This window comes from Streptomyces sp. NPDC005574, assembly GCF_040605435.1.
In the GTDB taxonomy this organism is placed as follows: Bacteria; Actinomycetota; Actinomycetes; order Streptomycetales; family Streptomycetaceae; genus Streptomyces.
The window spans coordinates 32,615-89,219 of the sequence record NZ_JBEXCW010000028.1 but is presented as its reverse complement, the minus strand read 5'-3'; the positions used below and the strand labels follow the sequence as shown (position 1 = coordinate 89,219).

Annotated in this window: 48 protein-coding genes (1 of these 48 only partly in view); 28 read left to right on the top strand and 20 right to left on the bottom strand. The window is 73.2% G+C overall.

Annotation, left to right across the window (positions count from 1 at the left end):
- The 3 genes from ABZT03_RS20045 to ABZT03_RS20035 form a co-directional block, all read left to right on the top strand.
- A protein-coding gene (locus ABZT03_RS20045) for an S-(hydroxymethyl)mycothiol dehydrogenase (RefSeq protein ID WP_356041108.1) crosses the window boundary here: on the top strand, nt 1–551 show its 3' portion. 535 nt of this gene lie to the left of the window's left edge; only the last 551 of its 1,086 coding nucleotides appear in the window; the start codon falls outside the window, past its left edge; it ends in the stop codon at nt 549–551.
- Nucleotides 551–1,180 carry an MBL fold metallo-hydrolase gene (locus ABZT03_RS20040; protein WP_356041106.1) on the top strand — a complete coding sequence of 210 codons (630 nt, stop codon included), beginning with the start codon at nt 551–553 and terminating at the stop codon, nt 1,178–1,180. Before ABZT03_RS20045 ends, ABZT03_RS20040 begins: the two co-directional genes overlap by 1 nt.
- 159 nt (nt 1,181–1,339) lie before the next feature.
- A complete protein-coding gene (locus ABZT03_RS20035) occupies nt 1,340–2,254 on the top strand; it encodes an SDR family oxidoreductase (protein WP_356041104.1) in 915 nt (304 codons plus the stop codon).
- Here the strand turns inward: ABZT03_RS20035 and ABZT03_RS20030 are convergent.
- A complete protein-coding gene (locus ABZT03_RS20030) occupies nt 2,245–2,541 on the bottom strand; it encodes a hypothetical protein (RefSeq protein WP_356041102.1) in 297 nt (98 codons plus the stop codon). The two genes, ABZT03_RS20035 and ABZT03_RS20030, sit on opposite strands and share 10 nt — an antisense overlap.
- 244 nt (nt 2,542–2,785) lie before the next feature.
- Here ABZT03_RS20030 and ABZT03_RS20025 point away from each other — a divergent pair, with 244 nt between their 5' ends.
- A complete protein-coding gene (locus tag ABZT03_RS20025) occupies nt 2,786–3,481 on the top strand; it encodes a L,D-transpeptidase (RefSeq protein WP_356041100.1) in 696 nt (231 codons plus the stop codon).
- 29 nt (nt 3,482–3,510) lie between these two features.
- Here the strand turns inward: ABZT03_RS20025 and ABZT03_RS20020 are convergent, their stop codons facing one another.
- Nucleotides 3,511–4,713 (bottom strand): Gfo/Idh/MocA family oxidoreductase, encoded by a 1,203-nt coding sequence (locus ABZT03_RS20020; RefSeq protein ID WP_356041098.1) that lies wholly within the window; start codon nt 4,711–4,713, stop codon nt 3,511–3,513.
- Between the two features lie 217 nt (nt 4,714–4,930).
- Between ABZT03_RS20020 and ABZT03_RS20015 the strand changes: the two genes are divergently transcribed.
- Together ABZT03_RS20015 and ABZT03_RS20010 are read left to right on the top strand one after the other, a co-directional pair.
- Nucleotides 4,931–6,094 carry an ROK family transcriptional regulator gene (locus ABZT03_RS20015; RefSeq protein WP_356041096.1) on the top strand — a complete coding sequence of 388 codons (1,164 nt, stop codon included), beginning with the start codon at nt 4,931–4,933 and terminating at the stop codon, nt 6,092–6,094.
- A gap of 99 nt (nt 6,095–6,193) precedes the next feature.
- Nucleotides 6,194–6,379, top strand: a complete 186-nt coding sequence (locus ABZT03_RS20010; protein ID WP_356041094.1) for a hypothetical protein — start codon at nt 6,194–6,196, stop codon at nt 6,377–6,379.
- 153 nt (nt 6,380–6,532) lie between these two features.
- On the opposite strand, the gene ABZT03_RS20005 is transcribed toward ABZT03_RS20010, so the two are convergent.
- Nucleotides 6,533–7,909 (bottom strand): S1 family peptidase, encoded by a 1,377-nt coding sequence (locus ABZT03_RS20005; protein WP_356041092.1) that lies wholly within the window; start codon nt 7,907–7,909, stop codon nt 6,533–6,535.
- Nucleotides 7,910–8,128: 219 nt separating this feature from the next.
- Between ABZT03_RS20005 and ABZT03_RS20000 the strand changes: the two genes are divergently transcribed.
- Nucleotides 8,129–8,515 (top strand): PPOX class F420-dependent oxidoreductase, encoded by a 387-nt coding sequence (locus ABZT03_RS20000; RefSeq protein WP_356041090.1) that lies wholly within the window; start codon nt 8,129–8,131, stop codon nt 8,513–8,515.
- 37 nt (nt 8,516–8,552) lie between these two features.
- On the opposite strand, the gene ABZT03_RS19995 is transcribed toward ABZT03_RS20000, so the two are convergent.
- Together ABZT03_RS19995 and ABZT03_RS19990 are read right to left on the bottom strand one after the other, a co-directional pair.
- A complete protein-coding gene (locus ABZT03_RS19995; RefSeq protein WP_356041088.1) occupies nt 8,553–8,966 on the bottom strand; it encodes a hypothetical protein in 414 nt (137 codons plus the stop codon).
- 168 nt (nt 8,967–9,134) lie between these two features.
- Nucleotides 9,135–9,863 (bottom strand): TetR family transcriptional regulator, encoded by a 729-nt coding sequence (locus ABZT03_RS19990; protein ID WP_356041086.1) that lies wholly within the window; start codon nt 9,861–9,863, stop codon nt 9,135–9,137.
- Nucleotides 9,864–10,019: 156 nt separating this feature from the next.
- Here ABZT03_RS19990 and ABZT03_RS19985 point away from each other — a divergent pair, with 156 nt between their 5' ends.
- Complete coding sequence (locus ABZT03_RS19985) at nt 10,020–10,859, top strand: hypothetical protein (RefSeq protein ID WP_356041084.1); 840 nt, start codon at nt 10,020–10,022, stop codon at nt 10,857–10,859.
- Nucleotides 10,860–10,936: 77 nt separating this feature from the next.
- Nucleotides 10,937–11,605 (top strand): peptidoglycan-binding domain-containing protein, encoded by a 669-nt coding sequence (locus ABZT03_RS19980; RefSeq protein ID WP_356041082.1) that lies wholly within the window; start codon nt 10,937–10,939, stop codon nt 11,603–11,605.
- A 67-nt stretch (nt 11,606–11,672) separates the two neighbouring features.
- On the opposite strand, the gene ABZT03_RS19975 is transcribed toward ABZT03_RS19980, so the two are convergent.
- The 4 genes from ABZT03_RS19975 to ABZT03_RS19960 form a co-directional block, all read right to left on the bottom strand.
- Nucleotides 11,673–14,189: a SpoIIE family protein phosphatase gene (locus ABZT03_RS19975; RefSeq protein WP_356041128.1), complete on the bottom strand. Its 2,517-nt coding sequence runs from the start codon at nt 14,187–14,189 to the stop codon at nt 11,673–11,675.
- Between the two features lie 230 nt (nt 14,190–14,419).
- Nucleotides 14,420–14,986, bottom strand: coding sequence for an antibiotic biosynthesis monooxygenase (locus ABZT03_RS19970; RefSeq protein ID WP_356041080.1), 567 nt, complete (start codon nt 14,984–14,986; stop codon nt 14,420–14,422).
- A 111-nt stretch (nt 14,987–15,097) separates the two neighbouring features.
- The gene (locus ABZT03_RS19965) at nt 15,098–15,478 is read right to left on the bottom strand and encodes a hypothetical protein (protein ID WP_356041078.1); all 381 of its coding nucleotides are present in this window, start codon (nt 15,476–15,478) and stop codon (nt 15,098–15,100) included.
- A gap of 405 nt (nt 15,479–15,883) precedes the next feature.
- Complete coding sequence (locus ABZT03_RS19960) at nt 15,884–16,807, bottom strand: MurR/RpiR family transcriptional regulator (RefSeq protein WP_356041076.1); 924 nt, start codon at nt 16,805–16,807, stop codon at nt 15,884–15,886.
- A 202-nt stretch (nt 16,808–17,009) separates the two neighbouring features.
- On the opposite strand from ABZT03_RS19960, the gene ABZT03_RS19955 reads away from it, so the two are divergent.
- Complete coding sequence (locus tag ABZT03_RS19955; protein WP_356041074.1) at nt 17,010–17,411, top strand: DUF3662 domain-containing protein; 402 nt, start codon at nt 17,010–17,012, stop codon at nt 17,409–17,411.
- 38 nt (nt 17,412–17,449) lie between these two features.
- Here the strand turns inward: ABZT03_RS19955 and ABZT03_RS19950 are convergent, their stop codons facing one another.
- The 3 genes from ABZT03_RS19950 to ABZT03_RS19940 all read right to left on the bottom strand — a co-directional run bounded on the left by ABZT03_RS19950 (nt 17,450) and on the right by ABZT03_RS19940 (nt 22,546).
- On the bottom strand, nt 17,450–19,135 hold the full coding sequence (locus ABZT03_RS19950; protein ID WP_356041072.1) for a phospholipid carrier-dependent glycosyltransferase: 1,686 nt from the start codon (nt 19,133–19,135) through the stop codon (nt 17,450–17,452).
- A 95-nt stretch (nt 19,136–19,230) separates the two neighbouring features.
- Nucleotides 19,231–21,165, bottom strand: a complete 1,935-nt coding sequence (locus tag ABZT03_RS19945; protein ID WP_356041070.1) for a phosphatase PAP2 family protein — start codon at nt 21,163–21,165, stop codon at nt 19,231–19,233.
- Between the two features lie 472 nt (nt 21,166–21,637).
- Nucleotides 21,638–22,546, bottom strand: coding sequence for a BadF/BadG/BcrA/BcrD ATPase family protein (locus ABZT03_RS19940; RefSeq protein WP_356041068.1), 909 nt, complete (start codon nt 22,544–22,546; stop codon nt 21,638–21,640).
- Nucleotides 22,547–22,867: 321 nt separating this feature from the next.
- On the opposite strand from ABZT03_RS19940, the gene ABZT03_RS19935 reads away from it, so the two are divergent.
- From ABZT03_RS19935 to ABZT03_RS19910, 6 genes are all read left to right on the top strand, one after another.
- Nucleotides 22,868–23,998 carry an ROK family protein gene (locus ABZT03_RS19935; RefSeq protein ID WP_356041066.1) on the top strand — a complete coding sequence of 377 codons (1,131 nt, stop codon included), beginning with the start codon at nt 22,868–22,870 and terminating at the stop codon, nt 23,996–23,998.
- Between the two features lie 274 nt (nt 23,999–24,272).
- A complete protein-coding gene (locus ABZT03_RS19930; RefSeq protein WP_356041064.1) occupies nt 24,273–25,601 on the top strand; it encodes an extracellular solute-binding protein in 1,329 nt (442 codons plus the stop codon).
- 117 nt (nt 25,602–25,718) lie between these two features.
- Nucleotides 25,719–26,630 carry a sugar ABC transporter permease gene (locus tag ABZT03_RS19925; protein WP_356041063.1) on the top strand — a complete coding sequence of 304 codons (912 nt, stop codon included), beginning with the start codon at nt 25,719–25,721 and terminating at the stop codon, nt 26,628–26,630.
- A complete protein-coding gene (locus ABZT03_RS19920; protein WP_356041061.1) occupies nt 26,627–27,529 on the top strand; it encodes a carbohydrate ABC transporter permease in 903 nt (300 codons plus the stop codon). The genes ABZT03_RS19925 and ABZT03_RS19920 overlap by 4 nt, the downstream gene beginning before the upstream one ends.
- Nucleotide 27,530: 1 nt before the next feature.
- Nucleotides 27,531–29,249 (top strand): hypothetical protein, encoded by a 1,719-nt coding sequence (locus tag ABZT03_RS19915; protein WP_356041059.1) that lies wholly within the window; start codon nt 27,531–27,533, stop codon nt 29,247–29,249.
- Nucleotides 29,250–29,319: 70 nt separating this feature from the next.
- A complete protein-coding gene (locus ABZT03_RS19910; protein ID WP_356041058.1) occupies nt 29,320–31,158 on the top strand; it encodes a hypothetical protein in 1,839 nt (612 codons plus the stop codon).
- A 54-nt stretch (nt 31,159–31,212) separates the two neighbouring features.
- On the opposite strand, the gene ABZT03_RS19905 is transcribed toward ABZT03_RS19910, so the two are convergent.
- Nucleotides 31,213–31,884: a nucleoside/nucleotide kinase family protein gene (locus ABZT03_RS19905; protein WP_356041056.1), complete on the bottom strand. Its 672-nt coding sequence runs from the start codon at nt 31,882–31,884 to the stop codon at nt 31,213–31,215.
- 128 nt (nt 31,885–32,012) lie between these two features.
- Here ABZT03_RS19905 and ABZT03_RS19900 point away from each other — a divergent pair, with 128 nt between their 5' ends.
- Together ABZT03_RS19900 and ABZT03_RS19895 are read left to right on the top strand one after the other, a co-directional pair.
- Nucleotides 32,013–32,750, top strand: coding sequence for a beta-phosphoglucomutase family hydrolase (locus ABZT03_RS19900; protein ID WP_356041055.1), 738 nt, complete (start codon nt 32,013–32,015; stop codon nt 32,748–32,750).
- Entirely contained in the window at nt 32,747–35,101 is a 2,355-nt protein-coding gene (locus tag ABZT03_RS19895) for a glycosyl hydrolase family 65 protein (protein WP_356041053.1), read from the top strand. The genes ABZT03_RS19900 and ABZT03_RS19895 overlap by 4 nt, the downstream gene beginning before the upstream one ends.
- Before the next feature lie 83 nt (nt 35,102–35,184).
- On the opposite strand, the gene ABZT03_RS19890 is transcribed toward ABZT03_RS19895, so the two are convergent.
- A complete protein-coding gene (locus ABZT03_RS19890) occupies nt 35,185–36,144 on the bottom strand; it encodes a hypothetical protein (RefSeq protein ID WP_356041051.1) in 960 nt (319 codons plus the stop codon).
- 11 nt (nt 36,145–36,155) lie between these two features.
- Entirely contained in the window at nt 36,156–37,628 is a 1,473-nt protein-coding gene (locus ABZT03_RS19885) for an APC family permease (protein ID WP_356041049.1), read from the bottom strand.
- Between the two features lie 344 nt (nt 37,629–37,972).
- On the opposite strand from ABZT03_RS19885, the gene ABZT03_RS19880 reads away from it, so the two are divergent.
- The gene (locus ABZT03_RS19880) at nt 37,973–38,464 is read left to right on the top strand and encodes a DUF5709 domain-containing protein (protein ID WP_356041047.1); all 492 of its coding nucleotides are present in this window, start codon (nt 37,973–37,975) and stop codon (nt 38,462–38,464) included.
- A gap of 127 nt (nt 38,465–38,591) precedes the next feature.
- Here ABZT03_RS19880 and sthA read toward each other — a convergent pair whose 3' ends face one another.
- On the bottom strand, nt 38,592–39,995 hold the full coding sequence (gene sthA / locus ABZT03_RS19875; RefSeq protein WP_356041046.1) for a Si-specific NAD(P)(+) transhydrogenase: 1,404 nt from the start codon (nt 39,993–39,995) through the stop codon (nt 38,592–38,594).
- Between the two features lie 91 nt (nt 39,996–40,086).
- On the opposite strand from sthA, the gene ABZT03_RS19870 reads away from it, so the two are divergent.
- Entirely contained in the window at nt 40,087–41,217 is a 1,131-nt protein-coding gene (locus ABZT03_RS19870) for a sulfite oxidase (protein WP_356041044.1), read from the top strand.
- Between the two features lie 111 nt (nt 41,218–41,328).
- Here the strand turns inward: ABZT03_RS19870 and ABZT03_RS19865 are convergent, their stop codons facing one another.
- Nucleotides 41,329–41,535, bottom strand: coding sequence for a hypothetical protein (locus tag ABZT03_RS19865; protein ID WP_356041042.1), 207 nt, complete (start codon nt 41,533–41,535; stop codon nt 41,329–41,331).
- 260 nt (nt 41,536–41,795) lie between these two features.
- Here ABZT03_RS19865 and ABZT03_RS19860 point away from each other — a divergent pair, with 260 nt between their 5' ends.
- Nucleotides 41,796–44,075 (top strand): MMPL family transporter, encoded by a 2,280-nt coding sequence (locus ABZT03_RS19860; protein WP_356041040.1) that lies wholly within the window; start codon nt 41,796–41,798, stop codon nt 44,073–44,075.
- Here the strand turns inward: ABZT03_RS19860 and ABZT03_RS19855 are convergent.
- The gene (locus tag ABZT03_RS19855; RefSeq protein WP_356041038.1) at nt 44,032–45,171 is read right to left on the bottom strand and encodes a PP2C family protein-serine/threonine phosphatase; all 1,140 of its coding nucleotides are present in this window, start codon (nt 45,169–45,171) and stop codon (nt 44,032–44,034) included. The genes ABZT03_RS19860 and ABZT03_RS19855 overlap by 44 nt on opposite strands.
- Nucleotides 45,172–45,291: 120 nt before the next feature.
- Between ABZT03_RS19855 and ABZT03_RS19850 the strand changes: the two genes are divergently transcribed.
- The 4 genes from ABZT03_RS19850 (at nt 45,292) to ABZT03_RS19835 (ending at nt 48,787) form a co-directional block, all read left to right on the top strand.
- On the top strand, nt 45,292–45,864 hold the full coding sequence (locus ABZT03_RS19850) for a WHG domain-containing protein (RefSeq protein ID WP_356041036.1): 573 nt from the start codon (nt 45,292–45,294) through the stop codon (nt 45,862–45,864).
- Between the two features lie 129 nt (nt 45,865–45,993).
- A complete protein-coding gene (locus ABZT03_RS19845; RefSeq protein WP_356041035.1) occupies nt 45,994–47,190 on the top strand; it encodes a GDSL-type esterase/lipase family protein in 1,197 nt (398 codons plus the stop codon).
- A 209-nt stretch (nt 47,191–47,399) separates the two neighbouring features.
- Nucleotides 47,400–48,308 carry a GNAT family N-acetyltransferase gene (locus ABZT03_RS19840; protein ID WP_356041033.1) on the top strand — a complete coding sequence of 303 codons (909 nt, stop codon included), beginning with the start codon at nt 47,400–47,402 and terminating at the stop codon, nt 48,306–48,308.
- A 200-nt stretch (nt 48,309–48,508) separates the two neighbouring features.
- On the top strand, nt 48,509–48,787 hold the full coding sequence (locus tag ABZT03_RS19835; RefSeq protein ID WP_356041031.1) for a GlsB/YeaQ/YmgE family stress response membrane protein: 279 nt from the start codon (nt 48,509–48,511) through the stop codon (nt 48,785–48,787).
- Between the two features lie 10 nt (nt 48,788–48,797).
- Here ABZT03_RS19835 and ABZT03_RS19830 read toward each other — a convergent pair whose 3' ends face one another.
- Nucleotides 48,798–49,685 carry a Gfo/Idh/MocA family oxidoreductase gene (locus ABZT03_RS19830; protein WP_356041029.1) on the bottom strand — a complete coding sequence of 296 codons (888 nt, stop codon included), beginning with the start codon at nt 49,683–49,685 and terminating at the stop codon, nt 48,798–48,800.
- 167 nt (nt 49,686–49,852) lie between these two features.
- The gene (locus tag ABZT03_RS19825) at nt 49,853–50,095 is read right to left on the bottom strand and encodes a hypothetical protein (RefSeq protein WP_356041027.1); all 243 of its coding nucleotides are present in this window, start codon (nt 50,093–50,095) and stop codon (nt 49,853–49,855) included.
- Between the two features lie 420 nt (nt 50,096–50,515).
- Here ABZT03_RS19825 and ABZT03_RS19820 point away from each other — a divergent pair, with 420 nt between their 5' ends.
- The 3 genes from ABZT03_RS19820 to ABZT03_RS19810 all read left to right on the top strand — a co-directional run bounded on the left by ABZT03_RS19820 (nt 50,516) and on the right by ABZT03_RS19810 (nt 56,385).
- On the top strand, nt 50,516–51,367 hold the full coding sequence (locus tag ABZT03_RS19820) for a dienelactone hydrolase family protein (RefSeq protein ID WP_356041126.1): 852 nt from the start codon (nt 50,516–50,518) through the stop codon (nt 51,365–51,367).
- Nucleotides 51,368–51,593: 226 nt separating this feature from the next.
- Nucleotides 51,594–54,974, top strand: coding sequence for a LuxR C-terminal-related transcriptional regulator (locus tag ABZT03_RS19815; protein ID WP_356041026.1), 3,381 nt, complete (start codon nt 51,594–51,596; stop codon nt 54,972–54,974).
- Between the two features lie 139 nt (nt 54,975–55,113).
- Nucleotides 55,114–56,385 (top strand): helix-turn-helix domain-containing protein, encoded by a 1,272-nt coding sequence (locus tag ABZT03_RS19810; RefSeq protein ID WP_356041025.1) that lies wholly within the window; start codon nt 55,114–55,116, stop codon nt 56,383–56,385.
- Nucleotides 56,386–56,605 lie beyond the last annotated feature (220 nt).

Below are 56,605 nucleotides of genomic sequence, written 5' to 3'. Positions count from 1 at the left end.
GGGGCGACACGGTCGCGGTGATCGGCTGCGGCGGTGTGGGCGACGCGGCGATCGCCGGGTCGGCCCTGGCCGGCGCCGCGAGGATCATCGCCGTCGACATCGACGACCGTAAACTCGCCACCGCCCGCACCATGGGCGCCACCCACACCGTCAACTCGCGCGAGAACGACCCGGTCGCGGCCATCCAGGAACTGACCGGCGGCTTCGGCGCCGACGTCGTGATCGAGGCGGTCGGCCGCCCCGAGACCTACCGGCAGGCGTTCTACGCCCGTGACCTGGCCGGCACCGTCGTCCTGGTCGGGGTGCCCACCCCGGAGATGAAGCTGGAGCTTCCGCTCCTGGACGTGTTCGGGCGCGGCGGGTCCCTGAAGTCGTCCTGGTACGGCGACTGTCTGCCCAGCCGGGACTTCCCGATGCTGATCGACCTGCACCTCCAGGGGCGCCTGGATCTCGGGGCCTTCGTCACCGAGACGATCCGACTCGACCAGGTGGAGCAGGCGTTCGAGCGGATGCACCACGGTGACGTGCTGCGCTCGGTGGTGGTGCTGTGATGGCCGCCCGCATCGAACGCCTCGTCACCTCGGGCCGGTTCACGCTCGACGGCGGCAGCTGGGACGTCGACAACAACGTCTGGCTGGTCGGCGACGACCACGAGGTGGTGGTGATCGACGCCGCGCACGACGCCGACGCCATCGCCGAGGCGGTGGGGGACCGGCGGCTGACGGCCATCGTGTGCACCCACGCCCACAACGACCACATCGACGCGGCCCCCGCTCTCGCCGACCGCACCGGTGCCACCATCTGGCTGCACCAGGACGACCTGCCGCTGTGGAAGCAGACCCATCCCGGCCGCGAGCCCGACGCCTGGCTGCTCGACGGCCAGGTCCTCGAGGCCGCCGGCGCCGACCTGCGGGTCCTGCACACCCCCGGGCACGCGCCCGGCGCGGTCTGCCTCTACGACCCGGGGCTCGGGACCGTCTTCACCGGGGACACCCTCTTCCAGGGCGGCCCGGGCGCCACCGGCCGCTCCTTCTCCCACTTCCCGACGATCGTCGAGTCGATCCGCACGCGGCTGCTGGAGCTGCCGGCGGAGACGAAGGTGCTCACCGGGCACGGCGAGCCGACCACCATCGGCGCCGAGGCACCGCACCTGGAGGAGTGGATCGCCCGCGGCCACTGACCCCGGGGCGCCGGTGACCGCGGTCCGCCGCCGGGCGGCGCGCCCGGCCGGGTGATCCCCCGCGGCAGGGCGAGGGCCGCCGCCAAAAGACGACAGGAGATGTCCGGTTGACCCGTCACCCTCGGAGGGACAGCGCAGCCGAGGGCCGGGAGGCCGGACATGTCACGACCGTTCGAGGACAGGGTCGCCCTGGTGGCCGGGGCCACCCGCGGAGCCGGCCGGGGCATCGCCGTGGAGCTGGGGGCGGCCGGAGCCACCGTCTACGTCACCGGACGCTCCACCCGCGCGCGGCGCTCGGAGTACGACCGCCCCGAGACCGTCGAGGACACCGCCGACCTGGTCACCGAGGCCGGCGGCCACGGCATCGCCGTCCCCACCGACCACCTCGACCCGGCGCAGGTCCGCACCCTGGTGGACCGCGTCGCCGCGGAGCAGGGCCGCCTGGACGTCCTCGTCAACGACATCTGGGGCGGCGAGACCCTCTTCGAGTGGGACAGCACGGTGTGGGAGCACGACCTCGACAAGGGGCTCCGGCTGCTGCGGCTCGCGGTCGAGACGCACGCGATCACCAGCCACCACGCCCTGCCGCTGCTGCTGCGCCGGCCCGGCGGCCTGGTGGTCGAGATGACCGACGGCACCGCCGAGTACAACCGCGAGACCTACCGCGTCTCCTTCTTCTACGACCTCGCCAAGGCGTCCGTCCTGCGGATGGCCTTCGCCCTCGGCCACGAACTCGGACCGCGCGGGGCCACCGCGGTCGCGCTGACCCCGGGCTGGCTGCGCTCGGAGATGATGCTCGACACGTTCGGGGTGCGGGAGGACAACTGGCGGGACGCGCTGGGACACGTCCCGCACTTCGCGATCTCCGAGACTCCGCGCTACGTCGGCCGGGCCGTCGCCGCACTGGCCGCCGACCCCGACCGGGCCCGCTGGAACGGCGCGTCCCTCTCCAGCGGCTCACTCGCGCGGGAGTACGGCTTCACGGACCTCGACGGCAGCCGCCCCGACGCCTGGCGCTACATGGTCGAGGTCCAGGACAAGGGCCGGCCGGCGGACGTGACCGGCTATCGGTGAGAGCGGGCGGGACGGGCCGCGCCCGGGGCAGTGGTCCGGGCCCGCGGTCCGGGCGCGCGCGGGGTCCCGCAGGGGCGGGTGGCGACGGTGGCCGAGCCGGCGGCGAACCGGGCGAGGGCGCCCTCGGCGCCGGCTCCCCGGGCCGGCAGAGCGGCGGGGGCCGGTGCCTCACCGAGCCGGGCGACGGGCCGCTCGGCGAGGCCCGCCGGCTCCGCGGCGGCGAAGTCGCGTGCGGGCCGCGGGAGTTCGGGGAGCCGGGAGAGATCGTCGGCGGGTGGGCGGTGCATGAGCGGCAGCGTAGGCGGGCCGGCCGGCCCCACGCCCGGTCCACTCGCGGGGAACCGGCCCCTTGACCGCGGTCTGGGACGGCGCCCGAAGAGTGCGTACTGTGGCGGTCGTTGCCGTGGGGCATCGAATGTCACCGTTCGGTCGCAGCGCGCCCGGCGCTACAACCGGGTGGGCCGGTGACCTGTCTAGGTGACAGAGGTCGCAGACCGGACCGACAGCGTCGTAGAAGGGAATTGGCTCACCATGGGGGACATACGCAGGCGGGGAGCCGTCGTACTGGGGATCACCGGACTGGTGGCACCGCTCACACTCGCGCTCGGCACCGCTCCGGCCCAGGCCGCGAGCTGCACCACGGCGGCCGGGCCGTACCAGAAGCAGGTGGAGAAGTTCCTCGGCCGGCCGGTCGACGGAAAGCAGTCCGCCGCCGACTGCACCGCCATCCGCGCCTTCCAGAACAAGCACGGCATCACGCCGAACATCGGCTACGCGGGTCCGGTCACCTGGGGCGTGATGGACCTGATGAACAAGCAGAAGGCCGTCGGGAGCAACCCGAACAGAGACGGCAAGTGCCCGGTCAACAAGGGCCGGATCGCCTGCGTCAACCTCACACTCCAGCTCAGTTGGGTCCAGGACGGCAGTCGGCTCGTCTACGGCCCGGTGCCGGTGCGCACCGGCCGTAACGGCTACGAGACCCGGACCGGCCTGAAGAAGATCTACTGGCGGGACATCGACCACGTCTCGAACATCTACAACGTGCCGATGCCCTACAGCCAGTTCTTCGACGGCGGCCAGGCCTTCCACTCGGTCGGCCTCAGCATGTGGAACCCGCCGGGCTCGCACGGCTGCGTCAACATGACCACCACCACCGCCAAGAAGTACTGGTCGCTCCTGAAGAACGGCGACGACGTCTTCGTGTACGGCCGCAAGCCGGGCACCTGAGGAAGCCGAGGCACCCGGCCCGCCGGGTGTCACAGCGCGGGCGCGTCCCCGAAGTCCGGGATGTCCAGCCTCGCCCCGCCCTGCCGCGCCGAGTCGTGCGCGACGATGCCGGGCAGGGTGTAGCGGGCGGCCACCCAGGCGTTGACGGACGGCAGCGTCCGGGTGGTGACCGCGGTCACGAAGTCGTCCACCAGGAAGTGGTGGCTGCCCTCGTGACCGTTGTGCAGCTCGTCGAACTCGCGGGGCAGCCGCGCCCGGTCGTGCACCGGCGCCGAGCCGGACGTGAAGGCGGCCCGCAGTTCCGGCGCGATGTGCTGGAGCGAGGGGTCGGACGGCGCCATCGTGGGCTTGGGCTCGAGGAGTTCGCTGATGTCCTTCACCCCCTTCTTGTCCTGCCACAGCGCCACCGTGGCCAGCTGCTCCATGCTCGCCTCCGTGCCGAAGAAGCGGAAGCGTGACTCCCGGATGTGGGAGGGGTAGCCGACCCGCCGGAACTCGTTGGTACGGAACGAGCCGCCGCCGGCGACCTCGAACAGCGCGCTCGCGTTGGAGAAGTCGTTGCCGAACTGGCTGACGTCCTTGTCGAAGACGCCGTCACCGCGCTCGTCGACCACCCCGATCGCCGACACGCTCACCGCGTGCGTCTGCCAGGCGCCGAGCACCCCGCCCACCGAGTGCGTCGGGTAGAGCAGCGGGGGATAGCTGGCGGTCGCCTTCCAGTTCTCGCCGCCGCTGTACTGGTAGGCGTCGTAGAAGCCCAGGTCCATGTCGTGGACGTAGTCGCCCTCGGCGTAGAAGATCCGCCCGAAGGCGCCCTCGGCGATCTGGTTGCGGGCGTGCACGGTCGCCGGGTTGTACTGGCTGGTCTCGCCCATCATGTACGTCAGGCCGGTCGCCCGGACCTTGTCGATGATCGCCGCGATCTCCTCGGTGGTGACCGCCATGGGGACCGCGGAGTAGACGTGCTTGCCGGCGTCGAGACCCTGGAGCACCAGCGGCCCGTGCGTCCAGCGCTGGGTGAAGATCGCGACCGCGTCGACCGTGTCGGACGCCAGCATGGCCTCGTACGAGGGGAACGTTCCCGCGAGTCCCTGGGCGGCGACGAGCCGTTCGGCCCGCTCCGGCAGCAGGTCGGTGACGTACACCTCGCCCACGCCGGGATGGGCCTGGAACAGGGTGGCGAACTGTCCGGAGAACTGGCCGGCGCCGACGATGCCGAGCGTGAATGTCATGGAACGCGAGTCCTTCACTGGTCGAGTACCGGGTACGCGGCCGGTGCGGCCGCGATGCCGTCGGGCGTGGCCGGAGGGCGATGCCGCCTACTTACTTTTGTTGCGGAACAATCCAGCCGTCAAGAGGTCGGCGCAGATCTTCTCGGACGGGTTTCCGCGCCGATGAGTGGCGCCGTTCCTTTTACAGTGAAAGAAAACATGTGGGAGTCTGACCTCCATGACCGCAGCCGCCGCCAGCTGGCTTCCGCTGAGCCGCCAGGAGCGCTCCGTGGCGATCGAGGTGCTCGTCCACGGGCCGCTGTCCCGTACCGACCTCGCCCGCCGGCTGCTCCTGTCCCCGGGCAGCCTCACCCGGCTGACCAAACCGCTGATCGAGTCCGGCCTGCTGGTCGAGGTCCCGGAGGCGGGCACCACCCCGCCGGAGACCCGCCAGGGCCGCCCCTCGCAGCCGCTCGACGTCGTCGCCGACTCCCGCTCCTTCATCGGCTTCAAGATCACTCAGGACCGGGTCTACGCCGTGGTCACCACCCTCAGGAGCGACATCGTCGCCCGGCGCGAGAGGCCGCTCGCCACCCACGACCCGGCCCGGGTCGCCGACCTGCTCGCGGAGATGGCCGCCGAACTCGCCGGCGCCCACCCGCGCCCGGCCGGTATCGGCATCGGGGTCGGCGGCCTGGTCGAGGGCCGTGCCGTCGTGGGGGAGTCGCCGTTCCTGCTGTGGCGGGACGTGCCCCTGGCCGAACTCGTCGAGGAGCGCACCGGCCTGCCGGTCGTCGTGGAGAACGACGTCGCGGCCTTCGTGGAGGCCGAGACCTGGTTCGGCGCCGGGCGCGGACTCGACCGTTTCGTCGTCCTCACCATCGGCGCCGGACTCGGCTACGGACTGGTTCTGGGCGGCCGGCGGGTGCCCTGCGCCGAGGAGGACCGGGGCTTCGGCCGGCACTGGATCCTCCAGCCCGACGGCCCCCTCACCCCCGACGGCGAGCGGGGCAGCGCCGTCTCCCTGCTGACCATCCCCAGCATCCGCTACCAGATCCGGGCCGCCACCGGCCACGATGTGAGCTACGAGGAGATCCTCGCGCACGCCGCCGACGGTGAACCCATGTCCTCCCGCGTGGTGGAGGAGGCGGCCCGCGCGCTGGGCACGCTGATCGCCCACATCGCCAACTTCGCCATGCCGCAGAAGATCCTGCTGGCCGGAGAGGGGGTCGGTCTGATGGACGTGGCCGGCGGGACGGTGGCCGACACCCTGCGCTCCCACCGCCACCCCATGGCGGCGCCGGTCGACCTGGAGACCAAGGTCTCCGACTTCCACGACTGGGCCCGCGGCGCCGCCGTACTGGCCATCCGTGTTCTGGTCCTGGGTAATGCCGAGGTGTGAACCGCGTTACATACCTTGACAGATGACGTGATCAGCAACACGGTCCGTTATGTCCGTATCGCTCCTACTTACTCACATCGCCTTCACCCGTCGCGCCGTATGCTTCACAGCATGTCCACCACTGTTGAACCCGCCTCCGATCGCTCGGCAGACGAGGTCAACGAGGAGATCAGGGCCCTGTGGCGCCGGTCGGGCGGGACACTGAGCGGCGAGCAGCGTGAGGAGTACCGACGCCTCGTCCTTGAGTGGGCCGCCGCCATGCACCGGCCGGTGCACGCGGCCTGAACGGCCCGAATCCCACCGGAATCCGGCCCGCCGTCCCGGTGCCCGCCACCGGACCGGTCCTCTCCTCGCACTGGCCCCGCGTCCCCCGCGACCCACAGACCGTCGGCCTCGCCGGCGGTCTTCGTCGTGTCCGGTCCCGGCCGGCCGTCCCGCTCAGCCCCAAGTCGTCGAGTAGTGGCGGCGGTAGGCCTTGCGGTCCTGTTCCGCGCGGATGAACCGGGTGGCCACCAGGGCGACCAGACTGCCCGCGAGGACCAGCAGACCAGGCCCGATGTTCCGGGGATCGGTGAGCCGCGACAGCAGCGTCGACGCCTCGGCGCCCCCGGTCACCGTCGCCGACGAGCCGGGCGAGGCGGCGCCGGGGGCGATGGCGCTGTGCGTCGCGGACGCGGCCGGCGCCGGAGCCGCGCTCTGGCCGGCCCCCGACCCGGCCTGCGCCGACACGATCATCCGGACCCCGAGCGCGGACAGCGCCTTCGTCACCGGCTGGAAGAAGGTCGTGCCGCCGGTCGTGCAGTCGCCGCTTCCGCCGGAGGTGACCCCGAGGGCGACCCCCTCGGAGAACATCGGCCCGCCGCTGTCGCCGGGTTCGGCGCACACGTTCGTCTCGATCAGGCCGGTGACCGTGCCCTCCGGGTAGTTCACCGTCGCGTTGAGTCCCGTCACCTGCCCGTTGCGCAGCCCGCTCGTGCTGCCGCTGCGGAACACCCGCTGGCCCACCGTCGGGTCGGCCACGCCGGTGATCCGCACGCCCTTGCCGCCGCCGACCGCGACCACGTCGGCGCCGTCGCCCGCCTTGCCGCTCGCGTACTGCACCAGGGACCAGTCGTTGCCGGGGAAGCTCTGCTGGACCGTCCGGCCGATCTGCCGGGTGCCCTGGTTGTCCGAGAACCAGATCGAACCGGAGGGCCCGCAGTGCCCGGCGGTGAGGATGAAGTCGGACTGCCCGTTCGTCACGTTGAACCCCGCCGAGCAGCGTCCGCCGGTCGACAGGATCGGCTGCGCGCCGTTGACCCGGGTCGTGAAGGAGCCCTTGACGCGTTCCGTGCGGACGAAGCTGCCGATGCCGTCCGCGACCCGGGTCATGCCGGACCAGTCCGAGGCCGAGACCGAACTGTCCGCCTGGACCACCACCCGGTTGGTCCTGTAGTCCATGACCCACGCCGTCCCCGCCACCCGGGGCGCGGAACGCAGCGTCGACGCGGCCGACTTGAGCTCGTTCATGCTGTGGGGGACCAGCTTCGCCTCGGCGCCCGCCCGGCGGACCTCGGCGGCCGCGCCCTCGTCGGTGACCGCCACGACCGGCCGCCCGTCGGCGCCGAGCCAGGTGCCCGCGGTGCGGGAGGTGCCGAGCTTCGAGACGAGACCGGTGCCCATGTCCGCCGAGGACTGCGCGAAGGTGCGGGGCGCGGTGGTGGCGGACGGTTCGCTCGCCACGGCCCGTGTGACCATGGCCCCTCCCAGAAGGAGTCCGCCGACGGCCGCCAGCCGTGTCACTCGCCGGACGACCCGTCGTCGTGCGTGCCTCATGCATGGCTCCCGAACCCGAACGCGCGGTGTCAACACCGCGGGGCCCTCCGGTCGTTGAGCGCCCTCCTCCCTTACGCGGCGCGGGGTGCCCGCGTTCAGCGTGCGGGTGAACTCCTCGCCTCCGGTTCGGGTGTCCGGCCCTGCGGCAGCGCGGTGGGATGCGGGGCGCGGCCCCGTGAGCCCGGCCTGATCCGGACGGCAGACCCTAGACTGGTCGTCATGGACGACACCCAGCTGGAGCGGCTCGGCACGGGCAAGTACCTGCTGATCACCAGCTACCGCAAGAACGGCACCCCCGTCTCCACCCCGGTGTGGGTGGTGCGCGACGGCGAGGCGCTGGGCGTCTGGACCGTCGCGGACTCCGGGAAGGTCAAGCGGATCAGGGCTCGCGGTGACGTCCTCGCGGGCCCCTGTGACGTGCGGGGCAATCCGACCGGCGACCAGCTGCCGGCCACGGCCGAGCTCGTCGACCAGGCCACCGCCGACCGCTACCGGCGGCTCCTCGCCGCCAAGTACGGGCTCACCGGCCGCCTGATCCTGTTCGGCAGCAGACTGCGCCGGGGCAGGAAGGGAACCGTGGGTGTCCGGGTGACCCTCACGCCCTGAGCGGACGGGCCGGCGATCGGCGCGGCCCCCGGCGCGGTCAGGTCCAGGCGCGGTACGGCTCGTCGAGGAGCTGGAAGACCGGCTCGCCCCGGACCGGGTCCTTCGCGGTGGACAGGCGGACCCGGTCCCCGCTGTGGATGCCGATGGGCGGGCCGATGACGCGGCCGCGTACGACGAAACCCTCGGTCATCTCGATCAGGGACACGTTGCGGGCGGCGGGGGTGTTGCGGTGCACCGTGGTCGAGTGCCGGACCGTGCCCGTGCCCTCGCTGCGCTCCGTGCGCAGTTCGCTGCCCTGACAGACCGGGCAGAGCAGCCGGTGGTACATCGCGGTCCCGCACCAGGCGCAGCGCTGGAAGAGCATCGCGTCCGAGTCGGTGGTCCTGGGGTCGAGGAGGGCCGCCGCGAAGCCGGCCGTCTCCCGGACAACGCTTCCTGAGTGGTGGTACACGCTGGTCAACTCCCTGCGCTCGGCCCGGAATCCCGTGTGCGTGCCGCAGCCGCGCACGCACGTGCCCGGCTCACCGTGCCACCGTGCACGCCCACAGGGTATGGCACTCAGTGTCACGCGTAAAGGCACTCCGTACCCCCAAATCCCGCGCGTGGTCGGGATCCAGGGTCAGTCGCGGCCGAGCGTGGTCTCGATCTCCTGCACGACCCGCCACAGCGGGGCTCCGCGCCGGGAGACGACCACCACGACGTCCTCCGGCTGTTCGGCGGGCGCCGGCGGGGTGCCGAAGGCGGCCTGCACGTACCCCAGCGCGTGGTCCACCGTGAGGCTCGCGTCGTCCTGTCCGTCCGAGCGCAGCCAGGACCGCAGCGCGTTGTTGTGCGCGGCGACCACGGCCGCGGCGATCACGTCTGCCTGGAGGGTGCCGTCGCGCCGGTCCGCGAAGCGCCCGCGCAGATAGTGGGCGAGGGCGCGTTCGTAGCGCCACACCACCGACAGCTCGTAGGCCCGCAGGCCCGGCACCTTCTTGGTGAGCCGGTAGCGCTGCACGGAGAAGGTGGGGTTCTCGGCGTACATGCCGAGGACCAGCCGGGCCGCCTCGCAGACCCGCCGCACCGGCTCGTGCGTGTCGTCGCCGGCGGACAGGAAGGCCGTCATGTCGGCCAGGCACCGCTCGTGGTCGGGGAAGACCACGTCCTCCTTGGACGGGAAGTAGCGGAAGAACGACCGCCGTCCCACCCCGGCGAGCGCCACGATGTCGTCCACCGTGGTCTGCTCGTAGCCGCGCTCGGGGAACAGCTCGAAGGCCGCCGCCACCAGGGCGTCCCGCATCGGCGGCTTGGTGGCCGCGGCCTGTGCCTTCCGGCCCTCGCGGGGGGTCGCGCTGCTGGAGCTCATGCCCCGGAACGTAGCACCCGGCCGGGACCGATGGCACTCAGTGCGCACCTCGGGGGAACTGAGTGCACTCGGCCCGCCCGCCGCCCGCGCCGACCAGGCGTGGTCCGGCCCGGGACCGCCGCATACGATCGGCGTCCCGCCGCCGAGGAGAGCCGCATGCCGTCCGTACGACCCCGTGTCCTGTACGTCACCGACCTCGCGTATCCGGCGCGCGGCCGCCGCTACGGCGACGAGGACGTCTTCCTGACCGCCCGCCTCCGCGAGGACTTCGACCTCGCGCTGTGCCATCCGCGGGACACGGTGGCCCTGATGGACGGCTTCGACGCCGTCGTGGTCCGCAACAGCGGCCCCGTCCTCGGCTACCAGGCCGCCTACGACGCCTTCCGGGCGCGTGCCGCCGAGCGCGGCACGCGGGTCTACAACCCGCTGACCGGCCGCGCCGACATGGCCGGCAAGCAGTACCTGCTGGAGCTGAGCGCCGCCGGGCACCCCGTCATCCCCACCGTGGACCGTCCGCAGGACGTGCGCCTCCTGCCCGGCGCGGACGCCTACGTCGTCAAGCCGAAGTTCGGCGCCGACTCGGCCGGCCTGCGGATCGTGTCCGCCGACCGGGCGCGCGAACTGGCCGACGGGACCGTCCTGGTGCAGCCGCGCGTCGACTTCCTCCACGAGGTCTCCTTCTACTTCGTCGACCACGACTTCCAGTACGCCCTCCGCGCCCCGCACCCCGACCGGCGCTGGCAGCTGGAGACCTACGAACCCTCCCGTGCCGACCTGGAGTTCGCCCGCGGGTTCATCGAATGGAACGGCCTCGGCCACGGCATCCAGCGCGTCGACGCCTGCCTGGCCCCCGACGGCCGGCTCCTGCTGGTCGAGTTGGAGGACCTCAACCCGTACCTGTCCCTGGACGCGCTGGACGAGCCGCGCCGGGACGCGTTCGTCGACGCGCTGAGGGCGTCCCTGCACCGGTTTCTGACGGGTCCGGCCGTGGGCTGAACCCCGGCGGCGCCGGCCACGTATCACTCCGCGGGGAACCACGCAGACCCTGCGCACGGGGTCGGAAGGAGACCAGCGTGCCGACACGTCCCGACCGGGAGCAGCCACAGGACAACCCGGTGCTCGAACCGATCCGCGTGCTGCGCCCGCGCCGCACCGACGCCCTGGCCGAGTTGTTCCGGGAGTTCGAGCAGGACGGCCTCACCTACGAGTCGGTGCCGCTGGACCCGCTGTCGCCGGGGGCCGAGGACGCCACGCAGGAACTGCCGCCCGTCACCGCCGGGCGCGCACGTCCCGCGCGAACCGGCCGCTCGACCGGCCGGGTCCGGGGCCGGCCGTACGCCGCCGCCGTGGCCGTGGTGGGCGCGGCGGCGCTGGTCGGCCTGGGCTGCGCGCTGCTGCTGTCCGGCCGCGGTGACGCCTCGGCCGCCCGGCCCCCGGCCGCCTCCGCGGTGCCCAGCCCGGCCGTCACGACCGCCCCGGCCGCCTCCGCCGCGGCCGACCCGGACGGCGCCGGCACCCTGCGCGAGGGGGACAGCGGCCCCGAGGTGAGCGACCTCGAGCAGCGTCTGCTGCGCATCCCCGACGTCTACAAGGACGGCGCCACCGACGGCCGTTACGACACCGTCCTGACCGAGGCGGTGGCCCGTTTCCAGCTCTGGTACGGCATCCGGGGCGACGAGAACGGCGTGTACGGCGACGACACCCGACTCGCGCTGGAGTCCCGCACCCAGGGCGACGGCTGATCGCCCCCGGTGCGCGGGCGACGCGGGCCGTGTCCTGCACGTCCTGCCCGTCCCACGCGTCGTGGCGTCACTCGGAGACGAGCGGCACCCTGATGTCGACGACACAGACGTCATCGCGTCGTTCGCCCTCCAGGACCGTGTTGAGCACCCGGTCCAGGGAGCCCGGCAGGGCCGTGTCGTGGGCCAGGGCGGCCGAGGCGAGACGCTCCAGACCGAGGTCGATGCGCTCCAGCGGGCGTTCGACCAGTCCGTCGGTGAACAGGATCAGCCGGTCTCCCGGCTGGAGGTGGCACTCCGCCTCCTCGTAGACCGGTGAGGCGTGGGCCCCGAGCAGTATCCCGCGCGGCCGGTCGAGATAGGTCGCCTTCCCCCCGCGCAGGAGCAGGGGCGGCAGATGGCCCGCCTGCGCCCACAGCAGCCGCCGTTCGGCCGCGTCGTAGCGGGCCAGCATCATGGTGGCGGAGCCGTGGGCGTCGTGGGAGTGCAGCAGCAGCGCGTTGAGCCGGTGCAGCGCGCCGGTCAGCGACGAGCCCGTGATGATCATGCCCTTGGCGGTGAAGCGGAGCTGGGCCATCGTGGCGACCGCGTCGATGCCGTGGCCGGCGACGTCACCGACGACGAACAGGGCGTCCCCCTGCGGCATTTCCATGGCGCTGAACCAGTCACCGCCGACATGCAGTCCCGACTGGGCCGGCAGATAGGCGACTTCGACGCGCAGTCCGGCGAGGCTCACCGGCCGGGTGGGCAGGGGGAGCAGCGCGTGCTGCAACCGGGCGGCCATGCTCCGCTCGGCGGTCAGCACGCCGTGCTGGGTGAGGATCGCCTGCTCGCTGCGGCGCAGGGCCAGTTCGGCGCTGCGCTGCGCGGTGAGGTCCTGGACGAAGCCGTGCACCTCGGCCGGTGTGCCGTGGACGTCCGCCACCGACTCGGCGACCGCCCGCAGATGCCGGATGCCGCCGCCCGCCGCGACCCGGAACGGCACGTCGAACGGCCGGCCCCGTTCGATGAGTTCCCGCACCGCCCGGGACAGCGCGGGCATGTCCTCCGCGACGGCCAGCCGGGGCAGGTCGGCGAGGGCGACCGGGCCGCTGTCCGGGCTCCGGGCGAGGATGGTGTAGACCTGCGACGACCAGCTGACCTCCTCGCCGACCAGGTTCCAGTTCGCCCAGCCGAGGTTGCCCAGCCGCTGCACGTCCGCCAGCCGCTGTTCCTGCCGGTCCGAGGATTCGTGCCGGATCCACGTGATCACCAGCCTGTCGGCGAGCCGGACCACCCGCACCGAGTAGGTGAACAGGTGCGCGGTCCCGGCCACGATCTCCTCGTAGGCGGACGGCTCGCCCTCGTAGGGTTCGCCGGTGCTCAGCGTACGCAGGCAGCCCCGCCACAACGACTCGCCCGCCATGTCCGGGAAACACTCCAGGACCAGCCGTCCGACCAGGTCGCGTCCGGTGCGGCCGGCGACGTCCACGGCCTCCGCGGTCGCCGCGGCGATGCGGTAGTCCTCGACCTCCCCGGAGGGGGCGCGCAGCGGCGTGACGAGCATCGCCGCGCTCGCCAGCGAGTCGAAGACCGTCTGGATGGCGCCCGCCAGCTCGCCGGGGTGCTCTTCCTGGCGGGCGGTGAGCGCGCGCAGCCGGCCGGCGCACAGCCGGGCGACGCCGCGCAGGAGTTGCCGGGTGCGCGGTGGGAACGTACCGCCGTGGGCGCGCATGATTCCGATGCAGACGTCGGTGGAGTCGCCCGTCAGGACGGGCAGCCAGGCCCGCGACAGCCAGCGGTCGGGCGGATCGCCGATGAGCAGGTACTGCTTCCGGTCCGCCTCGATGTCCTCCAGCCAGTGCGGCTCGCCCGTGCGCAGGGTGTCGAGTGCGGCGATCCCGCTGAGCGGCGGCACCCGCTGCCACTGAGCGGCCGTCGTGTCGTCGAGGCCGGCGTGACCGGTCAGGGCGAGCCCGCCGACGGGCAGCCGCGTGTAGATCATGACGGCGTCCGCCCCGGCCTCCGGCGCGAGGTGCTCCAGGAGGCACGCGGCGAGTTCCCGCGGGGTGGTGACGTGCACCAGTGCCCTGCCGAGCACCCCGAGCGCGGCGGAGTCGCCGGCCGGGTCCGGGGCCTCGACGTCGGCCGGCTCGGCCCCGGCCGTGTCCGTCCTGACCGTGTCCGCGCCGGTCAAGGCACTGTGCGGGGCCTCCACGTCGGCCGGCTCGACCTCGGCCGTCTCTACCCCAGCCGTGTCCGTCCTGACCGTGTCCACGCCGGTCAAGGCGCCGTGCGGGTCATCCGCGTCGGCCGACTCGGCCCCGACCGTGTCCGCCCCGGTCAAGGCGCCGTAGGGGGCCGCGCCGGGCGCCGGACGCGGTGCGTCGGTGACGGGCTGTGGCTCCGGTCCGGGGCGGTGCAGCGGGGGCATCAGGCCGCCGAGCGTGATCCAGCACTCCTCCAGCAGGGTGCGGTTGCCGACCTTCGCCCGCAGCAGCAGTTCCTCGCCGGCCGCGTCCGGGGAACAGCCGGTCAGCGCCATCACTACGCCCTTGGCCCGCTCAAGGACGGCCGAGGTCGCCACCTGCTCCCGCAGTCGATCCATCTCGGCACGCTGGCGCGCGACGACCCGGGCCAGTGCGGTCACGTCGGGTGCCGCGCCGGACTCCGCCGGGATGGATGGATGGCTCGTCACAAAACGAGCATTGCACACGGCGCCGCTCCGATCACGGGTCGATCCGCGGCGATCTCACGCCGGCACGGGTGAGCGGCGAGGTGTCGTCGCGCGAGGGCCCCGGCGGTCCGGCCGCCGGGGCCCCGCCGGGCACCCCGGGGTCAGTGGTCCGGCGGCCGGTACAGCCACTGCCGGAACAGGCGGCTGAGCCGGGGCATGACCAGGTAGGTCAGGGTGGGCAGCAGCAGGACCGGGAAGACGGCGGCGCGCAGGGGCAGCGGCCAGGCGGCGGTGCGAGGAGTGAGCAGCCACTGGACGAGAAGGGTGAAGGGGTAGGCGGCGAGGAACGTGGTGAGCACCATCTTCCAGCGCGGCGGCGGCCGCACGGTGGTGCCGGGCAGGCCGAACCAGGTCTCCATCCCGGTCGTCGACTGCCGTTCACTGCCGATCTCGGTGGCGATGTCCTCGATCCGCGCGTGCCACTCGGCCCGCTCCGGCGACTCCAGCCAGGTGGTGAGACGGTGGGCGTCGCAGAAGCGCAGTACCGCGTGGAAGCGGTGGCCGTCCTCCGGCCGCAGCCAGGAGACGCCCTCACTGCCGGGGAAGCGACGGACGCAGCGGGTGATGCCGTGCGTCCACTCCTCGAACTCCTGCTCCCGGCCGGGGCGCACCCGCCAGGTCAGCACCGTGGTCACCGGTTCGCCCCGCCGCACGTGAGTGGTGGTCATGCTCACCACGTGTGCCACGGGCGGCGCGGGTCATGCCTGCCGAGGCCCAGGACGACAGTTCAGGACGGCAGCTCAGACATCTCATGTCGCTGGCGGGTCGACGGCGCGGGGTCAGCGCCCCAGGTTGTGTTCGGCCAGCGCCCGGCTCACCGCGCGGACACTGCGGGCGATGTGCTGCAACTGGAGGACCTCGGCCGCGTACAGCTTGATGGTGTGCTCGATGACCGACTCCGGAAGACCGAGCCCGGGCAGGTCCGCCCGCGCCGTCTGCAGAGCGGTCCGCGCGACCCGGATCTCCTGCTGCACCTGGAGCTGGGCGTGGCGGGCCAGCAGCACCGGGTGGCGGATCAGGGCCGGGTAGCTGGCGTAACGGGCCGGCACCAGCTCGCGCAGCCACTTGGCGGCCGAACGCTCCCAGTCGTAGCTGCCGGGAATCTTGACCTGGCACGGCCAGTCCTGGGTGATGCGCGTGGTCGTCAGGGTCATGGTCATCGCTTCCGGGGTGTACGGCGTCGAGCGGGGTGGTCCGACGGGGTTGGGCGGCCCCGGTCTAGGGGATGACCGGGGCCGCCATGGGCCTCGCGCAGGCGAGGCCCGACCGAACACCCTGGGCGCCGACGCGGGTAGGAGACGGCGGCTTCGGGTGTTCGTACAGGAGCCCGGAAGGGAGGGACGGGGCCCGCGCGGCGGTGGGAGCTGCGTGCGCATGGGCGGACCGTCGGCTTTCTCCGGGCGGATGCGGGGTGTGAGGACGGGGGTGCGGAAGGCGTCCCGGAGCGGCCGGGGCGTGATCCGTGAGCAGTATTTATATATGCCGAGCCGTTTGCAAGACGTATGAAAACATTCATGCGTGATTGATGATGACTTGTCCAGCGGCGAACCGTTTGGCCGGACTGGTCAGTCGCGCAGGAAGAACTGGTGCTGCTCGGAGATCTGCTCGTAGTCCTCCAGCCGAGCCTGGGTGCGCTCCGGGTCGGCGTCGGTCATGGCCTGCAGCAACGCGCCGGCCATCACCCCGGGGGCGGCGTAGGAGTCGAAGACCAGGCGGGATCCGGTGCCGGTGGCGAAGACGACGTCCGCCTCGTCGGCGACCGCGCCGAGCGCCAGGTCGGTGATCAGGGCCACGCGCAGTCCGGCGCCGCGCGCCACCCGCAGCGCGGTGAGGGTCTCCTGCGCGTGCCGGGGCATGGAGAACGCCAGCACCCAGGTGCCGCCGGCCTCGCGCGACTGGAGCAGGGCGTCGTAGGCGACACTCCCGCCCTGCGTCACCAGCCGTACGTCGGGGTGGATCCGGCGGGCCGCGTAGGCGAAGTACTCGGCGAGGGAGACGGAGATACGCAGTCCGAGGACGGTCAGCGGGGTCGACAGGGACAGCTGGCGGCCGGTGTCGATGACCTGGTCGGGGTTGGCGAAGTCCCGCCGCAGGTTCTCCAGGTTCTCCATCTCGGCGTCCACCGCCGCCTGGAGTTCGTTGCTGCCGTTCTCCTCGGTCGCCCCGGGGCCGCCCGCGAGGGTGCCGAGCGCGATGGACTGGAGCTTCTCCCGCAGCGCGGGGTAGCCGCTGAAGCCGACGGCCGCGGCGAACCGGGTCACCGAGGGCTGGCTGACACCGACGCGTTCCGCGAGATCGGTGATCGACAGGAAGGCCGCCTCGGTGATGTGCTCGATCAGGTACTGCGCGATGCGCCGTTGGCCCGGCGACAGCCGTGGCCGGTCGAAGAGCGTCCTGAGCTGGGAGGCAGGAGCGGCCTCCGCCTCCGGCGCGGTCTTCCCCGAGGTGATCGATGACGCCTGTGCGCGTGCCTGTTGCGACGATGGCAACGACGCGCCTCCTTTGTCTCCCACGGGAAGTCAACATAGCCCACGCCACCGGCGTGACCAGGGGTTGTGGCGGATCGTCCGACGGCCCGCGCGGCGGGTGCGGATATCCGCCCGCGGACTGGGAACCCGCCTCTGCGGCGACGGGGACGCCGTCCGGAGCGTCCCGGCACACGACACCAGATCTCTCGGCAGGTGAGACGGAATGAGCGCACTGAGCGCGCTGGAACAGGCCCTCGAACAACGGTGGGACTCGCTGTGGGCGCGGGTCTGCGGCAGGGGACCCGTGGAACTCGTCGACGCCCTGCGGCGCGAGTGCGACCGTCACGCCGTCGTGTGCAGCGGGAGCCTCATCGTCGTGCCCAACGCCTACGACATCGAACTCGCCGACGGGGTGCACGACGAACTCACGCGCCATGACAGCCAAGTGGGCCAGGCCCTCACCGACAGCCTGGCCCGGCACGGCGAACGCAAGGGCTACGAGTGGGCGGGCCCGCTCACGGTGCACCTCACCAGGTCCCCGGACGTGCCCAACGGCCGCTACCGGGTGGCCAGCAGCGTGATGGCGCACGTGAGCGCGGAGGCGTTCCAGCAGGCCACGCGGTAGAGGGCCGCCCACCGCCCGCCTCCGAGCGGACACCCGGCTCACCTGCGGTAGATGGTGATGGAGTGGCCGACCTCGTCGACCGGCCGGCTGGCGGCGATCAGCTCCCTGAACCGCCCCTGGGCCTTGGCCACCGCCGAGTCGGACACCACCAGCAGCCCGCGCACCTCCGCCGCGGGCACCTCGCGCGGGTCGGACGCCTCGATGCCGTAGTACGACGGCACACCGCTGCCCTTGTACACGAGCCAGACCCGCTCGCCCGGATACCGCTCGCGCAGCCGGTCGGCGAGCCGGCCCAGGTCCTGGCCCCAGTCGACGTTGGAGTCGTGCAGCCGCAGATGCGTCCTGTCCGGGCCGCCGAACGCCTCGTTGGAGTACGGCAGGTAGTAGGGGAAGGCCAGCAACGAGCTGACCGCGACGAACAGGGCGAGCACCCCCGTCACGACCGGCGCCCACCGCCGCCGTACCGTCAGGACGCAGCCCGCCGCCACCGCGAGGAACATCGGCAGGAAGACCACGTAGCGGGTGCCGAAGTCGCGCGAGCCGTCCATCGCCGCGGCCAGCAGCACCCCGGAGGGGACCAGCAGATACGGCGCCGCCGGCCGCAGCCGCCGTACCGCGACCAGCGTCACCGCGCCCGCCGTCCACAGGGCGAGCAGGCCGAGCGGGGTCTTCACCAGCAGCGCGGCCGGCAGGTAGTACCAGAGCGACCCCGTGTAGAGCCGGCCGAAGAGGAAGCCCTGCCACGGGTAGTTCTCCAGGGCGAACTGCACCCGCATGCCGTCCCGGTACGCCTCGGGGAACGGCATCAGGTGCACGAGCAGCCCGCGCAGCCCGTGCACGGCCGGCACCGGCTGCTGCGGCGACCACCGCAGCCGCGGATCCACCGCCAGATACGTCGCCCATACGACGGCGACGGCGGCCAGCGCCACCACGCCCGCGCCGGCGGCGGCCCGCAGCAGCCGCCCGCGCCGCTCTCCCGGGACCGCGCACCACACCGACACCGCGGCCAGCGCCATCAGGACCGGCAGCGCCGGCAGCGCGCTCATCTTCGTGGCCAGCGCCGCCCCCAGGGCCGCCCCGGCCAGCGGCACATGGAGGCGGGGCCGTCGCCGGGCCCGCCACACCAGCCACACGGACGTCAGCAGGAACCCGGCGGCCGGCACGTCGAGCGTGGCGAGGGAGCCGTGCGCGATGAGGTCGGGGGAGAAGGCGTACAGCGCGAGGGCGACCACCGCGCCGGCCGGTCCTGCCAGGTCACGGGCGAAGGCGAAGACCACCAGACCGAACAGCAGCGTCAGCACGATCACCGGGAGGCGGGCCCACAGCATCAGCCACCACGGGTCGTTGCCCGACTCGTACAGCAGATGCCGGCCCAGCGCGCCCTGGTCGCCCTCGAACGACGGGTCCACGTGCGGACCGGCCAGGGCCACCCCGGCGGCGATCACCAGTTTGCCGAGCGGCGGATGCTCCGGGTTGTAGCGCACCTCGTGCGCGTGCAGGTAGTCCGCGGCGGTGCCCACGTAGACGGGCTCGTCGATCGTCGGCGTCTGCCGGACGGCCGTGGTCACCATGGCGAAGGCCATCTGCGCGAGCAGCAGGAACACCAGCAGCGGCACCGACCACCGCCGGGCCGGGCGGCGCCTCGGCACGGGGTCAGCCCGCTGCGGCGGCGCACCGTCGGGCGCCGCGGGGTCGAGGACCGAGTGCTGTTCGCGCGTCATCATCCGCACCACGGTGACACGGGCCGCGTCGCGGCGGGAGAGCCGCGGTGGACACCCCGCAGGGGGCTCCTCCGCGCCGGCTCCCGCCGCTCAGGGCGTCACCGCTTCAGGAGTCGTACCGACAGACCTTCCGCCGTACAGACGGGTACGGCCCGCAGCCGGTCGGAGTTCAGCTCGACACGGTCGAACTGGCCGCGCAGCACCGGCGCGCTCACCACGCGTACCGTGCTGCCCGCCGCCGGCGGCCTGTCGGCGTCCAGCCGCAGCGACAGGACGCTGCCCTGCCCGAGGATCGCGCGCCGGGTGACCTCCAGGGCCGGCTCGTGGCCCGAGCGCAGGGTCACCTCAAGGCCGGCGGACTGCTGGGTGTAGGTGCCGTGCACCTGGAGCGGCCCGTCGAGCCGCAACGTCCCGCCCGTCACCCGCACGTCGCCGTGGCCCAGGGCGTGCGCCGAACCGGCGACGAGCACGCCGTCCGCCAGCACGGTGCCGCCCGTGTAGCGGTTGTGGCCGGTGAGGGCGAGCGTGCCGGTGCCCCGCTTGGTCAGTCCGCCGGCGCCGTCGATGTCGTTGCGCCAGCTGTCGGCGGCACCGAAGCCGCCGGCCGCCGCGTCGAGGCCGACCGTCACGTCCGTGTCGAACGCGGCGTAGCCGTCCGCCGCGGCGAACAGGTTCAGCCGCCCCCACTGCTCGAAGCCGTCCAGCAGGACGTACCCGGAGGGCAGCGCCGTCGTCCGCAGCACCTCGCGCCGCTGCGCCGCGTCCAGGTAGGGCAGCCGTGTCTCCAGGAGCACCTCCGCGCCCTTCGGCACGGTCAGGGGCTCGCTGCGACCTCGCCGGGTCAGCACGTACGTCAGTCGGGGCTCCACCGCTCGGGCGTTGGCGTCGCGGTCCGCGTACGGGTCGGTGGCGGGGCCGGCGGAGTGGGCGTACGCGTACAGTGTGTCGGCCGTGGTGCCGGTCTGCTGCTGGAAGTAGGCGAGGGCCTGCGCGCGGGCGGCGGCCTTGAGGGCCGCGTTGGCGGGGTCGGCCAGGGTGGCGGCGGCCAGGGCGGTGGCCATGATCCGGCCGCCGAGGACGTCGACCGTGGAGTGCATGCCGGCCATGATCCGCGTGTGGCTCAGTTCCAGCGCGCGCGTCACCAGTTCCTGGAAGCGCTCGGGAACCGCGTACGCGTAGGCCAGGGACGCCAGGTGGAAGGCGTTGGTGTGGCCGCTGGGGAAGCCTCCGTCGTCCACCGGAGACGTGCTGCGCTGGCGCAGCAGCTGCGGCGCGACGACCACCCGCGAGTCGTAGACCGGGTAGCCGAGCGTGTCGGTCCTCCCGGTGTCGACGACCTCGCTGTCCTCGTTCATGCGCCAGGGACGCGGGTACTGGAAGGCGTACTTGGCCGGGTTGCCGGAGGCGTAGGGGCCGCGCACGGTGTCGACCAGCCGGGCGACCTGGCCGAGCGCCGAGTCGTAGGAGCCGGCGCCGAGAGCGGAGCCCGCGGGCGCGTCGGCCGGGACGGCGTCGCTGATCGTGGTGGCCGGCGTGGAGTCGGGCGCGGTGGTGATCGAGGTGACCGCCCTGGCCCCGGAGCGGTACAGGTCGGCCAGCGGGCCGAGGCCGGCGATCATCGCGTAGCTCTGGTGCTGGCGGTCGTAGACGAACGCCTCCTTCGCCTGCGCGTCCGTGCGGGCGGAGGTGACGCGTGCGCAGTAGCGCATGTTGGCGCGCAGGACGTCGGGGCGCAGGGGCGTGCCCGTGTTCCAGGCGGCGCCGGTCCGCCACACCTGGGCCATGCCGCCGAGGGCGCGGACCACGGCGTTGGTCTCGGGCGTCAGGTTCGTCGCGACGTTGGACCGGTAGTCGTCGACGAACGCGGCGAGTCCGGCGGCGGCCTTCGCGTCCGCGGCGGCCAGCCAGGTCACGAGGGTGGGGGCGGCCAGTACACCGGCACCGGCGCCGAGTGACGTCCTGAGGAACCCCCTTCTGTCTACGGCGCGTTCACGGACCGACGCGGGGGAGTGGTGCCCGGCTGGAGACGGCATGCGTCTGCCTCTCTTGAGTTCTGCGGCTGGGGTGTCCGGCCCTGTGGCCGGGGGACTTCGTGCGAACGACGGTGCGGGAGGCCGCACCTCGCATACGGGCCAAGTGGGGGGACCCGTGGTCCGTGGTGCGTACGAGTGAAGATCTACGGCCGGCTCGTGTCCCACCGGCACTGGTCCGGCGGCCCGGACGTGTCCTGCGGGTGAACGAGGACCGCCCGGCGCACAGGAACCGGCTGCCCGGCCCGGCCCTCCTGGGCGTGCTGGGTGGCGGGACCGGGGACCGGCGGGCGCGCGGGTTCCGGCGGTCCGGTCCGGCCTCCGGGGGTGTGCCGGGTGGCGGGACCGAAGCCGGCCCGGCGCACAGGAACCGGCGGCCCGGTCCGGCTCCCCTGGGCGTGCCGGGTGGCGGGGCCGAGGGGAGGCCGTCGGCGCCCGGCGGCGCGCGTGACCCGGCGTGCGGGCGGGCGCGGCTTCACAGGAGCGACCGCGCCAGTGCCACCGCGCCCTCCACCGGTGCCGTGCGCAGGGCTCTGGGCCGGGCGCCGGGCACCGCTGCGGCGAGACAGGACACGAAGGCGTCGTAGAGCGCGGGCTGGGCGAGGACCGTGCTGCCCGCGACCACCACGTCGTCCACCGCCACGCCCCGGGCGGCGAGCCGCTCGACGAGTGCGGACAGTGCCCGGCCGGCCTCGGCGATCACCGCGAGGGCGAGTTCCGAGCCGGCCGCGGCAGCGGCGAACACGGCCGGGGCGTGCCGGCCCCACTCCGCCGAGATGTCCGTGGCGCTCTCCAACGCCGCGCCGAGCGCCGGTACTTCGGTGACACCGAGCGCGGCGAGGAGCCCCTCGGCGAGTGCGTCGGGGGTGGCTCCGCGGTCGTGCGCCGCCCACACCGCGCGGGCGGCCTCACGGACCAGACCGGCCGAGCCGCCCTCGTCGCCGAGGACCGCGCCCCAGCCGCCGACCTGGACGAGGTCGCCGCCCGCGAGCCGGCCGACCGCCACGGAACCGGTGCCGGCGACCAGGCCGACGCCCTTGTCCAGCCCGGCCGCGGGGACGAGCAGTTCGGCGTCGCCCACGACCAGCGCGGGCACGTCGAGGTGCGGTCGGAGTGCGGAGCGGATGCCGGAACACTGGCGGGGCGTCTCACAGGCGTGCCCGCCCACGGCGACGGCCGCCGGGCGGGCACCCGGCGGCAGGGCGTCGGCGATCAGGGCGGCCAGTCGGCCGGCGGCGGCCTCGGGGTGGTGCGGCCGCCAGCCGCTGCTCGGCCCGACGTGGTCGGCGACGAGGTCGTCGCCCGCGTAGGCACGCAGATGGGTCTTGGTGCCGCCCACGTCGATGCCGACCACGAGAGGGCACGAGGGGGAAGTGTCCTGCACGGATTCTCTTTCGTCGTTGCGCGCGGGGCTGCGACGGGTGGGCGAACCGTGTCTGCGAGAAGGGGAGTCGAGAGCTAGGGAAGCCCCGGGACGGGCCTCGTGCGGAGCACGGCAGACGCGTACCGTGCCCTTCGTTAGGAAGTTAACTAACGAAGTACAGTGCGTGTCAAGAGGCTTCGCGCACCCACCTCCGGGACGGCCACCACCGGGCCGCCGGGCCGGAAACCGCGACGCCAGGGCATTCCGTCCGCCGCCCCCCGCCGAGCCGACCGACTCGGGAGCGCGGCCCCCGACCTGCGTGGGAGAACTGTGGAACACGACGTGGCGAACGCCCCCCGCCTGACCGAGAGCGCCAGTGCGGTGTTCGCCGTGCTGGCCCGCGCCGGTACGGCGACCCGGCCGCAGCTGGCGGGCCTGGCGGGCCTGTCGAAACCGACGGTGTCCTCCGCCGTGGCGGAGCTGGAGCACGCCCGTCTCGCCGCCTGCTCCGGCACCGCCTCCAGCGGCACCGGCCGCTCCGCCGCCGTGTACACGCTCGGCCGGGCGGCCGGGACCGTGCTCGCCGTCGACCTCGGCCCCGCCCTCACCCGGGTGCGCGGCTGCGCCCTGGACGGCACCCTGCTCGCCGAGGCCACCGGCCCCCGCGAGGACGCCGCCGACGTGGTGCGCGAGGCACTGGCCGCGCTGCCCGCCGACGCCCCGCTGCGCACCATCGTGGTCGCCATCGGTGACGTCACCGCGCGGGCCGACGGCACCGGCGTGCGCCCCGCGACCGCCAAGGCCGGACCCGCCTTCGACGCCATGGCCGTGGCGCTGCCGCCGGGGGTGCCCGTCCACCTGGAGAACAACGTCAACTGCGCCGCGCTCGCGGAACTGCACGAGGGCGCGGCGCGCGGCCGGGACACCTTCGGCTATCTGCGGATCGGCGTGGGCATCGGCCTCGGCATCGTGGTCGGCGGCCAGGTGCTCCGCGGGGCCAACGGCGCCGCCGGTGAGCTGGCCCGGCTGCCCTATCCCTGGGACGACGGCCGCGAGCCGCGCCACGAGGCGCTGGAGGAGTACATCGGCTCCCGTTCGCTGCTGCGCCGGGCGGCGCGGGCCTGGCCGGAGGCCGACGGGCCCTGTCCCGACACCGCCGAGCGCCTCTTCGCCCTCGCCCGCGAGGGCGGACCCGCCGCCCGCGCGCTGGTCGCCCGCCATGCCGCGGACGTCGGCCGGCTCGCCGCCGCCGTGACCGCCGTACTGGACCCGGGACTGATCGTGCTCGGCGGCAGCACCGGCGCCGACCCGCAGGTCCTGCCCGGTGTGCGGGCCGAGCTGGCCCGGCTCAGCTGGCCCACCGAAGTGGTCAGCAGCACGGTCGGAGACCTCGGTACGGCCGTGGGGGCCGCCCGGCTCGCGGTCGCCCGGGGAGTCCAAACCGTGACCGAGGCCGCGCGGACCAAGGATTGACGGCCGCGACTCGGTCTGCCAATGTCCGGACAAGCGCTTTCTAAGTCGGCCGGGACGCCGGCTTGGAGCGAGCGTCCCGCCCGTACTCGACGTACGGCAACCGCACCAGGGCGTGCTTGTGCGGCGACGGCCACAGCGGCCGGGGACCCTCGCCCGTCAGGATGACGCGGCCGGGCGAGGCCGCGCCCTCGGAAAGCAAACTTCCTTGCACAATGCACCCGTGCCGCCCTGGTCGGCGCCGTGCTCCGTCTCGTACGACGAAAAGGGATCGAAGATGACCACTGTGGGTGTGCGGCGCTCCCGCCGTCTCGGCCGCGGCGGCATGCGCCGCCTGGTTCCCCTCGCTGCCGCCGCCTCGGCAGGTGCCCTGCTGCTCTCCGCCTGCGGATCGGGGGGCGACTCGGGCGGCACCTCCAAGGCGCTGACCTTCTGGATCTCCACGGTTCCGGGGCAGGACGCGGGCTGGAAGAAGATGGTGGCGCAGTACAAGAAGGAAACCGGCGTCAACGTCAAGCTCGTCAACATCCCCTACGACGGCTACGCGACGAAGCTGCACAACGCCGCGCAGGCGAACTCCCTGCCCGACGTCGCCGCCGTGCCGGCGCTGGACCCGATCTGGTCGAGCAAGCTGATCGACCTCAGCTCCATCGCCGACAAGAAGAGCAACAACATCAACGCCAACTTCCTGGCGAAGGACTCGTCCGGGAAGGTGCTGTCCATCCCCTCGGACGTCACCGCGTCCGGCCTGTTCATCAACAAGTCGCTGTTCGAGAAGGCGAAGGTCTCCTTCCCGACCTCGCCCTCGAAGACCTGGACCTGGACCGACTTCATCGCCGCGGCGAACAAGGTGCGCGAGAAGACCGGCGCCAAGTACTCCCTGACGTTCGACCAGTCGCCGTCCCGGCTGCGCGCCATGGTGTACGAGATGGGCGGCCAGTACGTCCACGCCGACTCCTCCGGCAAGTTCTCGGTGGACGCGGCGACCAAGAAGGCCGTGAACACCTTCGTCGGATGGAACGACGACAAGACCATGCCGAAGTCGGTGTGGACCAGCGGCGCCGACCCGTCGGCCATGTTCCAGAGCGGTGACGTGGTCGCCTACTGGTCCGGCGTGTGGCAGGTTCCCGCCTTCGCGGAGAGCATCAAGAAGTTCGACTGGGCGAGCGTCCCCACTCCCGCCCAGCCGGTGCAGGCCAGCGACGTCAACAGCGGAGGCATGACGGTCGGCTTCAACAACAACGGCGACGCGGCCTCCGCCGCGACGAAGTTCCTGTCCTGGCTGTACGAGCCGGCCCACTACCAGGCGCTGTGCGAGGCGTCCGGGTTCCTGCCGGTGGAGAGCGGTCTGAACCCGAAGTACCCCTTCAAGTCCGAGGCGGCGCAGGCGGCGTTCAAGCTGTACAACGAGTCGATCCCGCTCTACGCCCCGATCTCCGGCTACTTCAACGGCGCGCAGACGAACTGGGTGCTGAAGGGCAAGAGCCTCACCGAGGACCCGACCAAGACGGAGCTCGGCAAGGCGATCAACGGACAGCAGTCGGCCGACAAGGCCCTGGAGAACATCGTGGACGGCTACAACCAGCAGGTCGGCGGCGGATCGTAGGCCACGGTGCCGGGCGGCGGAGTCGAGACACCGCCGCCCGGCACCGGACGCCCGCATGATGCCGGGCTCATGGCGTGAGCCCACAGCAATCCATTCCACCAGCACGGAGTCAGGAAGATGACAAAACGCGCCTCGGCCGTGTCCGCGAGCCGGCTCAGGAGACGCAGCACCTACACCATCGCGCCGCTCGTCCTCATCGCGGCCAATGTCGTGCTCTTCGCGCTGTTCTTCGTCTGGCCGGCGGTGATCGGGCTCGTCTACTCCTTCACGAACTACACGGGTGTGGGGGCGTTCCAGTTCATCGGACTGGACAACTACCACAACCTGTTCGGGGACTCCACCTTCTACGACGCGCTGACCCGGACGCTGCTGTACGCCGTGCTCTTCGTTCCGCTGAACTTCGCGGTCTCGCTGCTCACCGCCAACCTGCTGGTGAGCAAGCACGCCAAGGGCGCGTCGGTCGCCCGCGTCATCTTCTTCATCCCGTGGCTTCTGTCGCCCATCGTCGTGGGTGTCCTGTGGCGATGGCTGTTCGGTGAGAACTTCGGACTGGTCAACTACGTCATCGAGAAGCTCGGCGGAGGTGCCGTTCCGTGGCAGTCGAACGCGGACCTGTCGTTGATAGTGGTGGTGATGGCGGCGTCCTGGGCCTGGACGGGTTTCTCGATGCTGCTGTTCATCGCGGCGATCAAGAACGTACCGGTGTCGTACTACGAGGCGGCCTCGCTCGACGGCGCCGGCCCATGGCGCCAGTTCATCAGCATCACGCTGCCGAGTATCGCGCCCACCTCGTTCATCGTCATCCTGCTCAACACGATCAACGCGATGAAGGAATACCCGGTGTTCGTCGCGCTCAACAACGGCGGACCCGGCACGTCGAACAACCTTCTCGTCCAGTACATCTATGAGACCGGCTTCAAACGGGGCCAGATCGGCTACGCGAGCGCCGCGTCGTTCGTGCTCATGCTCATCCTGATGGCCGTCGCGATCATCCAGCTGATCGTCAACCGGCGGGTGGAGAACCGATGACAACCACAGACCTGCCACGTCCGGCCGACACCGGTCCGGGACGAGCCGTCTCCAAAAAGCGGCCCCGCAGGGCGGGTAACGGCGGGCTCCGCCAGGCGGTGTCCGCGACGACGCTGCTGTGGATCCTGGCGTGCCTGTACGGGTTGCCGGTGCTGTGGTTCATCCTCAGCTCCCTCAAGCCGTCCAGCGACCTGTTCTCCTATCCGCTGACGCTGGTTCCGCACAACCCCACCCTGTCGGGATATCTGACGGCGTGGCGCAGTGCCAACTTCTCCCAGTACTTCGTCAACACGGCCCTCGTGTGCGTGATCACGACGATCCTCACGGTGGGAGTCAGCTGCTGCACCGGGTACGCCCTGGCCAAGTACGACAACAAATGGCTCAAGGCCTTCTTCATCTGCATCCTGGCCACCACGATGCTGCCGTCCGAGGTCATGCTCGCCCCTGAGTTCCTGGTGGTCCGCAACCTCGGCCTCTACAACTCGTTCGCCGGCATCATCCTCCCGGCCGTGCTCACCGCGACCGGATGCTTCATGTTCCGCCAGTTCTTCCTGACGGTTCCCGACGAACTCGTGGAAGCCGCACGCATCGACGGCGCCCGCGAACTGTCGATCTTCCTGCGGATCATGGTGCCGCTCTCCCGGCCCATCATGCTGACCCTCGCCATCCTGTCCTTCCAGTGGCGCTGGAACGACTACATCTGGCCGCTACTGATGCTCAACGACCCCGACAAGTTCACCGTGCAGATCGGCATCCAGAGCATCGTCGGCGCGCAGAACATCAACTGGTCGGTACTGCTCGGCGCGTCGGTCATCTCCATGATCCCGCTGATCGCCATCTTCCTGGTCTTCCAGCGCTACGTCATGGGTGCCGACATCAACGCCGGACTGAAGGACTGACGTGCCCACCCCGCTCGACCACGAGTTCGTCCGCGCGGTGGCCGGCGCCGCCGACCGGTCGGCCGCCCCGCTGACGGCGGGCCCCGACGAGGAACCCGCCGGTGTGCCGCACCGTGGTCTGGCGCGCCGGGTGAAGACCCTGGTCGCGGCATACCGTTCCCCGGACTCGGCCCTGCACGGCAGCGGGCAGGCCGTCGCCGCCGCGATGACCCACGTCCGGGCTCTGCGGGCCATGCAGACCACCACCGGCCTCTTCGCCGGCGGCGACAACGTGCAGTCACCGCCGGACTCCGCGTTCACCGTCAACGACGTGTGCGACGCGCACGTCCTCGCCGTGGGCGCGGGGCCGGAACTGAGCGAGGTCACGGCCGCGCTCGCCGAGATCGCCGGCGCCGCCTCCGGGAGTCTCCTGACCGGTGGGGTGCACACCCCGAACCACCGCTGGGAGCTGTGCGCGGCGCTGGCCCGGCTGCACCGGTCGTTCCCCGACGAGCGGCTGCTCGACCGCGTCGAGGAGTGGCTCGCCGAGGGCGTCGACATCGACGCGGAGGGCCTGTACTCGGAACGTAGCGCCAACTACGCGGCCCACGTGTCCAACCCTTCGCTCCTGCTGCTGGCCGGCGTCCTGGGCCGTGCCGACCTGCTGGACACCGTCGAACGCCACCTCGCCACCACCCTGGACCTCATCAGGCCGGACGGCACGGTGGAGACCGTCCACTCGCGACGGCAGGACCAGAACCACCCGTTCCCACTGGCGCCCTACCTGCCGCACTACCGGCTGTTCGCGGTCCGCACCGGCCGGGGCGACTTCAGCCGGGCGGCGCGGCTGGCGGCCGCCGGCGGAATCGACGACCCCGACCTGCTCGCCGAGACCCTCCTCACCCCGGAGATGTGCCGCGCCCTGCCGGACCCGGCTGCGGAGGCACTTGCGCGCGAGAGGTACATCACCACCGCCCGCCTCGCCGCGCGTGCCTCGGCCGCCGCGCACACGGTGGTGTACGGCGGCTCCGACGTGCCCGAGCACCGGCGCATCCGCTCGGGCCTCGCCTGCAATCCCACCTTCCTGCGTCTGTTCGCCGGCGACGCCGTCCTCGACGCGGTCCGTCTCTCGCGGGGGTTCTTCGACCTGGGCCCGTTCCGGGCCGCCGGGATGCAGCAGCTCGCCGACAGCCGGTACCGGCTCTCCGAAACCCTCACGGCCGCCTACTACCAGCCGCTCCCGCCGGATCGGCGACGGGACGGCGGCGTCTACGGGATGACGGACGAGGGTCGCTTCTCGGCCGCGATGGCCTTCCCGGACCGGCCTCGGGACGAGGTCTCCCACACGACCCGCGTCGAGGTGGACCTGAGGGAGGACGGCGCCGACCTGCGGATCGACATCAGCGGACCCCGAGTGCCCTGGGCCCTCGAACTGACCTTCCGGCCGGGCGGCGTGCCGGAGGGCGCCGTACCGATCGGCGACGGACGCTGGTGCCTGACGACCGGGCCGATGACCTACCGGGTCGGTGACGACGAGATCCGGGTCGAGGCCGACGCCGGAGCGGGCGAACAGCTCGCCGGGCCGGACCGGAGCGACATGCTGCGGTACGACCCGGGTCAGGACTACACCGTGGCGGGCGGCACCGATGCGACGACCGGGAACCGCGTCTACATCGGTGGACATGGCCCGCAGACACTGACCGTCGCACTGCGCGCCCGCCGGCCCGCACCTGTCGTGTGAAGCCGACGAACCACGCCATGGCCACCCCAGGCATGAAGGGCTGATCCCCGTGCACCTCACGCCCCCTCCCGTGCACCTCACGCACCAGCGCGGCCCGCTGCACGACCTGCCGGACACCCCGCAGGCGTACGACGCCGTCCTCGCCGACGTCACCGAACAGGCCCTGGCCCGCATGACGGCCGACGGCAGCCTCGAACACCCGGACTGCCTCGACGACGTGGGCGACACCTCGCTCGGCGTCACCTCCCTGCTCGCGCTGACCTGGCACCGCACGGAGGACCCGCGGCTGCCGGCGGCGGTGCGCCGCAGCCTCGCCTTCCACCTGCGGGAGCGGGTATACCGCGAGGACAACCCCGGCTACCCGAACCTGCGGGTGCGCGACTCGGGCCTGCCGTACGCCCGGTACGTCCTGGCGCCCGGCGCGCACCCCGTCGGCGACTGGCCGAGCACGGTGTGGGCGCTGCTGCAGGCGGTGAACGTGCTGGAGGCGGCGGACGGCCTGGTGGACGAGGGGCAGCGCGCCGAACTGCTGGCGGTGGCCCGGGGCTACTGGAGGTGGCTGACCGAGGCGACCTTCTTCAACCCGCAGGAGGCAGGCAACCAGGCGATCGGCTGCGTGGTCGGCGGCCTGATGCTGGCGCGTCTGCTGCCGCCCGGACAGGGGAAGGCGGTCCGCGCACGCGCGCTGGCCCTGTACACGGACGAGATCCGTGCCCACCGGGTCCGTGACCGGGGCGCGCTGCTGCCGCCCGAGCACGGCGGCGCCTACGACAACAACTACGGCCCGATCTCCCTCTCCTTCCTCGCCCAGGCCCACCGGGTCAGCGGCGAGGAGGTCTTCGCCGAGGACGGTGACGCCCTCGCCCGGTACATCGACGCCCGCCTCACCGGCGGCGGCTTCGACACCGGCGGACCCCGCTACAGCGAACAGCACTCCGCCTTCGAATCGGTCCTCGGCCTGCGCTACTTCGGCCACCGCATCGGCTCCGACCTGGGCCGTTACCGGGGCGACAGCCGCTGGTCGCGGCACGCGGCGAAGGCGGACGGCGGGGTCGACGGCCACTTCGCCTGGATGCTGGTGTGGCAGATCCAGGACGCCACCCCCTGGCACCGCGAGCCGTCCCGCACGCCCGCCCGGCACCAACTGCGCGCGGGCACCGTGTCGGTGGCCTTCGACGACCGGATGACCCCCGCCGTCGTCGAGGCGGGCGGCACCTACTACCTGCCCGCCGCCGTCAACCGCCAGCACGGCTTCGGCCCCGTCACCGACGGCTTCCTGCTGTGCCGCCCGATGGGCGCGGTCCGCGTCCGCGAGGCCGGCGCCGGGGGACTGACGGCCAAGCTCGTCACCAAGCCCGTCGTCGGCCGCGACCACGTCCTGCGGCATGTGCGCTCCCTGTACGTCACCGACGGCACGAGCCTGTGGACGACCGTGGTCGTCGAACGCCTCACCGGGACGCCGTACCTGCTGGCCGGGCTCCCGTACGCCGAGGACGACGGCGACCGGGTGCGGCGCACCGCCGAGGGGGCCGTCGCCTCGGCCGGCACCCTGCGCCTGACCCACCCCGGCACGCGGGGCGCCGAGTACTTCGACGCCCGCGCGGACCTCACCCAGGAACAGGCGGCCTTCGCCCTGGCCGCCGACCCGCGCGGCTACGGCAACCCCGACGAGGGCTGGCGGCACCTGGTGGGCTCGACCGCGCTGGAGGCGGGACCGGTCCCGGACGCGCCGGACGACCTGCACGTCTTCGCCGTGCGCCACGGCTCGCGGGAGCCGTTCACCGTCGTCGTCGAGCACGGGGAGCACGGGGAGCGCGGCCTGACCGTACGGACGGACGCCTTCACCGCGGTACTGGGAGACCTCGCGGGCGACGCCCGGGGGGAACCGGAACTCACCCTGCGCGGCTGAGGCCACCCGGCGGGCGGGGAGGCCGCGCCATCCGACCGGCCCTCCGCCCGGACGTCACGTCCCGGTGCCCACGCGGGGCATCGCCGCCATCGGTACGACGAGATCCGCCCGGTCCCGCGTCGCGGCGACCAGCTCGGCGTTGGGCCGGTCGCTGCGGTCGACCCACGCCACCGCCTCCGCGTGCCCCTTGCCGAACGCCTCGTGCCGGGCCACCAGGCGGCGCACGCGCTCTACCTCGTCCAGCTCGCAGAACCACACCTCGTCCAGCTGCGCCCGCACCCGCGCCCACACGCCCGTGCCGAGGAGCAGGTAGTTGCCCTCCGTCACGATCAGCCGGGCGGCCGGCGGCACGCGGACGGCACCGGCGAGGGCCTGCTCCAGGACGCGTTCGAACCCGGGCGCGTACACGACGTCACCCGCCTCGCCCTCGACGGGCTCGCGCAGGCGCCGCAGCAGCGCCGCGTACCCCGCCGCGTCGAAGGTGTCCGGCGCGCCCTTGCGGTCCCTGCGGCCGAGGCGGTCCAGCTCGGCGTCCGCCAGGTGGAAGCCGTCCATCGCAACGTGCGCGACGCGGTCCGTCCCGTCCGCGCCGAGCGCGCGCACCAGGCGTTCCGCGAGGGTCGTCTTGCCCGAGCCGGGGCTGCCGGCGATCCCCAGGACGGCGCGGCCCCGGTCGGGGGTCAGCGCCCGGGCACGGGTCAGCAGATCGTCGAAGGTCAGCGGCACAGAGCAGAGTGTGCCACCCGGCGCCCTCGCTCCCGTACGGCCAGGGCGGCCCCGGACCCGGTGACCCGCGGGCCCACGTGTGGCGTGCGCCACTCGCTGGACTCGCCGTCTTGGGGAACGGTGTCCTTATGACGCAGCTCGGTCTCCCCGAAGAAATTGTGGCCTGCCTGTTCGACCTCGACGGGGTCGTCACCAAGACTGCCGTGGTCCACGCGGCCGCGTGGAAGGAGACGTTCGACGCGTTCCTGCGCGAGCGCGACGGTGCGGACTTCCGGCCGTTCACCTCCGCCGACTACGACGAGTACGTCGACGGACTGCCGCGCGCCGACGGTGTCCGCAGCTTCCTGGCCTCCCGCGGGATCGAACTGCCCGAGGGCGATCCGGGCGACGCGCCCGACGCCGCCACGGTCAACGGGCTCGGCAACCGCAAGAACGACCTGGTCCTGGCGAAGATCCGGTCCGGCGGCGTCGAGGCCTACGACGGCACCCTGCGCTACATCGAGGCGGTCCGCGCACAGGGACTGCGCACCGCGATCGTCTCCTCCAGCGCCAACTGCCGGGACGTGCTGCGCTCCATCGACGCCGAGGACCTCTTCGACGTACGCATCGACGGGGTGGTCGCCGCCGAACGGCACCTGCCGGGCAAACCGCGCCCCGACACGTTCCTGGCCGCCGCCGAGGACCTCGGCACCGACGCGGCGCACTCCGCGGTCTTCGAGGACGCGCTGGCCGGCATGGACGCGGGCCGCGCCGGGCGGTTCGGATACGTCGTCGGCGTCGACCGCGTCGGACAGGCCGACGCGCTGTCCGCCCACGGCGCCGACCGGGTCGTCAAGGACCTCGCCGAGCTGGGAGGCAAGGCGTGATCACCCAGCGGTCGTACACCGTGGAACCCTGGGCCGTGCGCGAGACCGAGCTGAACCTCGACGTCCTGGCGCAGAGCGAGTCCGTGTTCGCGCTCTCCAACGGCCACGTCGGCTGGCGCGGCAACCTCGACGAGGGCGAACCCCACGGCCTGCCCGGCTCCTACCTGAACGGCGTCTACGAACTGCACCCGCTGCCCTACGCGGAAGCCGGCTACGGCTACCCCGAGTCGGGCCAGACGGTCATCAACGTCACCAACGGCAAGGTGCTGCGGCTGCTCGTCGACGACGAGCCCTTCGACCTGCGCTACGGCCGTCTCGTCGCGCACGAGCGGACGCTGGACCTGCGCACGGGGCAGCTGGAGCGGGTCTGCGACTGGGTCTCCCCGGCCGGTTCGCGGGTCCGGGTGCGCTCGAGCCGGCTGGTCTCCCTCACCCAGCGGGCGGTCGCCGCCGTCTCCTACGAGGTGGAGGCCGTCGACAGCGAGACCCGCGTGGTGATCCAGTCGGAACTCGTCGCCAACGAGACGCTCCCCGGGGCGAACGGCGACCCGCGGGCGGCCGTGGCGCTCAAGTCGCCGCTGGAGCCGGAGGACGACTTCGCCGTCGGCCGCCGGCTGCGCCTGGTGCACCGCACCCGGCAGAGCGGTCTGCGGGTGGCGGTGGCCGCCGACCACGTGGTCGAGGGGCCGGAGGGCACGGCGACCGGCGCCGAGAGCAACGTGGACGTGGCCCGGCTGACCGTCACCTCGGTGCTGGCGCCGGGTGAGCGCCTGCGGGTGGAGAAGCTGGTGGCCCACGGCTGGTCCGGCGTGCGGTCGCTGCCCGCGATGAGCGACCAGGTCGACGCGGCGCTGGCGGCGGCCGCGGTCGGCGGCTGGCAGGGGCTCGTGGACGAACAGCGCGCCGCGCTCGACGACTTCTGGGCGCGCGCCGACGTCGAGGTCGACGGGGACGAGGAGATCCAGCAGGCCGTCCGCTTCGCCCTGTTCCACGTGTTCCAGGCCGGTGCCCGGGCCGAGCAGCGGGCGATCCCCGCGAAGGGCCTGACCGGCTCCGGCTACGACGGCCACGCCTTCTGGGACACCGAGGCCTTCGTGCTGCCCCTGCTGACCTACACCGCGCCCGATGCCGTGGCCGAGGCCCTGCGCTGGCGCCAGCACACGCTGCCGGAGGCCCGCGAGCGCGCGGCCCAACTCGGCCTGCACGGCGCCGCTTTCCCCTGGCGGACGGTGGCCGGCTCCGAGGGCTCCGCGTACTGGCCGGCCGGCACCGCCGCCTTCCATGTGAACGCCGCCGTGGCGGACGCGGTGGTGCGCTACACGGCCGCCACCGGCGACGATCGCTTCGAGCGCGACACCGGGGTCGAACTGCTGGTGGAGACGGCCCGGTTGTGGCGCTCGCTGGGCCACCACGACCACCACGGCGTCTTCCACATCGACGGAGTCACCGGCCCCGACGAGTACAGCGCGGTCGTCGACGACAACACGTACACCAACCTGATGGCGAGGGCGAACCTGCTGGCCGCCGCCGACGCCTGCGAACGCCACCCCGACCGGGCGGCGCGGCTCGGCGTGGACGAGGAGGAGAGCGCCGCCTGGCGGGACGCCGCCCTCGCCGTGCACGTCCCCTACAACCGCGAACTCGGCGTCCACGAACAGCACGCGGGCTTCACCCGCCACCAGCGCTGGGACTTCGCCGGCACCCGCGCCGACCAGTACCCGCTGCTCCTGCACTTCCCCTACTTCGACCTGTACCGCAAGCAGGTGGTCAAGCAGGCGGACCTGGTGCTGGCGATGTACACGTGCAGCAGCTGGTTCCAGGAGTTCAGCGACGAGGAGCAGATCGCCCGCAACTTCGCCTACTACGAGCCGCTGACCGTGCGGGACTCGTCGCTGTCCGCCTGCTGCCAGGCCGTCGTCGCCGCCCAGGCCGGCCATCTGGACCTCGCGTACGACTACGCGTCCGAGGCCGCGCTGATGGACCTCGCGGACCTGGAGCACAACACCCGCGACGGACTCCACATCGCCTCCCTCGCCGGCACCTGGACGGCGCTGGTCGCGGGCTTCGGCGGACTGCGCCGCGACGGCGACACCCTCGGGTTCGCGCCGCGCCTGCCCGAGCGGTTCAGCCGCCTGGCCTTCACGCTGCAGATCCTGGGCCGGCGCCTGCACGTGGAGATCGGCCGCGACAAGGCGACGTACACCCTGCGGACGGGCGATCCCCTGACGATCCGTCACCACGGGGTGCCGCTGACCCTGCACGACGACAGCCCCGCCGTCCGCGCCGTCCCGGCACCCAAGGGCCGCCCCGCGCCGGGCCAGCCCCCGCACCGCCGGCCCAACGCCCGCTGAGGGGACGGGCGGTCGCGTGCCGCTTCGGCGCACCGCGACCGCCCGTCGCCCGGCGGGTCAGGAGCCGACGGCGGCTGCCGTCGTCACACGCGCAGGCGCAGCTCCTTGCGCCACTTGACGAACTGCTGCTCCGGATCTCCCGTGTACGACCAGGGAGCCCGGGTGGCCCGGGGCCCGAGCAGCCGCAGCATCGACACGGCGACATCCGAGACGCCCGCCTGACAGGCCGCGTGCGCAAGGTAGTTGAGGTCGCGCAACTCGCCGGGCCGGACGTCGTCGCGGTCCCGGCTCACGATCCAGCGCTGCCAGGTGCGGCGGGCGTCGCTGACGGCGCCGTCGTGCCGGAAGTGCTGGCCCAGCCCCACCGCCGCCGGGCCCCCGTTCGCGGCGTCGACCGCGTGCCGGTACTCCTCGACGCGCGCGTACTGCACCAGCACCGGCAGCGCGCAGCCCGGCGGCGCCACCTCCGCCGCGTCGCGCGCGAAGTCGTACATGAGGCCGTGCGAGCCGTGCCAGCGCGCGGAGTAGTAGTGCAGCACCTGGAGGTGGCCCTCCGTGTTGTACGGGTCACGCTCCTGCAACTCCTCCCACCAGCGGGCCAGTTCCTGCCGGAGTACCCCCGTGGGGTAGAGCCGGGCCACGGAGATGAGGGAGACCCACGGTGTCGGGTCGTCGGGGCACGACGCGGCTGCCTGGAGGCAGGACGTCACCGCGGTGTCGACGCGGTGCGGGTCGATGGGCACGCCCCGGCCTGCGGCGATGGCCAGGTTGAACGCCCGGGCCGTCTCCGTCGCCGCGCGCAGCACCAGCGCGTCGGCGCTGCCGGGCTCGGCGGCCAGCCAGGACTCGGCGGTGGAACTCCCCGCGCAGGCCTGCGCGAGGAGCCGGACCCGGTGGCCGCGGGAGAGCCACTCGGGGCCGGTGGCGCGCAGCAGCGCGCGCAGGCCCTGCCAGCGGCCGATGACGATGTCCTGGCGGGCCGAACTCAGGTCCGTGTCACCGCAGTCGGGGTCGAAGTCGGGAGCGAAGGTGTCTCGCGCCATCGGGTGCTCCCTCAGAAGTCGGTGGAGAGACCCTCGTGGACCGGGGAATCGGGCAGGGTCGCTCCGGTGGGGACGTAGTCGGCGGCGACGGTGCGGGTCGCGTCGAGCCGGGCCGGCCGGTAGTAGTCGCTGCCCTGCCGCCAGTACCAGAGCATGGGGACCACTCCGACGGCGAGTCCGCCGATGCCGATGGTGACCGCCGTGGTGCTGAGCTGGCCCAGGGACTCGAAGAAGATCCAGAACATGAACAGGGCGCCGCACAGCGGCCACAGGCCGCCGAGGACGAAGCCGGACGCCGACTTCAGCAGTGTCTTGCGGTAGGCGACGACCACCGCGAGACCGGCGAGCCCGTAGTAGACGGCGATCTGCAGGCCGATCGCCGAGATGGCGTCGGACAGGATGTCGCCCACCGACCCCAGCGCGTTGGAGGCGATGAACATCCCGAGCGCCACGGTGCCGACCACCACGATCGCCACCCACGGGGTGTTCCAGCGGCGGTGCACCCGGCCGAGGGCGGACGGCATCGTGCGGTCGCGGCCCATCGCGAACAGGGAGCGGGTGACCTGGATGAGCGTGGTCTCCAGGGTGGCGATGGTGGACAGCATCACCGACACGATGAGCAGCTTGCCGCCCCAGCCCGGCCAGATCTCGTCGCCGAGCACCGACAGCACGTTGGCGTCGTTGTCCTCGATCTGCTGCGCGGAGAGGATCACGTTCACGGCGATGGTGAACACCTCGAACAGCAGGAAGACGACGCCCACGCCGATGAGTCCCGCGAGTCCGGTCGTACGGCGGCTGTCGCGGGTCTCCTCGCTCAGGTTGCTGGTGACGTCCCAGCCCCAGTAGTAGAACGCGGCGATGAGCGCGCCGGACGCGAAGCCGGACACCCCGTCGAAGTGGGAGAAGCCGAGCCAGGACCATTCGAAGGTGCGGGCGCTGCCGGTGTGGAAGAGGGCGAGCACCGCGAACAGCGCGAGGACGGCGAGTTCGATGCCCGACATGACGAGCTGGGCGCGCACGGTCAGCCGGGCGCCGCCGAGCACCACCAGCAGCATGAGCACGAACCAGGCGGCGCCGACGACGGTGGACAGCGCGGTGTCGTCAGCGAGGTTCTCGTCGAAGAGGGCGAGCGTCATCGACCCGGCGGGCAGCGAGCCCGCCACCATGAAGATGGTCGCGGAGATCACCAGGGCCCAGCCGCTGATGAAGCCGAGGAAGGGGTGCAGGGTCCGGCCCACCCAGGAGTAGCTGGCGCCGGCGTTGACGTCGATGCGGCTGAGGTAGCTGAACGCGAGGGCGATGCCCAGCATCGGTATCGCGCAGTACAGCAGCGCCGCCGGGCTGGCCAGGCCGACCGCGCCGACCAGGACGGCGGTGGTCGCGGCCAGCGAGTAGGCCGGAGCGCTGCCGGCGACGGCCATCACCACGGTGTCGAACGTGCTGAGGGCGTTGGCCTGGAGCCCTCTGCCCCTGCTGTTGCTCATGGTTGTGCTGCTTTCCTCGTGCACGACGCGCGGGCGACCGGGCCCGGGCGACGTGAGGGGCGGGGGGTGAACCCGTCCGCAGCCGGAGAGGGGTCGCCTCGGGCAGGGGGCGGTGAAGGGGAAGGAAACGGGGTGGATGCGTGTCTCGTTGTCGACAGCCGGTCACACCGTGTGTGCGAGTGATGATAGCCGTACTCATTGAGCTTTCAAGATTGACCGGAGAGTAATCTTCCGGGCCGCGGTATGCCCTTCGCCACGTGCTCGTGAGGTTGGGGAGCGCGTATGGGGAAACGCGGACCAGGAACCGCAGACACATGATCCGCGCAGCGTGAGGGAGGCAGCCCATGGGCACCGAGCCGATGGCCGACGACGCTTACCAGCCCACCGGCGGCAACGAGGAGCAGGAGGACGCGGCGCCGCTCGACCTTCAGGACGCCGTCGACGAGCGCACCTACGACGACATCCTCGACGAGGGCTACTCGCCGCCGGAGAAGCCGCTGGGCGTCACCAAGCACGGCGTCACGGCCGCCGAGCAGCACGAGGGCGAGACCCTCGACCAGCGGCTCGCCCAGGAGGTCCCCGAGGCCGGGGCGCCTGCCGGGGACGGCATCGGCGACCTGTCCGAGGGCGAGGGCGAGCGAGTCGACCCGGAGGCGGGCACGGACCGAGCCGGCCGTCTGGTCGCCCCGGACGAGGGCGCGCACGCCGACACCACGAAGGAGGCCGTCGCCGCCGACGTGGGCATCGACGGGGGCGCCGCCGGCGCCGAGGAGGCCGCCGTGCACGTCGTCGAGGACGACACCTGGCTCCCGGAGGACGACCCGAGCACCACCTGACGACCCGTCCCGCGCCCCGCCCGGCCCGCCGCCCCCGAAACGGGCGGCGGGCCGGGCGGATTGCTGTGCGGGCGGGGCCCGCCGGGCCCCGTGGGTGAGGTGGCGGGCGCCCTTCGCCTCGGTCCGCTCAGTCAGCGATGTGGTCGATCTGGCGGAGCTTGTTGGTGGCGTCCAGGGCGGCGATCTTGTACGACTCCGCCAGCGTCGGGTAGTTGAACACCGCGTCGACCAGGTAGTCGACCGTGCCGCCGCAGCCCATCACGGACTGCCCGATGTGGATGAGTTCGGTCGCGCCGGTGCCGAAGCAGTGCACCCCGAGCAGCGTGCGGTCCTCGGGTGAGACCAGCAGTTTCAGCATGCCGTGCGAGTCGCCGATGATCTGTCCGCGGGCCAGCTCGCGGTAGCGCGAGATGCCCACCTCGAACGGCACCCGGTCGTCGGTGAGCTGGTCCTCGGTCCGGCCCACGAAACTGATCTCCGGGATGGTGTAGATGCCGATCGGCTGGAGGTTGTGCATCTGCCCGACGGGCTCCCCGCAGGCGTGGTACGCCGCCGAACGCCCCTGCTCCATCGACGTCGCGGCCAGCGCCGGGAACCCGATGACGTCGCCGACGGCGTAGATGTGCGGTACCTGCGTGCGGTAGTGCTCGTCGACCGTGATGCGGCCGCGCGGGTCGGCGGACAGACCCGCCTTGCCGAGGTCGAGATCGGCGGTCAGGCCCTGCCGGCCGGCGGAGTACATCACGGCGTCGGCCGGTATCTTCTTGCCGCTCTCCAGGACGGTGAGCGTGCCGCGGGCGTGCCGCTCGACCGCGGCGACCGTCTCGCCGAAGCGGAACGTCACGGCGAGGTCCCGCAGGTGGTACTTGAGCGACTCGATGACCTCGACGTCGCACATGTCGAGCATCCCGGCCCGCTTCTCCACCACGGTGACCTTGCTGCCGAGCGCGGCGAACATGGAGGCGTACTCCATGCCGATCACGCCGGCCCCGACGATGACCATGGAACGCGGCACCCGTTCGAGCGCCAGGACGTTGTCGGAGTCCATGATCGTGCGGTCGTCGAACTGGACGCTGTCGGGCCGCGCCGGCCGGGTGCCGGTCGCGATGACGATGTGCTCGGCGCTCAACTGCCGTTCCTGGCCGCTGATCTCGCGCAGAGCGATGGTGTGGTCGTCGACGAAGCGTCCCGTACCGCCGTACAGGGACACGTGGTTGCGGGAGAGCTGGCTGCGGATGACGTCCACCTCGCGGCCGACCACGTGCTGGGTGCGGGCGGTCAGGTCGGCGACGGTGATGTCCTCCTTGAGCCGGTAACTCTGGCCGTAGAGGTCGCGTTGGGTGAGGCCGGTGAGGTAGAGCACCGCCTCCCGCAGGGTCTTGGAGGGGATGGTCCCCGTGTGGATGGAGACCCCGCCGACCATGTCGGGGCGGTCGATGACAGCCACGCGGCGGCCCAGTTTGGCCGCGGCGATGGCGGCCTTCTGGCCACCCGGACCTGATCCGAGGACGAGCATGTCGAAGTCGGGCACTGCAGGAGTCTGTCAGCCGCGGGGCCCCCTCCGGAAGAGTGAACCGACAACCACCCTGACGGGACCGTGGTCCCGGCGCGATACTGGAGGCATGGGCACTCGACTCGGTGACACGAGCACACCCGCCAGGCTGGCCGCCCCCGACGAGGGCATCGGCCGGGACGAACTGGCGCTCGCCGCCCGCAACCACGGCCTCCCGCTGGAGGCGCTGCGCTACGACCTCACCCCGCCCGGCCTGCACTACGTCCTGACGCACTACGACATGCCGTACGTCCCCGAGGGCTCACCGTGGCCGCTGACTCTCACCGGCCGGGTGCGCAGCCCCCTGCACCTGGACGCGGCCGCCCTGCGGGAGTTCCCCCGGGTCACCACGCGGGTGACGATGGAGTGCGCCGGCAACGGGCGGGCGCTGCTCAGCCCCCGCCCGGTCAGCCAGCCCTGGCTGGTGGAGGCCGTCGGGACCGCCGAGTGGACCGGCGTTCCCCTGCGGCTGCTGCTCGCGGAGGCCGGCCTCGAAGCGGACGCGGTCGACGTGGTGTTCACCGGCGCCGACCACGGGGTGGAGCGCGGCGTCGAACAGGACTACCAGCGCTCCCTGCCCGTGCGGGTGGCCACGGGCACCGAGCCCGAGGTGCTGGTGGCGGACGAGATGAACGGCGCCCCGCTGCCCCCGCAGCACGGCAGCCCGCTGCGCCTGGTGGTCCCCGGCTGGTACGGCATGGCGCACGTCAAGTGGCTGCGCACGGTGACCGTCATCGACGCCCCCTTCACCGGCTTCCAGCAGACCGTCGCCTACCGGCTGCGGCATCACCCCGGGGACGAGGGCGAGCCGGTCACCCGGATCGCGCCGCGCGCCCTGCTGGTCCCGCCCGGCTTCCCGGACTTCATGTCCCGCACGAGAATCCTGCGGCCGGGTCCGGTGACCCTGGAGGGACGGGCCTGGTCGGGCGCGGCACCGGTGGTGCGGGCCGAGGTCAGCACGGACGCGGGCCGCACCTGGCAGGAGGCCGAACTGGAACCGGACGGCGGACACCGGTGGGCCTGGCGGCGCTGGCGCCTCGCGTGGACGGCGCGGCCCGGGGAGCACGTGCTGTCCGCGCGGGCCACCGACGCCGAGGGGCACCGGCAGCCGCTGGAACAGCCCTGGAACCGGGGCGGGTTCGCCAACAACCTGGTCCAACAGGTCGCGGTCGTCTGCCTGGAGCCCGGGGACGGGGACTGAGGCGGCCGGGCCGCCGCCGGCGGGCCGGCCGAGCGGACCGAACGCGCGGCGGACCGGACCGCGCGGCCCCCGCCCCGTGACAGGGGGCCGGAGGCCGCGCGGACGGGTCGGTCAGGGCAGGATCTTGTCGAGGGCGGCGGGCCCCTCCGCCTCCAGCTTGCGCCGGGCCCATTCCAGGCTCTCCGGGCTGAGGTCCTTGCCGGAGGCGAGCACCAGGTCCTCCGGTGACACATCGGTGCCGGTACGGGTGTGGAGCAGGGCGTCCGGGGTGGCACGGTCCTCGGGCGGCCCGGACGCGTCGGGCTGTGACGTCGGCATGATCTGCTCCTCGGATCCTGATCGGTCTTCGGGCCCGGTGCGGTCATCGGGTCCGCTATCACCATTCAACGCGCGGGCGCGGCGTGCATCCCGAGACGTCCCGCGCGCGGGACGTCCGGTGTCGCACAGGGCCGGAGTACCGCCTCCGGCGGGATGTAACCCTCCCCCCGCCCCCGTCCGCCCGCCGGGATGCCCGGGCGGCCCGGCGGGCGTCTAATGGGGGTATCGAACGACTCGGCCGACAGGGGATAACGAGGGCCATGTCACCCACCCGCGACAGTACAGGGGGCGGGGGGAACGAGACTCCGGGGGGACTGCGACGGCTGGGGGAGTGGTGCGCCCGGCACTTCGTGATCGTCATCGTGGCCTGGCTGGTCGCACTGGTCGCGCTGCAGGTCGTCAACCGCGCCTTCGGCGGCACCTATTCCGACAACTTCTCGCTGCCCGGGGTGCAGTCCCAGCAGGGCCTCGACATCCTCAAGCAGCACGACCCGGCCGCCGGCGGCTACAGCAGCCAGATCGTCCTGCACGACGGACAGAAGCAGCTCACCTCGCTGAGCTCGCAGATGTCCACCACGGTCACGGACCTGCAGAAGCTGCCGCACGTCCTGTCGGCGCAGAACCCGCTCACGGCGGCGGCGTCGTCCTCGCCGAACGTGGGACCGCTGTCCACCGACGGCAAGACCGCCTACATCACGGTCCGTTTCGACGTGCAGCCCTCGACCCTGGGCGACGGCTACCTGCACGGCGTGGACGACTCCGTGAAGCCGCTGCGCTCGGCGGGCGCCGACGTCGAGTACGGCGGACCGCTCGGCGAACTGGCGCGGCCCGCCGCGAACGACCGGGTCAGTGAACTGATCGGCTTCGCGGTGGCGATCGTCGTCCTGCTGATCGGTTTCGGCAGCGTCATCGCCGCCGGCCTGCCCCTGGTGACGGCGCTGATCAGTGTCGTCTGCGGACTCGCCGGGCTCGGGCTGCTCGCCGCCGCGTTCACCTTCGCCACCGTCTCACCGACCCTGGCCACCATGATCGGACTCGGCGTCGGCATCGACTATGCGCTGTTCCTGATCACCCGTCACCGGCAGAACCTCATGAACGGTCGGGATCCGGTGCACTCCGCGGGCCAGGCCACCGCCACCAGCGGCCGCGCGGTGCTCGTCTCCGGCTGCACGGTGATCATCGCCCTGGCCGGTCTGTACGCCTCCGGTGTGTCCTTCATCGGCAAGCTCGGTCTCGCCGCCGCGGTCACGGTCGTCTCCGCCGTGCTCGGCGCGCTGACCCTCGTACCCGCCCTGCTGGGCCTGATCGGCCGCCGGATGGACCGCTTCCGGGTGCGCCGGCCCGTCGCCGAGACGGACGCCGCCGAGGGCGAGACGGCCCAGGGGACCTGGCACCGCTACGCCCAGCGGGTCGAGCGGCGGCCGTGGCACTACCTGGCCGCGGGCGTCACGACCGTCGTGATCCTCGCCATCCCGCTCTTCTCCATCCAGCTCGGCCACATCGGCGACGGCGCCGACCCCACGTCCTTCACCGACCGGCGGGCCTACGACCTGATGACCAACGCCTTCGGCCCCGGGTCCAACGGTCCGCTCACCGTCGTCATCGACCAGACGAAGGCGTCCTCCTCGCAGCGTTCCACCCTCTCCTCCCAGGCCCAGAAGACGCTGAACGCGGTGGCGGGCGCCGCCAAGGTCACCCCGCTGACGCCGACGCAGGACGGGGACCTGCTGCTCTCCACCGTCTACTCCAAGCAGTCCCCGCAGGACGCCGACACCACGGCCCTGACGAACCGCCTGGTCCACGACACGCTGCCGGCCGCCGTGGCCGGCACGCCCGCCAAGGGCTATGTCACCGGGACGACGGCCGCGCAGGTCGACTTCCGCGACGTCGTCGCCGCCCGGCTGCCGCTGATCATCGGGGTGGTCGTCGCCCTGGCCTTCCTGATCATCCTCGCGGTGTTCCGCGGCCTGCTCGTCGCGGTCAAGGCCGCCGTGCTCAACGTCTTGTCGATCGCGGCGTCGTACGGTGTGGTCGTCGCCGTCTTCCAGTGGGGCTGGGGCGGTCCCGCACTCGGCGTCAACGGCAAGGTGCCCATCGAGAGTTACGTCCCGATGATGATGTTCGCGATCATCTTCGGGCTGAGCATGGACTACGAGATCTTCCTGCTGTCCCGCGTGCACGAGGCGTGGATGCGCACCGGCGACGCCAGGGCGTCGGTCGCCCACGCGCTGGAGATCACCGCCCGGGTCATCACCTGCGCGGCACTGATCATGATGAGCGTCTTCGCCGCCTTCATCGTCAGCGACAACATCGTGATCAAGATGATGGGGCTGGGGCTCGCCGTGAGCGTGCTCATCGACGCCTCCGTGGTCCGCCTGCTGATGGTCCCGGCGGTGATGACCCTGCTCGGGCCGCGCGCCTGGTGGACACCGCGCTGGCTCGACAAGATGCTGCCGCACATCGACGCGGAGGGCGACCAGGAGACGCCGGCGGGCGTCAGTGACGCTCCCGAGGCGAGGGCCTCAGGACGAGCATCGTGACGTCGTCGTCGAGGGTCGGGCTGTAGCGGACCAGGTCCGCCCACACCCGCTCGGCGAGCCCGTCCGGACCCTCGTCGCCGTCCGTCCCGTCGACTCCGTCGTCACCGGCGAGGCGCATGAGCCGCTCGGTCAGGGGGTAGAACACGCCGTTGCCGTCCCGGGCCTCCCCGACGCCGTCCGACGCCAGGAAGAGGCGGTCGCCGGGGCGCAGCCGCACGGTGAGTCCGGTGGGCGGCCGGACTCCGGACAGGCCCAGGCCCAGCGGGACGCACGGCGGGACCTCCAGCGCCACGGCCGTGCCCCGGCGCAGCAGGACCGGCGCCGGGTGTCCGCAGGAGACGATCCGCACCGTGTCGGCGTCGGGTGAGAAGTCGAGCAGCACGGCGGTGGCGAACAGCTCGGAGTGCCGTACGTCCGCGGAGTCCACCACCAGCCTGCGGTCGAGGCGTTCGGCCACCGACTCGGGGTCCGGCTGGTCGAGCACCGCCTCCCGGAACGCCCCCAGCAGCGCGGTGACCGTCGCGACGGCGGCCAGCCCGTGACCCCGTACGTCACCCATGGCCACCCGCACGCCGTGCGGCCCCTCCCGCACCTCGAAGAAGTCGCCGCCGACCAGCGTGCCGCGCTGCGCCGCCCGGTACAGGCCCGCGCAGCGCACCGCCCCCACCCGGTCCGGCAGGGGCGGCAGGACGGCGCGCTGCGCGGCCTCCGCGACCGCGCGTTCGGTGACCAGCTGGGCGTCCCGGCGGCTGCGGACGAAGGAGACCCCGACGCTCAGGGCCGCGACGAAGCAGACGGTGAGCAGGTCGGTGTTGCCGGGATCGTTCAGGTGGAAGACGGGCACGGTCAGCGCGGCCAGGACCAGGCCGCCCAGCACCGCGGTCCCGGCGGTCCCGTACGACAGGACGGCCAGCGGCGGGATCGCGCCCAGCAGGAACCCGATGTCGAGCCGGTGTCCCCAGGCCAGCGTGGCGGCGCACACGCCGATCAGGAGGGCGACGGGCAGCGCCCGGATCCACAGCGGCGGCGGGGCGCCGCGCAGCCAGCTCTGCCGGTCGCGGTCGCGCACCGCCGCTCCGCCGCGCTCTCTGCTCACCCCTCCACGCTGCTACGGCCGACCGGTGGCCGCACGCGGGGAGCTGCCTAAACCATCAACCTGTTTGCCTAATGTCTCTAGGCAACCGCATAATCGAGTACGCCGGACGGGAGGACGACGATGGCACGCGTGGGACTGACGACGGAACGCCTGGTGCGGGCGGGGGCGGAGCTGGCCGACGAGGTCGGCTTCGACCAGGTGGCCGTCTCGGCACTCGCCCGCCGGTTCGACGTCAAGGTGGCGAGCCTGTACTCGCACGTCAAGAACTCCCAGGACCTCAGGACGCGGATCGCCCTGCTCGCCCTGGAGGAGCTCGCCGACCGGGGCGGCGCCGCACTGGCCGGCCGGGCCGGCAAGGACGCCCTGACCGCCCTCGGCAACGTCTACCGCGACTACGCCCACGACCATCCCGGCCGCTACGCCGCGACCCGGCTGCGGCTCGACCCGGCGGCGGCCGCGGCAAGCGCCGGCGGCCGACACGCGCAGATGACCCGGGCGATCCTGCGCGGCTACGACCTGACCGAGCCCGACCAGACGCACGCCGTCCGGCTGCTGGGCAGCGTCTTCCACGGCTACGTCACCCTGGAACTCGGCGGCGGGTTCAGCCACAGCGCGCCCGACTCGCAGGAGAGCTGGTCGAGAATCCTCGACGCGCTCGACGCCCTGCTGCGCACCTGGCCGCCCGCGGCCTGACCGGGCCCCCGCACCGACCGCCGTACCCGGCCGTGATGCGCCGCCGCGACGGCCCGCGCGGGCCGCGGTCCGTGACGGCCGGCGACGCCGGATCCGGCCCCGAACCCCTCCGAACGACAGGTTGAGGCCATGCACACCACGGACGACTGGATCACCACGCCCCTCACCGCCGACCTCCTGCGCGGAGCACTCGACGTGGAGCACACCGAGCACGGCATACTCCCGCACCGGCTGCCCGCCCGCGCCCGCGCCCAGTGCGCCGACGAACAGCTCGCCACGGCGGAGTCCCAGCCCTCCGGCGTACGGCTGGTCTTCCGCACCCGGGCCACCGCCCTCGAACTGGACACCATCCCCACCAAGCGGGTCTACGTCGGCGCCCCGCCCCGCCCCGACGGCCGGTACGACCTGCTCGTCGACGGCCGCCTGGCCGGCCGGGCCTCGGTGGCGGGCGGTCACACCCTGACCCTCGACATGAGCACCGGGGCGACGGAGCGCCGGCCGGGCCCGCCCGGCACCCTGCGCTTCACCGGCCTGCCGGAAGGCGTCAAGGACATCGAGATCTGGCTCCCGCACAACGAGAGCACCGAACTCGTCGCGCTGCGCACCGACGCCCCCGTGGAGCCCGCGCCGGAGTCGGGCCGCCGGGTGTGGCTGCACCACGGCAGCTCGATCAGCCACGGCTCCGACGCGGCGGGCCCCACCGAGACCTGGCCCGCGCTCGCCGCCTCCCTCGGCGGCGTGGACCTGATCAACCTGGGACTGGGCGGCAGCGCCCTGCTCGACCCGTTCACCGCCCGCGCCCTGCGCGACACCCCCGCGGACTTGATCAGCCTCAAGCTCGGTATCAACCTGGTGAACGCCGACGTGATGCGCCTGCGCGCGTTCGGCCCCGCCGTCCACGGCTTCCTCGACACCATCCGCGAAGGCCACCCCGACACACCCCTGTTGGTCGTCTCACCGATCCTGTGCCCCATCCACGAGGACACACCCGGCCCGAGCGCCCCGGACCTCACCGGGCTCGGCGACGGACAGCTGAAGTTCGTGGCCATGGGCGACCCGGCGGAGAAGGCGAGCGGGAAACTCACCCTGCGTGTCATCCGGGAGGAGCTGGCCCGGATCGTCCGGCAGCGCGCGGCCGACGACCCCCACCTGCACCACCTCGACGGGCGCGAGCTGTACGGCGAGCGGGAGTTCGCCGAACTGCCCCTGCCCGACCAGCTCCACCCGGACGCCGCCGCCCACCGCCGCATCGGCGAGCACTTCGCCGCGCTGGCCTTCGAGGGCGACGGAGCCTTCGCCGACAGAGCGGTGGCTCCCACCCCTTGATGGTGCGTCAACCGGGCTGTCGGGGGCGCTTGTTAATCACTGGACGCGGCCCCGGCAGGATGCCTAGTCTGTGGCGCCACGCCCCGAGACCGACGGAAGGAGGCGAGTGCCGTGCCGTTCCCCTCGTTCCCGCGCTCCCTCTCCGTCGACCCGGCGTGCACCGTCACCTGACCGGGAGCGCCCCGCAGCACGCATCCCGGAGGAAACCCGTGACCGACCTGGTCATCCGCGCGCTCGACGCGAGCGACGTCTCGCTCTTCGACACCCTGCCTGACCCGCTGGACGCCCGTACGGCACACCGCGCCACCCGGCACCGCCCCGAGTGGAAGCGGGTGGCGCTGCGCGAGGGCCGCGTCGTCGCGCGCGGCGCCTGGTGGGGCGGCCCCGACGACGGCGAACCGCTCGTCCTCAACTGGTTCGACGTGGCGGAGGGCGAGCAGGAGGCGGGCGCCGAACTCCTGCGCTCCGCGCCCTGGCAGGTGGAGGTCGAGATGAACCTGCCGGCCGGCTGGCGCGAGGACCCGTCGCTGCGGGCCGCCGCCGACACCCGCTTCGCCGCCCTGCGGGCCGCCGGGCACCAACTCCTCGTGGAACGCCACCTCTACCGGTGGACTCCCGGACACGGCCTGCCCGAACGGCCCGGCCGCCTGGTCTTCACCCCGGAGCCGGACGACGCGGTGTTCCTCGACGCGCTGCGCCGCATCCACTCCGCCACACTGGACGCCCACGCGCTCGCCGCCATCGAGCAGGGCGGGGTCGAACAGGCCGCCCGGGAGGAACTCGACTTCTTCAACTGGTGCCCCTCGCCCCGGGAGTGGTGGCAGATCGCCCGCACCCCGGACGGAGACCCGGTCGGCATCCACATCCCCGCGCACAACCCCTCGGGCCCCTGTGTCGCCTTCGTCGGGGTGCTGCCGCACCAGCGGGGCCACGGCTACGCCTACGACCTCCTCGCGGAGTGCACCCACCTCCTCGTGGAGCACGGCGCGGAGTTCGTCGCCGGCGCCACCGACCGGGGCAACTTCCCGATGGCCGCCCAGTTCGCCCGGGCCGGCTACCCGGTGGTGCGGGAACGCCTCAACTTCCGTCCCTCCGACGCCGTTCAGGGCATCCGCTAGGCGCACCGCGGGCCCCACCGGCCCGCTGCGCGCCGGGCCCTCGGGACCGGCAGCGCGCGGGCCGTTGGAGACGAACGGCGGCGGTCCGGACCTCCGGACCGCCCCACCTCCGACCCGCCGCTTCTCTTATTTGAGGTTTATCTTCGCCGTCTCGGCGCATTCGGCTTGAGAACGCAATTCCAGATGTTCGAGGAGGAGACGTGGGCATCATTGCCTGGATTCTGATCGGCCTGCTGGCCGGTGCCATCGCCAAGCTGCTGCTGCCCGGCAAGGACCCGGGCGGAATCATCGTCACCATGCTGATCGGTATCGTGGGCGGCCTTCTCGGAGGCTGGCTGGGCAAGGTGATCTTCGGGGTCGACTCGATCGACGGGTTCTTCGACCTGTCGACCTGGGTCGCCGCGATCGTCGGTTCGCTGATCCTGCTCGTGCTCTACCGAGTGGTCACCGGGAACCGTCGTTCCCACCGCCACGCCTGAGGCACCCGCCTCAGCCGGCCTCGCCGTTCAGGGCGAGATCCGCGGAGGCGAGGATCTCCGTGACGCGGAGACCGAACGTGGCGTCACACGAGTGCGGCCGTCCTTCACGGGCGGCCGCACTCAGTGCGTCCACGGCCCGCATCAGCGCCGGTACGGCACCCTGGGCACTCTCCGGAAGCAGCGTCACCCCGGCCTCGCCGCGCAGCTCGACGGCGACCCCCGCCGCCGCGGGCGGTGCCGTCAGACTGAGAGTCACCGTGCTGGACGCGCCACCGTCGTGGTCGAGGACGAGATGGACGGTGTCCCGCGGACCCCGCGCGGCGGCCGTCACCCGTCGTACGTCACCCAGCACCGGCAGGAGCACCGACAGCGCGTGCGGACCCACGTCCCACAGCGCCCCGCTCTCCTGCCGCCAGGGTGAGTCCGCGAACGGGCTGTCACCGGCGAACACCGAACCCAGCCACTGCGCCCGGCCGGTGAACCAGCCCGGCCGGGCCGCCTGTTCGGCGATCCACGCCTCGGCCTCCGGCTGGAAACGGGTGGTGAAGAACACCACCGACGCCACCTCGGCCTCCCGTACCGCCTCGACCACGGACCGCGCCTGCGCGACGGTCGGGGCGAGGGGCTTGTCGAGCAGGAGATGGCAGCCGGCCCGCGCGGCACGCACCGCGAGGGCGGCCTGGACCGCCGGGGGCAGAGCGACGGCGACGGCGTCGACGTCGGCGAACAGGGCGTCGGCGTCGTCGTAGGAGCGGGTGCCGTGCAGTTCGGCCAGTTCCCCGGCGGCCTCCGGGCGGCGGCCCCACACGCCGGCGAAGTCCACCTCCGGGTGCTCGCTCAGAGCGGGTGCGTGAGCCATCCGGGCCCAGGGCCCGGTGCCGAGCAGTCCGATGCGCATGCCGCCGCCTTCCACGCTGCCGAGTCCCCGGACGGCCGTCGCCGCCGGCGCCGTCCGCCCCGCAGCGTTTCACACGCGCCCGGTTCGTGGTCACCCCGGGCACGGGAAGCGGAACAGGCCCCCACATCGGCGGGGGCCTGCGGTCGTACGTCGGCGAATCAGGTGAATCAGGCGGCTCGGTGCCGCGGGACGCCGTGGTCCTTGGACGTGCCGCCGGCCGTGTCCGCTTCCCGTCGCTCCGGTCCGGATCCCGCGTCGGCGCGACCGCCCCGGATCAGGCGCAGATGCCTCTTGCGGACAGCGTGTCTGCGCCGCTCGGACACGGGAGCGAGGAGGCGCTCCTCCAGACGGTCCGTGACCATCAGCAGCGCGGCGAGCAGCGGGAGCAGGAGAACGGCGACGACGACCACGACACACCTCTCGACCGGGTCCGGACATACGGGTGCTCCGGCGGCGGGAGTTCATGGGTGAGGGGTGCGTGAAGAAAAGGTCACATTTCGCCGACATGGGGGCGTCCACCGGCTCGCGCACCCGGCCCTGCCCGCCCCGGCCCGTTCCCTGAGACCGGTGAGATTGCCGGTCCCAGAAGGGCGCCCGGGCGCCGACAGTGGCATCGCCAGCCCAACGGCGGCGGCCCCCGGCCGAGTTCACGGACGTGCCCCTCGCCCCCGTGCACTGCTCCCGGCCGGGTCGCTCAGCCACGACAGAGAGGACGACTCTCCGTGCGACCCCCACACACCGGCGTTGCCCCCCGGCGCTCCAGCAGCACGCACCCCACCGGCCCCTCACCGGCCTCACCCCGTCGGGGCCGCCCGGGCCGTTTCGCGGCCCTGGTGACGGCGCTCGCCGCGGTCGCCGGCCTCGGCACCCTCGCGAGCCCCGGCGCCCACGCGGCGGACAACCCGTACGAGCGCGGCCCGGCCCCCACCACCGCGAGCATCGAGGCACAGCGCGGCCCCTACGCCGTGTCCCAGACGACCGTCTCCTCCGCCGCCGTCACCGGGTTCGGCGGAGGGACCGTGTACTACCCGACCAGCACGAGCGACGGAACCTTCGGTGCGGTCGCCGTCGCACCCGGCTACACCGGCACCCAGTCGTCCGTCTCCTGGCTGGGACCGCGCCTGGCGTCCCAGGGCTTCGTCGTCTTCACCATCGACACCCTCACCACCCTCGACCAGCCCGACTCACGCGGCCGTCAGCTCCTGGCCGCCCTGGACTACCTCACCGACCGCAGCTCGGTGCGCGGCCGCGTCGACAGCAGCCGGCTCGGCGTCATGGGGCACTCGATGGGCGGCGGCGGCAGCCTGGAGGCCGCCAAGTCGCGTCCCTCCCTCCAGGCCGCGATCCCCCTGACCCCGTGGAACACGGACAAGACCTGGCCCGAGATCAGCACCCCCACCCTCATCTTCGGCGCCGACGGCGACACGATCGCCCCCGTCGCCAGCCATGCCGAACCCTTCTACGGCAGTCTGCCCAGCTCCCTCGACCGTGCCTACCTGGAGCTGAACAACGCCACCCACCTCACCCCCATTTCCTCGAACACGACGATCGCCAAGTACAGCGTGTCCTGGCTCAAGCGGTTCATCGACAACGACACCCGCTACGAGCAGTTCCTGTGCCCGCTGCCGCGACCGAGCCTGACGATCGACGAGTACCGGGGCAACTGCCCGCACACGTCCTGACCCACCGGCCCGGAAGGCGCCGGCACGGAACCGAGGCGGTCGCGCGGGAGCGCGCGGCCGCCGTCCGCGTTGTGCCGGCGCACGGCCCCGCCCCGCCCGGACTGGGCGGCCGCACAAGCCGTGCCGCCGCCGGGCCCGCGAAGACGCTGGTGGCACGCCGATCCGGGGTCCCGCACCCGCGGACGCGCGGCTTCCGGGTCGCGTTACGCGCGCGTAACGTCGCGGAATGGCCGCCCACAGGACCGAACCGCCGACGACATCCCGGACGTCCCGGGACGACACGCCTCGACGAGCCGTGACCGCGCTGCTGGACCGGATGGGGACCGGCAGTGCGGTCCTCGTGCTCACCGGCGAACCGGGCCTCGGCCGTACGACACTGCTCGACGAGACCGCACGTCGCTGCACGGCCGGTCCCGTGCTGCGGACCCGGTGCGAGCGACCCGGTCCCGGCCGGCCGTACGACGGGACCCGCGCGCTGGCCCGCGCGGTGGCCGCCCTCACCGCAGACCCGCCCGCCGACCCGCCCGAGCCCGGGGCGGGAGCGGACGCCCTGCTCGCGGCACTGCGGACCGCCGCCGCCGAAGCGCCCCTGCTGGTCTGCGTCGACGACGCGCACCGCTGGGACCCCGCCTCGCGCGCCGTGCTGCGGCACGTCGCCGACCGCCTCCACACGGCCGGACGCGTGGGCCTGATCGTCTCCGTCGCCCGACACGGCCCGCCCGACGCCGAGTTCGCCGGCCTGCCGGCGGCCGAACTGGAACCGCTCGACCCGTCCCGGGCCGCCGCCCTGCTGGACGAGGCCACGGACGACACCATCGCCCCGGGCGTCCGGGACGCGCTCGTGGAGGAGGCCGAGGGCAATCCGGCCCTGCTCCGGGCCCTCGTACGCCGGCTGTCGTCCGCGCAACTGCGCGGCGGGCGGGCGCTGCCGTCGCCCACGGCCGACGCCGACACGCTGGCGACCGTGCTGGGCGAGCCCCTCGCCGTACTCGCGCCCGCCCAGGACGACGTACGGCTGACGGCGGCGGCCGCGCTCCGGGCTACGGAGGACACCGACATCGACGCCGAACTCGTCCTGCGGGCTGTCGGGTTGACGACACCCGGCGCGGCCCCTGAGATCACCGGCCCGGGGTCGCTGTTCCCCGGGCTGAGCCTCGACGGCGGACGTCTGCGCTTCACCAGCCGGCTCCTGCGCAGGGCCGCGTACACGGGAGCGGCCGCCGACCGGCGGCGACGCGCGCACCGCGCGCTCGCGCATCTCCTCGGGGCCCGGGGGGAACGACTGCCCGCGCTGCTGCACCGGGCCTGGTCCCTGCCGGGCCCCGCGGCCGGACCGGCGGCCGAACTGGCGTCCGCCGCGGCCGACGACACGGCCGCGGCCCCGCACCGGCTGCGCTCGGCGGCCTACGCCCGCGCCGCCGAACTGACGGCGGACGGCGCCGCCCGGGCCGGGCGGTACACCGCCGCGGCCGAGCAGGCGCTGCTCGCGGGATGCCCGCACCGGGCGCTACGGCTGCTCGCGCAGGCCCGCACCTGCGCCGCCCCGGCCGCGGTGCACGGGCGCGCCGAACTACTGCGCGGCCGGGCGGAGTTACGGGACGGCCCCGTCGCCGACGCCCACGCCTCCCTGCTGCTCGCCGCGCACCTCCTCGACACCGATCCCGGCACCCACGCCCAGGCCGCCCTCGCCAGGCTCGCGGCCGGCGACGCGGCCTGGTGGGCGGGCGACCGCGAGGCATGCCTCACCGCACTGTCCGAGGGCGGCGCACCCGGCCCGGGGGAGGCGAACGGGACGGCCACCCTGGCCGACGCGGGGGCCAGGCCGATGGCTCGTCCGGCCGGAACTGTCCCCGTGGCGGACGCGTGGGACGGGGTCTCCGGGACGTTTCCGGCGGAGGCCGGGGTGGTCGGTGGGGATGTTGGCGGCGGTGCCGCGTCGGTGGGGCGTACGGACGGAGTCGTCCCCGTGGCGGACGCGTCGGGCGGGGTTCCCGGGACGTTTCCGGCGGGGGTCGCGGGCGGGGACGTCGGTGGCAGCTCCGCGTCGGTGGGGCGTCCGGGCGGAACGGGTCCGGTGGCGGATGCGTTGGGCGGGGTCTCCGGGACGTTTCCGGCGGAGGCCGGGGTCGTCGGTGGGGGTGTTGGTGGCAGCTCCGCGTCGGTGGGGCGTCCGGGCGGAGTCGTCCCCGTGGCGGATGCGTCGGGCGGGGTTCCCGGGACGTTTCCGGCGGGGGTCGGGGTCGCGGGCGGGGACGTCGGCGGCAGCTCCGCGTCGGTGGGGCGGCCGGGCGGAGTCGTCCCCGTGGCGGATGCGTTGGGCGGGGTTCCCGGGACTCTTCCGGTGGGGGCCGCGGTCATGGGTGCGGACGCCGGTCGCAGTGCCGCGTCGGCCGGACCCGGCGTCGTACGGGACTACCGTCTCGGCATGCGGGCCGTGCTGGAGGGGCGGCTCGACCGGGCGGCCGGACCGCTCGGCCGGGTCGTGAGCCGCGCCGCCGGCGAGGACGATCCCGAGCGGCTGCTCCGGTCGGCGTCCGCCGCGCTGGTGCTCGGGCGGATCGGCGCCGCCCGCCGAGCCGGTGCGCACGCGCTCGCGGCGGCCCGCGCCAAAGGGTCGGCCGTCCTCGTACCGCAGGCCCTGGAGTACCTGGCCTACGCGGAACTCCGGGCCGGCCGGCACGCGCAGGCCCGCACACACGCGGAGGAGGGACTGCGCGCCGCGTACGCCACCGGACAGCGGAACACGGCGGCGCACCACCACGCCGTGCTGGCCCTGGCGGCGTCGATCGAGGGACGCACGGACGTCGTCGCGGAGCAGGTGAGGGCCGCGCTGGCCACCGCCCGGCGGCACGGACTGGCCCAGGCCGCCACCCTGGCCATGTGGGCGGCGGCCCGCTCCGACCTGGGCCGTGGCCGTCCCGTCGACGCCGCCGACCGTCTCGGGCCCGAGGTACGGCCAGGCCCCGGCCGCGGTCACTTCGCGGTCTGGATGCTCGCGGCGCCCTGCTTCGTGGAGGCCGCGGTGCTCTCCGGCCGGCCCGGCGACGCCCTGGCGGTCGTGGCGGACCTCGCGGTGTGGGCGGAGTTCGGTGCCGACCCGCAGGCACCCGCCCAGCTCGCCCGCTGCGCGGCCCTGCTGGCCGAGCCGGAGCGGGCCCAAGCCCTGTACGCGCGGGCGCTGGCGCTGCACGAGGCGGCCGGCGGCGACTTCGAACGGGCCCGGACCGCCCTGCTGTACGGCAGGTGGCTGCGGCGGCGCCGCCGGCTGCGCGAGGCCCGGGACCACCTCGGGGCCGCACTCGTCGGCTTCGAACGGTGCGGGGCGGCCGTATGGGCGGAGCAGGCCCGGGGCGAACTCCGGGCGAACGGCACCGCTCCGCTCGTGACGGACGCGGGCTCGCTGCGCCGGCTGACCCCGCAGCAACAGCGGATCGCGCGGTACGTCGCCCAGGGCGCCACCAACCGGGAGGTGGCCCTGAGCCTGGCCGTGAGCACCCGCACGGTCGACTACCACCTTCGGAACATCTTCGCCGTGCTCGGGGTCAGGTCCCGGATGGAACTGGCCCGCATGGTCGAGCAGGCCGAAAAGACCGCTGCACAACCCTAGGGACCGACCGGACGGTATGCCATCCTTCGGGGCAGGACGACTCAGGTGGCAGACACCGCGCGGGCACACGCGGCCGACCGGGCGCCGTACACGGCCCGCGCCGGGGCACCACCGCGAAGCCGAGCTTGGGAGGACCGCGATGCACCCCGCCGTACGGTCACGAACAGCGATCCGCCTCGGACCGGCGCCCGTGCCGCAGCCGCGGACACGGCGCGTGCGGTCGCTGATCGACGCGGACGCCCTGCGGGTGCTGCACCGGGCGGCCCGCGTGCTCCTCCAGGACCTGCCCGAGCTGACCGACCGGCTGCTGGCCGTCCTCCAGGAACAGGAACCCGCCTACCGCGCGGCGGTGGAGAGTGACACCGCCGGCACCTGGCAGGAGGTGCACCGGTCGCTGCGGTACAGCGTGACCTCGCTGCTCGACCCGCGTGGCGCCCGGGACGCCGCCCGCCGCTGCTCGTGGAAGATCGGCGCCACGCGCGCCGAACAGGGGCTGCCGCTGGACGCCCTGCTGCACGCGTTCCGGCTGGGCGGCTCGCTGGTGTGGCAGGGGCTGGTCGAGGAGATCTCCCGGACGGCTCCCGAGGACGTACGCCTCCTCGTCCATGTGGCCGCCGACGTGTGGAACTTCGTCGACGAGCACTGCACCCTCGTCGCGGACGCCTACCGGCAGGTCGAACGGCAGCTGGCCTGGCGGCGCGAGAACCGGGTACGGCTGCTGGCCGCCGCCCTGCTCGACGGCACCAGCCGCATCGCCGACCTGCCGGAGGCGGCCGAGGTGCTGGATTTGCCCGCACAGGGCCGCTACGTCGTCGTCGCGATCGCCGGCGGCCACCCCTCGGGCGGCGCGGGCGCCCGGGCGGCGGTCGTCGCGGACGGTGGACGCGCGCACTGGCACACCGGTGTCGAGGTGGACTACGGGATCCTCCCGGCGGGCGACGGCGACCCGCCCAGACCGCAGCCCGGACCGGCCGGCCTGGCCGCGGGCACCCGGATCGGCGTCGGCAGCGTCGTAGAGGGGCTGGCCGCGGTCGGCGAGGCCCGGCGGCTCGCGGACACCGCGCTGAGCATCTGCCCCGAGGACGGCGGCATCGTCGTCCTCACGGATCACCTCCCCGCGGCCCTGGTGGTGTCGCGCCCCGAACTGGGCAGTGCCCTCGCCGGCCGGGTCCTCGGCCCGCTGCTGGCGCTGGAGCCCGCCGACCGGGAGGTGCTGCTGGACACCCTGGCCATGTGGCTGGCCTGCGACGGATCGGCGCAGCGGGCCGGCGAACGGCTCTACTGCCACCGCAACACGGTCCTGAACCGGCTGCGCCGCTGCGAACAGCTGACCGGACGCTCGCTGGCCCGCCCGTCGGACGTCGTGGAGATCAGCCTCGCCCTGACAGCCCACCGCCTCCTCCCCAACTGACCCCCGGTCCGCCGGCGCTCTCTCCGACGACCGGGCGGCCGGGACGGTCGCCGTCGGGCGGGCCGACGCGCCCGGTCCAACTGCCGCAGCGCGCCTCCCGCGCCCACCGGCTCCCGGCGACAACGCCCGCTCGCGCGCCGGGCCGGCGGTGCGGTCGTCGTTGGGGGGTCCGGTGTGTCGGGGGCAGCGGCGGGAGCGGCCGGGCGGCGGTTCGCCCGCT

What these genes read in the sequence shown, in the direction of transcription:
- ABZT03_RS20040 (WP_356041106.1), top strand. Translation starts at nt 551, where the DNA reads ATGGCCGCCCGCATCGAACGCCTCGTCACCTCGGGCCGGTTCACGCTC.
- ABZT03_RS20035 (WP_356041104.1), top strand. Translation starts at nt 1,340, where the DNA reads ATGTCACGACCGTTCGAGGACAGGGTCGCCCTGGTGGCCGGGGCCACC.
- ABZT03_RS20030 (WP_356041102.1), bottom strand. Translation starts at nt 2,541, where the DNA reads ATGCACCGCCCACCCGCCGACGATCTCTCCCGGCTCCCCGAACTCCCG.
- ABZT03_RS20025 (WP_356041100.1), top strand. Translation starts at nt 2,786, where the DNA reads ATGGGGGACATACGCAGGCGGGGAGCCGTCGTACTGGGGATCACCGGA.
- ABZT03_RS20020 (WP_356041098.1), bottom strand. Translation starts at nt 4,713, where the DNA reads ATGACATTCACGCTCGGCATCGTCGGCGCCGGCCAGTTCTCCGGACAG.
- ABZT03_RS20015 (WP_356041096.1), top strand. Translation starts at nt 4,931, where the DNA reads ATGACCGCAGCCGCCGCCAGCTGGCTTCCGCTGAGCCGCCAGGAGCGC.
- ABZT03_RS20010 (WP_356041094.1), top strand. Translation starts at nt 6,194, where the DNA reads ATGCTTCACAGCATGTCCACCACTGTTGAACCCGCCTCCGATCGCTCG.
- ABZT03_RS20005 (WP_356041092.1), bottom strand. Translation starts at nt 7,909, where the DNA reads ATGAGGCACGCACGACGACGGGTCGTCCGGCGAGTGACACGGCTGGCG.
- ABZT03_RS20000 (WP_356041090.1), top strand. Translation starts at nt 8,129, where the DNA reads ATGGACGACACCCAGCTGGAGCGGCTCGGCACGGGCAAGTACCTGCTG.
- ABZT03_RS19990 (WP_356041086.1), bottom strand. Translation starts at nt 9,863, where the DNA reads ATGAGCTCCAGCAGCGCGACCCCCCGCGAGGGCCGGAAGGCACAGGCC.
- ABZT03_RS19985 (WP_356041084.1), top strand. Translation starts at nt 10,020, where the DNA reads ATGCCGTCCGTACGACCCCGTGTCCTGTACGTCACCGACCTCGCGTAT.
- ABZT03_RS19975 (WP_356041128.1), bottom strand. Translation starts at nt 14,189, where the DNA reads ATGGATCGACTGCGGGAGCAGGTGGCGACCTCGGCCGTCCTTGAGCGG.
- ABZT03_RS19970 (WP_356041080.1), bottom strand. Translation starts at nt 14,986, where the DNA reads ATGACCACCACTCACGTGCGGCGGGGCGAACCGGTGACCACGGTGCTG.
- ABZT03_RS19965 (WP_356041078.1), bottom strand. Translation starts at nt 15,478, where the DNA reads ATGACCATGACCCTGACGACCACGCGCATCACCCAGGACTGGCCGTGC.
- ABZT03_RS19955 (WP_356041074.1), top strand. Translation starts at nt 17,010, where the DNA reads ATGAGCGCACTGAGCGCGCTGGAACAGGCCCTCGAACAACGGTGGGAC.
- ABZT03_RS19950 (WP_356041072.1), bottom strand. Translation starts at nt 19,135, where the DNA reads ATGATGACGCGCGAACAGCACTCGGTCCTCGACCCCGCGGCGCCCGAC.
- ABZT03_RS19945 (WP_356041070.1), bottom strand. Translation starts at nt 21,165, where the DNA reads ATGCCGTCTCCAGCCGGGCACCACTCCCCCGCGTCGGTCCGTGAACGC.
- ABZT03_RS19930 (WP_356041064.1), top strand. Translation starts at nt 24,273, where the DNA reads ATGACCACTGTGGGTGTGCGGCGCTCCCGCCGTCTCGGCCGCGGCGGC.
- ABZT03_RS19925 (WP_356041063.1), top strand. Translation starts at nt 25,719, where the DNA reads ATGACAAAACGCGCCTCGGCCGTGTCCGCGAGCCGGCTCAGGAGACGC.
- ABZT03_RS19920 (WP_356041061.1), top strand. Translation starts at nt 26,627, where the DNA reads ATGACAACCACAGACCTGCCACGTCCGGCCGACACCGGTCCGGGACGA.
- ABZT03_RS19900 (WP_356041055.1), top strand. Translation starts at nt 32,013, where the DNA reads ATGACGCAGCTCGGTCTCCCCGAAGAAATTGTGGCCTGCCTGTTCGAC.
- ABZT03_RS19890 (WP_356041051.1), bottom strand. Translation starts at nt 36,144, where the DNA reads ATGGCGCGAGACACCTTCGCTCCCGACTTCGACCCCGACTGCGGTGAC.
- ABZT03_RS19885 (WP_356041049.1), bottom strand. Translation starts at nt 37,628, where the DNA reads ATGAGCAACAGCAGGGGCAGAGGGCTCCAGGCCAACGCCCTCAGCACG.
- ABZT03_RS19880 (WP_356041047.1), top strand. Translation starts at nt 37,973, where the DNA reads ATGGGCACCGAGCCGATGGCCGACGACGCTTACCAGCCCACCGGCGGC.
- ABZT03_RS19870 (WP_356041044.1), top strand. Translation starts at nt 40,087, where the DNA reads ATGGGCACTCGACTCGGTGACACGAGCACACCCGCCAGGCTGGCCGCC.
- ABZT03_RS19865 (WP_356041042.1), bottom strand. Translation starts at nt 41,535, where the DNA reads ATGCCGACGTCACAGCCCGACGCGTCCGGGCCGCCCGAGGACCGTGCC.
- ABZT03_RS19860 (WP_356041040.1), top strand. Translation starts at nt 41,796, where the DNA reads ATGTCACCCACCCGCGACAGTACAGGGGGCGGGGGGAACGAGACTCCG.
- ABZT03_RS19850 (WP_356041036.1), top strand. Translation starts at nt 45,292, where the DNA reads ATGGCACGCGTGGGACTGACGACGGAACGCCTGGTGCGGGCGGGGGCG.
- ABZT03_RS19845 (WP_356041035.1), top strand. Translation starts at nt 45,994, where the DNA reads ATGCACACCACGGACGACTGGATCACCACGCCCCTCACCGCCGACCTC.
- ABZT03_RS19830 (WP_356041029.1), bottom strand. Translation starts at nt 49,685, where the DNA reads ATGCGCATCGGACTGCTCGGCACCGGGCCCTGGGCCCGGATGGCTCAC.
- ABZT03_RS19815 (WP_356041026.1), top strand. Translation starts at nt 51,594, where the DNA reads ATGGCCGCCCACAGGACCGAACCGCCGACGACATCCCGGACGTCCCGG.
- ABZT03_RS19810 (WP_356041025.1), top strand. Translation starts at nt 55,114, where the DNA reads ATGCACCCCGCCGTACGGTCACGAACAGCGATCCGCCTCGGACCGGCG.